This window comes from Psychrobacter sp. JCM 18901, from assembly GCF_000586435.1.
In the GTDB taxonomy this organism is placed as follows: domain Bacteria; phylum Pseudomonadota; class Gammaproteobacteria; order Pseudomonadales; family Moraxellaceae; genus Psychrobacter.
This window is the reverse complement of the sequence record NZ_BAWH01000018.1, coordinates 1-57,671: the sequence shown is the minus strand read 5'-3', so window position 1 is coordinate 57,671 and position 57,671 is coordinate 1. Positions and strand designations below refer to the sequence as shown.

Here is a 57,671-nt window from a genome sequence, read left to right as displayed (position 1 = left end):
GCAAGAAGAGGAACTACTAGCGTGATTGAACCCCCACTTACGATAACCATCCGTATCTAAATGAATCGCACCTGTCGCATACAATCCTAAGCCAAAGTTATAAGGCTGTCCTTGATACTGCCAAAACTGGCATAAGCCATCATGCATGGTACTCAAGCGCCATGAGTTATCTTCGTACTCAGGCACCCAAATATCCATAGCGCTTGCATTCATATGCTTACTACCATCTGCCCCGCCTGCACAATCATTCAAACCTGGGTTACGATATACCGAACGTATCTCACTACTAAGTGGTAAAATACCTTGGTTTTTCAACTCACTATAAAGACGCAATGTTGGTACAATGTTAGACCATAGCTCTTGAGGCGGCAGTTGATATGGTTCATACCCGCACTTACTCCAACTACGGGCAGTCGTCAGCAGTTGAGACAATGGTGGTACATTCTGTGATCCAACTCGTGCGCTAAGATAACGCTCATACTCTGCTACTTGTCTGGCACGATAGCTATTGCTATTTAACCATGCATTAAAGTCCATATTCATAGAATCGTTATAAGCACCATTATAGGTGTTGTTTGCTGTACTATAAGTAGTACCGCGTCTCACTACATTCACACGTTTGTTTTCTTCAATAGACAACCTAGCATCAATTTCGAAATCACGCTGTTTTTGTATAATCAAGTTTTGCATACTGTCGCCATTTGATGCATTCGCACCACTCAACATGGTGACACCAGGACGCTGATATGAGCTGTTGGTAGAGGGCGTTATATAAGCATTACTGTTATTGCTTGTACTGCTACTTTGACGTATTTGAATACGGCGTTCACTATCGTCACTGATAATAACGGCATGAGCACTGACACTGCCAGCACATAAGATAAGAGTAATAATAGGTTGGCAAATTTGCTATACGCATGGATTTTTGATTTTATCATTGCAAGAAACTACCGCTAAAAACGTTTTATCGATACTATCAAATTTTCAACAAGCAGGCTAAACTATCGCTTCTAATTTGAAGTCCAATATTGATAATTAACACTTATCCTTACAACTTTTATAATTGAGTGACTTTATTATTATTTGTGAATTATATAGCCATTGCGTGCACGCATATTTTTATTAAAGTCGGTACTTTTAAGTACGCTTTTCATCATTATTTATAATGAGCTAATTTAGTTAGTACTTCCCTCCTACACCAATTGTTAGCCAAATTCTGCCTATGTCTTCTAACCCGCAATATCGTTTTTCACGTCAGAGCCATCATATGGGTCAAGGTCATGCACCGACACTATGGCAACGCATTCATATCGACCCATGGTTAACTTTACTGTTATTGACGGTTTGTTGTATTGGTCTGACGATTTTATACAGCGCCGCCAGCCAAGATATTGGTATGGTTATTCGCCAAATGGTCAGTTATGGGGTGGCATTTGCTGTGATGTTTACCATGGCGCAGATACCACCCAGTCTCTATCGTACTTTCACGCCTATATTTTATGTCTTAGGGCTTATATTATTAGTACTGGTAGATATTATCGGTGAAGTCCGTATGGGTGCTCAACGCTGGATCAATTTGCCTGGGTTCGGTAGTGTGCAGCCTTCAGAGTTCATGAAGCTGGGCATGCCAATGATGTGTGCTTGGTTTTTGTCTAAGCGTGATTTGCCACCGTCAGCGTCTAGCATTGCTATTACCTTGGCATTAATCATTGTACCGGTGCTATTAATTGCTAAAGAACCTGATCTTGGTACATCACTACTGGTCGCTGCCAGTGGCATATTCGTGCTTTTCCTAGCAGGCCTTTCATGGCGATTGATTTCTGCTGCTGTAATTTTAGCTGTACCATTTATTGCTTTTGCTTGGAACTTTTTACTCCACGACTATCAGCGTACGCGAGTATTGACACTCCTTAATCCTGAAGCAGATGTACAAGGTGCTGGGTGGAACATCATTCAATCGAAGACAGCCATTGGTTCTGGTGGCCTCACTGGAAAAGGCTATCTGGAAGGCACGCAATCACACCTACATTTCCTACCAGAAGGCCATACTGACTTTATTATTGCCGCCTTCTCCGAAGAGTTTGGTTTACTCGGTGTGATGCTACTGATGTTCATTTATTTCTGCCTTCTTTCACGCGCCTTATATATCGCTTTCACTCATCCTGATGTTTATAGTAGATTGTTGGCTGGTGCTATCGCTATGTCTTTCTTTGTTTATATATTCGTCAATGTCGGCATGGTTGGCGGCATTTTGCCTGTCGTAGGTGTTCCACTACCATTTATTAGTTATGGGGGTACGGCTATCGTGACTCTGATGGCAGGATTTGGTCTACTCATGTCTATCCATACACATAAATCCGGCTAACTTGTATAATATACTTTCTGTATAATTCGTCTTTCAAGTAAGTCGTTATAATAATTATGGTAGTACCATTAAGATAAATTGTTTTGTACTACTAATGATTTGATAAAAGACAATGAGCCATAGCGCGAAGAAGAGTTTTATTCTTCGCGTTATGGCTTTTTTTATTTTGATGCTCTTCATATAATATATGTTCGTATCAATCACTATAATAGTTACAAATCCGAAATAATTGTTCGTTTTAGTGCCTCTTATTTTTAATAGTAAATAGACATAATTTTCAATATGAGTTAATCGCCTATAAGTTCAGAAAGATTTTATTCCTTGTTTTTTTACAAAAAATTGCGTTAACCTCGTTTTACTGTACTCTGATACATAACCCGTACATAGCTACTAATAAACTTTGCATTTAAATATATTTAGGTTGTAGCGTAGCCGTATAGTTAGCATCTTGTAGATTCCAGACTTTCAAATACACTACTTAATTAACGGTTTGATAACAAAGCGATACGCGATGTCCTCTGAACCTTTTATTAACGTAGCACTCTAAAGAAGTTTGTAGATCGCACATCATGTAAATACAACATATAGTGACATTGTCACTCAGTCCTGATTTTGGACTTTGTATTCAATGCTTATCGCTAACTATCATTTGAGCGTATCATCAGTCACTTTAGCTCTATTTCTGCTGAACACTGATGATAATGAAATGAAAAATTACCATATATTAATATCTATAAGAGCCGCTCATTAATCAATATGAAAACAATAGATTAATGCCATGCTCAATCTAAAATATTTAGAGTTAGGTTTTGATGTATAAGTTATAGAGGTATTTATGAACAAGCGTTTATCTGGTTTACTTACAATGTCAGCAATGTTATTTGCTGGCTCTGCAGTCGCTACCAATGCAAATGCTGTAGAAGCAAAGACCACACTTGCTATGATTTCGCAAGATAACGCCTCCCACATTGACCGTGTACTTGGTGAACTAAGCCGTCAGCATGATGGTGCATCAAGTTTGGTAAAGTCAGCCCGTCAGCCGACCTCATTGGCACTTAGCAGCTCATTGTTAGCCAATGATACGACACAAGTTACCAATGATGAAGATGTATTAGAGCGCCTAACAGCTGTTGCCTCTAACTCTGTCAGTAAATTTAAGCAGACTGGCCTTGCGTCTTGGTATGGTCGTAAGTTTCATGGTCGCAAGACTGCCAGTGGCGAAACTTTCGACATGAACGGTTTAACTGCAGCGCATCGCTCATTACCATTGAACTGCTATGTCAAAGTCACTAACAAGACCAATGGCAAAAGTGTCGTGGTAAAAGTGAACGATCGCGGACCATTCCATGGTAACCGTGTTTTAGATTTATCTTATGGTGCGGCCAAAAAACTCGGTATTACAAGCAAAGGCGTGGGTAACGTTGCTATTGAGCGCGTTGCAGGACCTTAATTTTAAGTATCGGTTTTAGAGACCAATAATATTGCTAGCCCATATAGCAAAAAAAGCCTAACTAATCATTAGTTGGGCTTTTTTATGGTTTATATTTATCGTTCCAAACTAATAGTAGCGACTGAACTATTCAAAACAAAGTACTATTAGTCCTATGTACCTTATAACTCAAATGCGCTTTCGATAGCATCATCGAGTCGCTCAACAGCAATCACGTTGATACCTTTAAACTGAGGCGCATCCTTAGCAGGTGCATTGGCCTTTGGAATGATGGCATGTTTAAACCCATGTTTCATCGCTTCCTTTAGGCGCTCTTGTCCGTTAGGTACTGGGCGTATCTCACCTGATAGACCCACTTCGCCGAATACGGCTAATGAAGATGGTAATGCTTTCTCTTTAATGCTTGAAGCACAAGCCAACAGTACAGCCAAATCAGATCCTGTCTCTATGACTTTGACACCACCAACGACGTTGACATAGACATCTTGTCCACTGGTATGTATCCCGCCGTGACGATGCATCACTGCTAGTAACATGGATAAACGCTGAAAATCTAGACCCAGCGCCATTCTTCTAGGTGAGCCTTGTGAATCATCGACCAAGGCTTGCACTTCTACTAGTAACGGCCTTGTACCTTCACGACTGACCATAACCACAGAACCTGCAACAGGTTTGTCATAACGACTTAAAAATATCGCTGATGGATTGGCGACTTCTTTGAGCCCATATCAGTCATACCAAAGATGCCTAGTTCATTAACCGCACCAAAGCGATTCTTGACCGCACGGATCATACGAAAACGTGAGTCAGACTGGCCTTCAAAATAAAGTACGGTATCAACCATATGCTCCAATACTCGCGGACCCGCTAGCGTACCTTCTTTGGTTACATGTCCTACTAAAAATAGCGCTGTCCCTGTTTGCTTAGCATAACGCGTCAAAATCGCTGCAGACTCCCTAATCTGACTGACACCACCTGGTGCAGAGTTAATAGCATCTGTATAAATAGTCTGAATAGAATCAATAATAGCGATGGCTGGCTGCTCTTGCGTTAATGCAGCGCAAATGGTTTCTACGTTAGTTTCGGCCAATACACGCAGTCTATCAGCAGGCAAGTCTAAACGTTTGGCTCGCATGGCCACCTGTGCAAGTGACTCTTCACCCGTCACGTATAATGCACTACCTGCCAATGAATCAGCTCGTGCCATATTGGTCGCGGTTTGCAGCAAGATAGTTGATTTACCAATACCCGGATCACCACCGATTAACACTACGGAACCCGCCACCAACCCACCACCCAGTACGCGATCGAACTCACTGATACCGGTTGGTAGGCGTGTGTCGAGCGTCACACTTACCGCATTAAGCGGCATGACAGCACTGTGAGTACCAGAGTAGTTACCAGCTGGCGCGCTGCTACCACGAGTAGCAGCTCGTGCGTTATTAGGCTTAGCGGTGCTCTTATTATGATGGGGCATGCTGACATTTGGGGCTTCGACCAAGCTATTCCATTCCCCGCAATCCGTACATTGCCCGGCCCATTTACCAAAATGAGCACCGCAATGCTGACAGACATAGCTGCTTTTATTTTTTTGCCATAGCTTATAAGCCTTATTCAGAGGATCAATCGAGAATAATGAAGAAAGTATTGTCACGCTTTATAAGCGCTGATTCAAAGATATTTGTTATGATAAGTCAGCCATTAGTTTTACAAGCTATACTTGAAAGAAGATGATATTAATTGTAGAGATGTTAATTGTAGATATAAGTAGTAACTGGCTTACAGGCTCTATATAGAATAGTGTTAACCAGCTCTATTAGTTAATTAGAAAACATAAAACTGTTGGTATAAATTTTACACAGCGTTTGGAAAGCAGAATGCATAGGAAGTAAGGAAAATCCATACCAGCATAACTCTACTTTAACGGCACCTTTTTGTTTTGAGCGCACTATATAACATAGAGTATGAGATAAGAAATTTAACGCTCTCACTTATACTTGAAAGTCTTTACCTAGATAAACGGATTTCACTAAATCATTTTCTAATACTTCAGCTGAAGTGCCTTCTGCAATGATAGCCCCTTCTGATACGATATAAGCCTTTTCACAAATAGCCAGTGTATCTCGAACATTGTGATCCGTGATTAAAACGCCAATGCCGCGATTTTTAAGCGTCAAAATAACGTCTTTAATATCACCGACAGAGATAGGATCCACCCCTGCAAAAGGCTCATCCAATAAGATAAACTTAGGATCAGCGGCCAATGCTCGCGCAATCTCACAGCGACGACGCTCACCGCCTGATACGCTCATACCCTGAGACTTGCGCACATGTTCTAAATGGAACTCGCCAATCAACTTTTCAAGTTCTTGCTGCTGTTCAGCTTTACTTAATTCTGTACGAGTCTGTAGGATAGCTAAGATGTTATCCTCAATAGACAGTTTACGAAAGATTGACGCCTCTTGCGGTAGATAACCGATACCCGCACGCGCACGCTCGTGCATTGCTATTTAGATAAATCCATTTTACCTAGCGTAACGCGGCCCTTATCCATATTGACCAGTCCCACCACCATATAAAAGCTAGTCGTTTTACCAGCACCGTTAGGCCCCAACAGTCCGACGACTTGACCCTGTTCGACAGAAAATGAAACGTCTTTGACTACCCAACGCTTTCCATAGCGCTTGCCTAAATTTTGCATAGTCAATCGAGCGACAGGCGCCGTATTGGTATTTGATGCCGATAGGTCTAGATTTTTATCATCGCTCATAACTTACTCTTACTTTCACAAAATTTAAGCATTGCTAAAGGCAGACTTATTTACTCATAGCCTGTTTATTTGGATTAACGTACGCCACTCTGATTTGTACCATTGTTAGGCGGGAATACCAGTTCAACGCGCTGATTGCCGCCAGCGGTTGCTTCAACATCACCTGCTTTTAGGCTATAACGAATGACGTTACCAGCGAAGCTTGCACCATTCTGAACCAACTTTGCATTGCCAGTTAGCGTAATAATCCCAGACACTGCATTGTAGTCAATCTTATTAGCCTGCCCTTTTGCCAAGCCCTTTTCTTGCGTGACTACTTGCTGCATAGTCGCTGGACGGCCAGTTGCTACTGCTGAGTTAATGCTACGCTGCTGAGAAAGATTGACCGTGATGTTGTCAGCCGTCATCTTAAACGTGCCTTGAGTGATAATGACATTACCTGCATAACTGGTCACGCCGGTACGCTCACTATAAGTGGCTTTATCCGCTAGCAATTTAATCTGCTGATTAGAATCTGATGGCAACGCATGACTATATAGCGGTAGCGCCAATAACATCACCATTGGCAGTGTGCGCAATTTATGCAAGCAGAGTGCTGATGCGCGTAAAGTAGGCAAAAATTTAAGTTTCATATAAATAACTCATTTCATAATAGGTGGTAGGATTTGCAAACTTTATGCTAGCTGCTATTTTTTGACACAGTAAATAAGAAAGACTTTGATTAAAACAATGCTTTATCTTGGCGTTCAGATGGAGAAAAGGCAACAGCCACTTGGCCAAATTCATACTCACCCGTCTCAAGATTGGCAGTCATACTAGAGGCTTCAAATCGATTCATGCCTTGTTCGATTTTCACAGGCGCGTCACTGTATACTTTGCCTGATTTCGTATTACCTTTTAGCGTACTACCAGTCACTTTTATTGGTTCGATATCAGGAGTACTCTTATTGCCTTCGCTCACCAGTGTAAATCCACCTGATAAACTAAGCTCCCCTGTCTGTTGACTAATAGCTGCACTGCCCGCTTGAATACGATAGCGTTGCTCTGCAGATGGTTCCCAATTCATGGTAATGCCTGACATTTCATCCTGATTGGTCTCAGGATTGTGCGTCAAAGATTCAGCAGTAAGCTCGTATTCGGTTTCACCTTGTTCATTGGTCTGTACGGCTTTGATATCAGTGGCTTCATAATCGACATCTGTCGTTTCAATATTGACTGGCGGCGTTACGTCGCCTTGCTGCTGAAAAAACCAACCAGCTATACCCGCAATAATTAAGGCTAATACAATTAAGACACGTGTATTCACGACTGTTTATCCTGAGTTTGCGCCTCATCAAGCGTGTAATGCGCGATAAAGTCTTGATAATGTCCATGTCCTTTTAAAATAAGGTCACATATCTCGCGCACTGCACCAGTACCGCCAGCACGAGTCGTTACCATGTCACTGCGCTTGATAACTTCAGCATGCGCGTTAGGTACGGTTGCCGCGAATCCTACTGTTTGCATTGCTTTGATATCCGGTAAATCATCGCCCATATAGGCACAGTCGGCAGCAGTGATATTCAGGGCAGGATCTAAAGACGATAGCAGCTCGTTTAATGCGATTAATTTATCATCACGGCCTTGAACCACATGGTTGACGCCCATTTCTGCTGCGCGCTTATTCACCATTGCACTACTACGACCGGTAATAATGGCTGTCAAAATACCGTAACGGGCTAAAGACTTAACACCCACACCATCATGTACTGAGAACGCTTTGGTCTCAACACCATTGGCATCATAGATGATTTGACCATTGGATAAAATACCATCGACATCCATGACCAATAGTTTTACTTGTCCGGCTTTCTGTATCAAGTCCTGCATTATTTGTCTCTTTTTAATATTTATTTTCGAAGCGTTATTCTATATAGCTTAACTATTTCAACGGCAACTCACAAACCTTATTTGACCCCAGCTTGTAGCAAATCATGCACGGTAATAATAGCTTCTAAACGATCTTCATCATCAATGATCAATAACTGGCTAATACCACTTTCATTCATAACACTTAGCGCATCTGACGCACGCATCGTTTTACTAATATGGCGTGGATTGCTGACCATCACTTCATGCATTGGCGTTTGTAGATCGATGCCTTTTTCTAACCCTCGGCGTAAGTCACCATCTGTGAACACACCGACGACCTTATTGTTATCATCAGTCACTACTGTCATACCCAAGCGACCAGCAGACATGGTAAATAAAGCTTGTTGCAATGGGGCTTGCTGATGAATCAAAGGCAAGTCTTCTGAATTGGTATGCATCAAATCTTCAACACGCGTCAATAGCTGACGACCCAGGGCACCAGCAGGATGGGATAATGCAAAATCTTCAGAAGTAAAATTACGTGCGTGTACTAAAGCCACTGCTAACGCATCCCCGAGCGCTAAAGTAGCTGTCGTACTGGAGGTAGGCGCTAGATTAAGTGGACAAGCCTCTTGCGACTGACCGAGCGTTAATACAATGTCAGCTGCTCGTGGTAACATACCGCGCTTATCACGACTGATACTGATAAGAGGAATATTTAGATGTTTGACCACTGGTAATAGCATCTTGATTTCATCTGACTCACCTGAGTTTGAAATAGCAAGCAGCACATCACCTTTCACAAGCATTCCCAAGTCGCCATGCCCTGCTTCACCAGGATGCATAAAAAAAGCAGGCGTACCAGTTGAGGCAAAGGTCGCTGCAATCTTGCGTCCAATTAGCCCTGACTTACCCATGCCTGTAACTACCACTCGACCCTTACAAGTCAGGATGATGTCACATGCTTGGGCAAATCTGTCGTCAATCTGCTCTGTTAGTAGTGCTAACGCAGATATCTCTGTGTTAATGGCCTCGATAGCAGTGGTAATAAATTGCCCATGGGTTAAGTTGTTTTTGGTATCACTCATGAATCCGCTCTATTTTTATAATGAATCAATACGCTATTTTACTACACTATGTTTAATATTAGTAATGGTCTACAAAATCTACACTAATATAGTGCTTTATACTGAATAAAGAGCTTGCTGCTATTTATACAAAAAAACCCACTATTATCAGCAGGTTTTAAACGAATAAATCATGTCTTAATGTTTTTTTCAGACAACGCGCTCGATTAATGCGATGAGTTAGCTATTGTTATCATTAGAACCATCGTTTGGCTTATCTTCGAAGCCTGTGTTATCTGCCGTGGCATCAAACCCACGATCTTGACCAAAACCACCACGCTCAAACCCGCGCTCTTGACCTTGACCAAAGCTACCGCGTTCAAAACCACGATCCTGACCTTGGCTAAAACCACCACGATTAAATCCACTACGACTCGATGCAAATCCGCGCTCTTCAAAGCCGCCAGCAGCAGGATTACTACCACGTTCAAAGCCACCGCCTTGATATCCAGTCGGTGCTGCGCTCTGAGGCTGACACTTGTACCTGTCGTTGTGCTACTACGTGGGTTACGTGCTGGCACGACTGTTGAAATGGCATGCTTATATACCATTTGGCTCACTGTATTTTTCAGGAGAACGACATATTGATCAAATGATTCAATTTGGCCTTGTAATTTAATACCATTTACCAAAAAAATAGAGACAGGAATGCGATCTTTGCGCAGCGAGTTCAAGAACGGATCTTGTAAAGTTTGTCCTTTTGACATGAAATCTCTCCTAAATATTATATAGTTATGTTTTGAGTGCCAATTATTTTAAGTGTTAATTTAATTATAATGGCTAAAAGGTAGATACAATAAGGTGTTTTCTTTATAAAACGTATCTAAATAAATATTCGTTGCTCTTAAGTGATTCCACTTTATCGCGAATACGTTATTATTGTAAATAATTAAGTAACTGGTTGTTTCGTTAATGATTTCTGCCTACAAAAGTTCATAAACCAGATATCATAACAATGCTCAATGCACTGAGCCAAATTATAACAGCTATCTATGTCAATTTTTGAAACTAATTGTGTTGGCTATCATTGCACTTTAAGACAAGTACTCTCGTGCTTCGGCCATGGTTTCAAACGTTTGTAATATCATACGACTGCTAGCATCAGTCCCACTCTCAGGTTCTGCTATGCCATTTGATGATGCACTGGGCAATTGCATTACCTTTCTTAGCCATGTGTACTGACGTTTTGCTAGCTGTCTTGTAGCATATAATGCCTTATTTTGCATTTCCTGACAAGCAAGCGCCTCGGTCTCTTGGTTAGCCATATTTGGTTGAGTAGCTGACTGAGCAACATTATCTGAGATTTCTTTTTCTCCGTTGACAGCTGTATGCTTTCCAAAAGCTTCATAAAATTGAGCTTTATCTAGATGAGTCTCATCAAATATCGGATGCTCAATATGCACCAAGTATTCTAGTACTTGCCTGTAGCCCACACAGCGCATCGAAGGTATATTAGGCGTGAGCGGATACTTTTTTAGTAAGTCTATGACTTCAGCCACTAGCCTTCATTCCACATGATATCTAGACGTTGTTCGATACGATTATGTAGCCATGGACGATCTGGCATTACTGATAGCGCATGCCATTGCTGATTCGGATTATGTGCCAATGCTTGCTTTGGCTTGCGCTGCCAGTCACTTATTGGAATATTTGTTTGTAAATAGACTTCAACTGCTCGCGTGATACGCTGAGTATCAGTAGCATTCAAACGCTCATGACTTATAGGATCTATACTCCCCAAATAATCATATAGAGCGCTAATACTTTCCTCTCGACGCCACTGCTCTACGCGCGCCCGTACGCTGTCATCGCTATCGGGCACAGGAGACAACCCATCGAGTAGCGCCATGTAATACATCATGGTGCCGCCTACTAATAATGGTATCTTGCCATTTCTATGACACTCGTCAATAAGGCGAGCGACGTCACTGACAAACTCAGCCACACTATAGCTTTGCATAGGATCAATGATATCGACCAAATGATGCGGATAACGCGCCAGCTCAATCGCTGTTGGCTTGGCTGTGCCAATGTTCATGTCACGATATATCAGCGCTGAGTCCACAGAAATTAATTCAAAACGACCTGTATCGTATAGCTCGTACGCCAGTGACGTCTTGCCGCTAGCAGTTGGTGCCATAAGACAAACCACGCTATTATCCGTCAGTTTGTGAGGTAGGCTATCAGACGAATGTTGCATAAAGTGGCCTTTCATAATATATGGATAACTCAGATATCAATTGGTTTAATTGCTTTAAGATGTTGTAATTATTTTCAGATATTCAGGATAGCATTAGCTTTACTAAGCGATAGCTATCTATCGTCTTGATAGCATTGTTCATGATTATTTCAGTAAGATCATTCGCAAAAACCATTGAATCTTGCGCAGACATTTGCGCATTGACCGTTATAAGTTGCTGATTAAACTCAGTAGCACTGTTTGGCAATCTATCTTTTTTGAATACTTGCTGACTAGAGGTAAGTGATTCAAATAACTGGCTTACTTTAAGCTGCCAATCTTTAGCACTTATCAGTACACACTGCCCTTGGTGATAAAACAACAGCCAAGGTAGCTTTTTCTCATCTATGCTTGAATCGATACCGACAACTTCTACATCGTTAATAATATCTAAGCAAATTGGCAAAGATGCAGAGATAGCTGCTACAGCGGAATAATGTGACGTGCTATTGTTACTATTGTTACTTTGGTCTGATCGTTCATTGATATGAAATCGCAATGACTCTTGCAATGAAGGATTACTTGAAAGCGATTGGTTTGCAGTAGACTGATAAGACTGTCTAGTAGATTCTACTTGGTTATTCTGCCTTCGGTTATTGCTAGACTGACTACTCGAGATGGGTGTTTCAGAAAAACGACTTTCATAAGCATCTTCGTTTGATAATTCTACAGATATGTATTGGCTGTCAGTTTCTGGCTTCGTTACAGATTTAGAGGCAGACTCAGACCCAAATTTAGCTACATCAATCGTTTTCAACTGCGCACGAATTGTATGATCTAAGTGCGCCATAATATTATTTAACGGACTGATTTTGATACGTTGTTTAGATGGATGCACATTGATATTTAACCATTGAGTTGGTAAATCAAAATACAGTGCATACCCCATACCTGCTAGCTGCGCACCTTGTGCCAGTTGACGTATTTGATTGCTAATCAACGCTTCTTTTACCAGTCTGCCATTTACATAAATCAGCTTGGGTAAGTCAGATTTATCATAATGTAGCGGCCATAACCAACCACTAATCGCTGCCTGATTAACATTGTTATCATCGTATTCTACAGGCGACTGTACCAGACTCGACAAATCTATCGATATTGCTAATGCATTATCTGTCAATGCCATACCAGTCGCTTGTTCCAACCGCGGCAGTGGCAAGCGGCTGTCATTGCTGTCATTGTTACCACTAATACTCGTAGCACTTGCAGATAATGATAGCCGCTGTTTATTGTCATGAAAAAGTGTCAAAGCAACATCGGCACGCGCCAGTGCGACTTCACGAACGATCGTTTCAATATGACCGAATTCAGTAGCAATAGATTTTAGGTTGCCACGGCGGGCAGGCACGTTAAAATATAAATCTTTTACGACAATCGTGGTACCGCGGTTATGGACAACTGGTAACAGTTTCGGTGTGTCATCTAATACGCCAGCGACCTGTAATTGACGGCCAATGCCACTATCATCATGACTACTGATTAAGGTCAAACGCGAGACAGCAGCCATCGCTGCTAATGCTTCACCGCGAAAACCCAACGTCGTAATACCATGCAAATTAGCAACGTCAGCAACCTTACTGGTCGCATGACGAGTGATGGCCATGACCATGTCATCAGGATGAATACCAACCCCATTATCCACTACCTCAATCAGACCCATACCACCTTGAGTGATGCGCACCTCAATATTGGTCGCACCAGCATCGATGGCATTTTCCAGCAACTCCTTGACCACCGCTGCTGGACGTGTCACCACCTCACCTGCTGCTAATTGATTGATTAGCAACGGCGATAGTTTTTTTGATGCGGGTATTAGGATGATTATCTGGCATAGATAGATGTCATATTTTTGGAAAGTAGCGATTGGTGTAATTTAGATATTCATTTAGATGATAAGTTGCGATAGATCCAAGCCCTGCGCTTGACCTGCCTTTGACACTCTCAACTGCACTTGGCGAGCTTCAATGTCGTTATCATCGCTTACACTTTGAGTCATATCAATGAATAACGTAGGCGGTGGCAGATAGCTATCAGCGCGGCTAGCCCATTCGATGATGACTAACGCCTCAGGCTCATCCAGATACTCGTCAAATCCAATAAAAGACAACTCTTCTGGATCTTGCAAACGATATAAGTCTGCATGATAGACTGGCTTGGTCGAACCATCTTTTCGATGAATACTATAAGGCTCAATCAAGGTATAGGTTGGACTTTTTACCGCACCTGTATGACCAAGCGCTTGTAACCAATAACGCGTTAGTGTCGTTTTACCAGCACCCAAATCCCCAGCCAGCCACACGCTGCCTGTTAGCGGCAATGTCGCTAATTGCTCAGCCAATGATTGAGTATCTTGCTCAGAGTTTAGTATCAGAGTCTTTAAGTATTTGTCATTTTCTATAGATTGACCATCCCACATTAGACTGAACCTGCCTGTACTTGCTCTGTCTGTACCTGCATGGTCACAGTTGGATTGTTAAAGCTTTCACCGCGTATCAGCTTGGCATACAGCTCAGAGTCAGTCCACTCAGCACGAACCTGCTCACTGAATTCAAAGTCCTCTAAAACCAGCTTACCCATTTGATCGTTTGCAACATCATCAGCAAAACACTGCGCGTAACCCGTCGCGGTTTCATGGGCAATCACTGAGTAAACGCTGACATCTGCTTCGCCGTTTCGCATTTGTGTCTGACGTAGTATTTCTTGTGCCCAAAAGAATATCACTCGTGAAAACTGTTCTGCTGACGGTGATACCGGCAAGCTTATCCAACGTGCGCTAAATTTCTTACACGCTGCGATATACTCAGGATCATCTTTATTCCAAAAACAAATGGCATGATCAAAGCTATCAATAATGTCTTTGATGGAAGATTTTAGCAAACCAAAATCATAGACCATTTGCCCATGGTCTAAACGAGTGGCTTCAAGGATCAGCTCGATCTGATAGCTGTGACCATGAATCGAGTGCTTGCAACGCTCAGAACTACAGTTACGAACGATGTGAGCATTTTCAAATTTGAATAGTTTACGAATACGCATAATAATTTGACCAAAACAGTAAGCACTATGGTGCTAAATGTTAATAAATAAGAGTTTGCCGCGTTTATGAATCGGTTTATGACGCATTATAGCAAATCGCCATGTATCCGTAAGTAAGCACTTATTAATACAATGATTGATTGAACGAATCAATTGATGAACTAGGACTAACCGTATTGGAGTTGCTCGTCATTCTGCGCAGAGAACACTTAGCGAAAACCATAAACGATTTGAACGATAATGGAATCGTAGACGAATTGTGCGAGCGCTATCTATTACTAAAGCTTAAGCCTATACTCTATTCAGTAAACAGCTATGTTAGCTGTATTCACACTGTCTTGAATTCGCTTAACTTGGCGTAATGAGTAGTGTGCTGTAAAAAAAGGAAACGATTATGAGCAAAGGTCAAGATAGTAAGAAAAATGTTAAGAAAAAACCCCTTTTGACTGCTAAAGAGAAAAAAAGCTGCCAAACAAGCCAAGAAAGACGACAATGGTAGTATTTTAGGCAAACATTAATAATAAATACATCAATATGCCAATCTGACCTAACCGTTCGATTGGTATTTTTTGATTCGTCATTGGCTTTTAGCTAAGCACTGTCTTTAATTAAGCTTAGGTTTTTATTAAGCTCCGCGCGGTGCAAACATAATAATCGCCATTCCTAATAGCGCAACTACCGAACCCACTATGTCCCACATAGTTGGTCGTATACCATTGACCGTCCACAACCACAAAATCGCCATACATATATAAACGCCACCATATGCCGCATAGACCCTGCCCCCAGCAGTCGGATGTAATGATAGCAGCCAAACAAACGCGACCAAACTCAGCGTACCAGGTATCAGTAGCCAGATTGACTTGCCTTCTCTCAGCCACAGATAAGGCAGATAACATCCTGCAATCTCAGCCAATGCAGTAAGCGCAAATAGCCCAACCGTCTTTAATTCTGTCAAAAATTACTACTCCTCATCTTCTACTTTTCTAATCTGCTAAAACCAGCCAGGTATTGTACGGCATTCCCCAAAATAATCACCCTATCTCTGTCACCACTTATAAAAAGCTATTTTTTCTAACATTACGGTCAAAATCACAGTAAAATCTATCATAACAAACAAACCTCTTAGATAACCGTCTATCGAGGCCATACCGACATTGTAAATAGGAAGTTAGCATCATGATGCGTATTGGATTATTTTTATTAACCAACTTAGCAGTGATTGTGGTATTTAGCATTGTGTTTGGTATTTTATCGAGGTTTTTTTGGGATTGGCGGCGTGCACAGCGCAGGTGGTCTTAACTACATTAGCCTTGCCGTTATGTGTGGTATCTACGGTATGGTCGGCTCGATGGTGTCGCTATTTATATCAAAATGGATGGCCAAAAGATCCACTGGTACGGTAGTCATAGAATCGCCACGCACCGCTACTGAGCAATGGTTAGTTGATACAGTCGCCAAACAAGCACGAGCCGTAAATATCGGTATGCCTGAGGTTGGTATTTTTAATAATTCGCAGCCAAATGCCTTTGCGACTGGCTGGAATAAAAATAAAGCACTGGTAGCGGTTTCGTCTGGTCTACTACAAAATATGAATCAAGATGAAGTCGAAGCCGTATTGGCGCATGAGATTGGTCATGTGGCTAACGGTGATATGGTAACCCTTGCCCTCATTCAAGGCGTGGTCAATGCGTTTGTAATGTTCTTTGCACGTATTGTCGGTAGTTTCGTTGATCGTACTGTGTTTAAAAATACCAGTGATCGCCCAGGTATTGGTTACTTTATTACCAGTATCGTAATGGATATCTTACTTGGGTTTTTAGCGTCTGCTATCGTCATGTGGTTTTCACGCTTACGTGAATTCCGTGCAGATCAAATGGGCGCAAAGCTTGCCAGCCGCGAAAAAAAATGATTAGGGCGCTTGATGCGCTTCGTCCTTCTGCACAGCGACCAGATCAAATGCCTGAGAGTATGAAAGCATTTGCGATCTCATCAGGACAAACGCAAGGCTTTAGTATTGCCAACCTATTCCGTTCACACCCAACGCTTGATGACCGTATTGCGGCGTTGAGAGAATATAATCCTAGTGAAAGGTGATGAAGAAAACATAATTACGCTGTCATAAAAACGCTTATATAGCGTACAGTGTGTATTTCACTACTCTAGCTAATCCAATCTATTTCCATGAGTTTATCGATTTCTTTTCTATACTTTGGCTCTACATAAATAGGAATATACTTCTCCCCTAATTCTTTTGCAATAGCATACCGGTGATGGCCACCCTTCAACATGACCTCACCGATAAGGTGAGGTTTTACCAGTGGCGGTGATATAGGTCTCTTTTCAGATAAATAAACAATCAAATATGCCAGTCTACTTTTATACCCTACCGTCCACAACTCACCTTCATCTCTACGGCTAAAATGACATAGTTTTTTATCTAGAGCATCTAATTTCACCGTTCCCAATATAAAGCCTTCTGGATAGCGAGTTTTAAAACTTGATTCATTTTCACCATCTAAAGAGAAGCGTTGACCTTCTTTTGATAAGTCCCAATTAAAGGTGATAGGTGGCCAATCTGAAGAATCTGTTTCTATATACTGACTTGCTTCATTTAATATTCTTGAGCGTAACTTATATTTGTCCTGATAAACCTCTAATGTTTCACCTGCTATAGCAGCAAAAACCTCGTCCATATCCATATTTAATCCTATTTCTCAAATATCAGGCGGGCTTCATAAATCTTATTCGTTATATATTAACATTGAAAACATCAGCTCTCGATCCTCGTTAGTAGTATCTAATCATCCCATGAAAATAGTGAATCAAGCTTCTCTTTTTTTACAATACAGCCAGACACAAAAAAAGCCTATCTATAAAAGACAGGCTTTTCTAAATAACATTTGCTATTTAAATATCAAACTCAAGTGCTCTATCACCTTCGCTATCTTTAATACGCGTTGGCAGACCAATCTTATTTAGTAGATTGATAAATGGCTTAGCATCTAGCTCTTCGACATTGACCATCTTGCCTGCATCCCATTCGCCAGTTGCGACCAGTATCGCAGCAGCAACAGGCGGCACACCTGCGGTATACGAGATACCTTGGCTACCAACTTCATTGTAAGCATCTTTATGATCTGAGACATTATAGATAAACACTTCCGTCTCAACGCCATTAATCTTGCCTTTTACTTTATCACCAATGCAGGTCTTGCCTGTATATTCTGGTGCCAGCGAGCTTGGATCTGGTAGCACCGCCTTCACGACTTTTAGCGGCACCACTTCTTGGCCTTCAGCCGTCATCACTGGCTGCTCAGAAAGTAATCCTAAGCTCTGTAGCACGGTGAAGACATTGATGTAGTGCTCACCAAAGCCCATCCAAAAACGGATGTTTGGCACATCTAGATTGGCTGACAATGAATGCACTTCATCATGACCACTCAGATAGCTGTTCTGCACACCCACAACTGGCAAATCATCCGTACGTTTGACTTCAAACATTTTGTTAGACTGCCACTTGCTGTCTTGCCAAGAGTAAACCGTACCGGTGAATTCACGGAAGTTGATCTCTGGGTCAAAGTTAGTCGCAAAGTATTTGCCATGACTGCCCGCATTGATATCAATGATGTCAATATCAGTCACAGATCCTGCATCCATCATGTCATAACCCAAGCGTGCATACGCATTGACCATACCGGGATCAAAGCCTGCACCTAAAATAGCAGTGACATTATTGTCTGCACAGCGCTGTTTGCGTTGCCACTCGTAGTTGTTGTACCACGGCGGCGTCTCACAAATCTTGCGTGGATCTTCGTGAATAGCCGTATCTATATATGCCGTGCCTGTTTCAATACAAGCTTCTAGTACGGTCATATTGATAAATGCCGAGCCAACATTAATAAGTATCTGTATTTTTGTGTCTTGTATCAGCTGCACGAGTGCTTGGCTGTCCATGGCATCGACCTGATGTGTATGCAAGACTGCAGCCTGCTTAAAGCTGTCTTTTTCTTTTACGCTCTGCGCGATGGCATCGCATTTGTCTTTGGTACGTGAGGCGATATGGATCTCGCCAAGCACATCATTATGCATCGCACACTTATGCGCGACCACTTGAGCGACACCGCCTGCTCCGATGATCAGTACGTCTTTTTTTGTTGGGCTTAGCTTGTTGGTTTGTGTTCAATGAACAATCCTCCTTTGTGTCCCTGTCGATACCATTGATAGCGGCTATGCAAAACAGAAACGAGTGAATGATATGCGTGAATTAAAAAGGAAGACCGAGGAAAACCCACGCACCCGTCGGGCAAATAATACTCCATTATTTGCCCGACGCGATTATAACAATTTTTATTCCCTTATCGGTAAAAAATAATGTATCAATAGCAGATACCTTAAAATCACCTATTATTAAGACTAAGCCTTTGTTTTCTAATGTAGAAAAGGCGCGAAAGTATCGCGTTAAGACAAGCTGGCTTTATAGTCTTGATAATCGAACTCACGTTGGATATCGATACTGCCATCCAATCGGCGGATGACTATCGCTGGCATGTTGACACCGTTGAACCAGTTTTTCTTGACCATCGTATAACCGGCAGCATTACCAAAGGCAATCTTATCACCTATCTGAAGATTACTCGGTAATGCATACTCACCAAAGATATCACCTGCCAAGCAAGAACGACCATAAATAATAGTATGGTCTGCTGACTCAGCATTCGCTTCAGACGGTGCAGCTTCTGCAGGATTACCGATAGGCGCAATATTGGCAACTGTCTGGTTAATCGCGGCAATCGGTGCGGACTCACGATAAATCAATAGATCAAGCATATGCGCTTCGATAGAAGCATCGACGACTGCTAGGTTTTTTTCGTTATGCATGGTATCCAATACAGTAGTTACCAACGTGCCTGCACCATGAATACTTGCCTCACCTGGCTCAAGATAGACTTGCACGCCATAGGTTTCGCTAAACGCTTTCAAACGTGCAGCCAATTTTTCTAATGGATAACCAGGAGCGATAAAGTGGATACCGCCGCCCAAACTCACCCACTCAAGCTGCGCCAAAATATCACCAAATCTAGCTTCGATATCTGCCAAGCTTTCACTAAAGGCTTCAAAGCTGTCATTTTCGCAATTGTTATGAATCATGACGCCAGTGATATCGCCAAGTACCGCTGCGATTTTCTCTTTGTCATGCTCACCAAGACGGCTGAATGGACGCGCAGGATCAGCAATCAAAAACGATGAGTTGCTGGTCTTTGGATTGAGTCGTAGACCTACAGGTATATTTTGCGCGGCGGCTTGTGCTTTAAAAGCGTTGAGCTGTGAGATTGAGTTAAAGATTATTTTATCCGCATAGTTCAGTACTTCAGGGATTTCATCTGCACTATAGGCGACGCTATAAGCGTGCGTTTCTTTTTTATCGCTGCTACTGGCATCATCGTTATTACCAAAGTTCATAGCCCAATCTCACTTCATTAAGTGAAGACGAAGTCGTGCCATGCAGATAAGGCTGCATCACATCAAAAACACCCCATGTGGCAAAGCATTTTAGTGCCAACAATGCTTTTGCACCAGACAGCTCACATAGCCTTGCGATGATTTTCATATTGGCAACGATGGCCGCTTCATCAAGCACGTAGTAAGGCGTTGGTGGCAATGTCGCGTTGATAGAATTCTCTAGATTTTTTGCATTCATAATAGATTACCTAATAGACACTCTGCTGTTGCTATCTTGACAGACAGATATAAATATTTGCGCTATAGTAGACTAAATTCATCATAATTAGAATATCTTATGGCACTCTCAACCGATTATTCCACCTCAGCCAGTCGATCCCATTCATCACAATTGGATCCGAAAAACATAGATTTGACTTATCTAGATCCTGATGCGCGTGCCGTGTTGGATTTTTGGTTTGATAAAAACAATGAAGCGTACTGGTTTGAACAAAACGATCGTTTGATAAGCAGATACAAGATAAGTTTGGCGACATTTGGCATGCAGCAAAGCAAGGCGAATGTGTCACTTGGCGTATCGCAGAGTCCTCATTAGATGGTAATAGCTCGATAACGGCGTTGGCAGGACGCTTGGCAGAAATTATTGTGCTGGATCAGTTTTCACGCAATTTATGTCGCGGACAAGCAAGTGCATTTGCGCAAGACGGTATGGCATTAGCACTCGCCCAAGAAGCCATTCAACAGCCTTATTTTGATACGCTACCGATGCAATGGCGTAGATTTATTATCATACCGTTTATGCACTCTGAATCGGCCATGATTCATAAGCGTTATCTACCGCTATTTGAGCAATTAGATGATGCAAATACATTAGATTTTGAACATCGTCACAAACAAATCATCGATCAATTCGGGCGATATCCACATCGCAACGAGGTACTAAATCGCGACTCAACCGAAGATGAAAAAAACTTTTTAAAACAGCCTAATTCATCGTTTTAAGCCACATTTCTAGTATTGCATTAAGATAATCAAAGTTATTATGCAAAAAATTATTACATAAAAAGAAGGTCTGAATCATATCATTGGTTCAGACCTTCTTTTTTACGATAAATATTTAGAAAGTATTAGATACTTATCAGTAATTTACCTTACCAGTAGTAAACGTAAATGACTGCTGCTCTAATGTTTTATCGTCAACCAAAATATCAAAGCTGACCTTATATTTGCTATTGCCATAAAGTCCGCAATTACCACCTTTATTACTACCTGATTCACAGCTTTTCAGCGCATCCGTTAATGGCAAGATAAATGCTTCATTTGTTGGTAGCGCATAATTCGTACCTTTGTACGGATCATTGTCAGAATCAAGCAATTGAGTCGGCACATCTATATTACGCTGCACATCTCGGAATTTAACATTACTCACTTTAACTTTATCAGCGGATGGCATGTTGATATAAACCGGCTGTCCGATAGGATCAGTACGTAAATTGCGCCCAGAGCCTCTGACTGGATTTGGGGTTTCGTTATAAAGTGCAGTAACTGTCCCCGTCACATCTTGACATGGATACGTAAAAACACCTTCAAACGTTTTATTTGTCGTGGTTTTTGTCCCTGCAGCATTGCTTACCAAAACATAGCCTTTATTGTTAGCAGCATTTTTACTACTAGGCGTATAGGTAACCATCCCTGTTCCTACTACGCCTGAAGTTGGCAACATTAAAGAGCGTAGATGATAAGGCGCTGACAACAACGACTTTGCCATAGAGCTTGCCACGGCTTCTGTACTCAAAAAAATTGCCTGCCGAGCTGTAATAGACAGACTGGGCAATGTTTTCAGTGACACCATATTGAGAGTTGCCATAGTCTGCATTGATCAATCGATCTGCCAAATCTAATCCACTGAAAAAAAGGATTGTTAGAACCTGTCACACTAGCAATATCGCTGATTTCATTTTCAAAATGCGCGTTAAAGCTGGTTGGTGAGCTATTGGCAAATACATATTTAATGTAATTTGCGTGCTGAATGGCAATATCGTCTAATTCTGTATCAACGGATAAACCATTTAGACCACAGCTGGTTCTTGCTAGACTGAACTGATTATTTGCACTTAATGCTGCTTGTACATTATTATCAGCTGACCCATTATCACCAGCGTTAGGAGTACCATCGCTTGGCTCGTCACCTTGACTAGTTGGTGTCGCTATAATCGGTGCAGAAATAATAGGTTCCGACGTGGTTGGCTGGGCTGTTTCATCATTTTGTGAACTGTCTGGTGTATTAGCAGATGTAGAACTGCTATCAGAATCCCCACCTCCGCCGCACGCGCTGAGGAATATCGTTAAAAATAGCACTGCCGCAAGATTTTTTTGAGAAGTATAAGAAGTCATCGCTCATCCTATAAAGTAATAACCTGCTTGTGAAAAGCAATGAGAATAAAAATCAGTTACAGGGTAGTTAGTGATTGATTTAACAGTGTTTTATTTCAATATAATGTCTATTGTATTACAAGTTATGAACTTTTGCTCATTATTTTGTAAAAAACTTGCTACTCGCTGATTGCAAGTAACAGGTTTCTTTTTAGGTCTATAAATCAACACTATGCTTAAGCTATTTTCAAGGCAAAGATATCATCTATAAAGTACGATTCTTTTGTCTCCGCTATACAGTCATTTTTTCATGAACATGTTTCTATAGTCACTTTTCTATAGCCACTTTTCTATAGCCACTTGTTTATAGCTACTGTATTTCTAGCGCTTTTCTCACTGGTGCAAAACTACGTCTATGCGTTGGCAAGACACCATGTTTTTCGATTGCTTCCATGTGTGCGCGCGTCGGATAGCCTTTGTGTTTAGCAATACCGTATTCCGGATATTGAGCATCCAGTGTATACATTGATTCATCACGACTTACTTTTGCCAATATACTGGCCGCTGCAATACTAGTATGACGCGCATCGCCTTTTACCCATGCTTGACAATCAATTGCAAATGGCGCTACCTCTAACTTTTTAAAGCTATCATAATTCAAGTCAGGACAACGATTTCCATCAAATAGTACTTCGACTTTAAATTGATTGAGCGACGTACTTTTAGCATTTTCCGCGGTCGAAAAGCTTTTAAAAATCACTTCTAGCAACGATTCGGTACATAAGCGCATACCAAGCATTGTTGCCTGCAAGATATTCACTTGATCGATTACTGCTGCTGGTATATCAGCGATGATATAACCGATAGCATGCTGCTGAACCAATGGATAAAGGATATCGCGCTTTTTTTCACTCAGTTGTTTGGAATCTGTCAGTATCGACAACGGTGTGTCTTTGAGCGGTTGTTCCTCAATGAGCCCTGACCAAGTCGCAGGTAATATTGCCGCCGCCACATTGACGCTGCCTAGTAGCGGGCCGCGCCCTGCTTCATCAACGCCGATTTGTAGTATTGACTTCTCCGCCTCTTGGTTATCATTAGTCAGATATTGAGTAAGTAACTCAGCGGTATTCATTTGCCCATATAAACGTATGGGCGCTGCTAACTGAATATATTGTCCTTTGACGTCAATATGCTCAATATTAATGTCAATTATTTGAGCTGAGCTTTCTGTACTGTGTTGAATATGCATAATATTAGAAGGTCTTTCTTGTTTAATTAGGATTAATAGTATCGGTATTTTGGATAAACCACTGTTCAATCACGCTGTTTGCAGGCTCATGGTTACTTTGTTGCTGTAGTAACTGCTTTGTCACTAGTAAGTCGTGTAATTGCTCGGCATAAGCGCGTGGTTGTAGCAATCGCATTACGGTTCGGCAAATATTGTCACCGCTCGCCTGCTCTTGAATCAGCTCAGGTACGATTGGCGCATTAGCCAATATATTAGGCAATGCCACATATGGTACTTTTACCAGACGCTTGGCTATTTGGTAAGTGAGCTGATTTAATTGATAGACCACTACCATCGGCCGTTCAAGCAGCATTGCCTCTAGCGTTGCTGTCCCAGATGCCAGCATCACGATATCTGATGCCGCCATGGCATGTTGCTAAATTCTGGCTGGGTATCATCGTAGACCACCACAATTGCCTCACGTAACTGCTCTGAGCGTTGGTCGATCACTTCTTGTACGATATATTGATGGTTTTGATCGACTGTTGGAATGATGAAGCACAGCTTAGGATCTAACAGGATTAACTTTTGGATACCATCAAGCATCAATGGCAGAATAGCCGTAATTTCACCGCGCTAGAGCCTGGCATCACACAAATAAGCTGACTCACATCATCAAAGCGTTCGATGAAGAACTGCTGCAACCCATCATTGTCCCAGACCAACTCACTGCGACGTTGATTGATTGGTGTATTGATCAGGTTCTGATCAATGGTTCGTAGTAAGGGATGACCCACACAGATAGCCGGATGGTTATGTCGCTCATAAACTGGCAACTCAAACGGGAATAGGCATAGCACCAAATTGGTCGCCGCTTTAATATTATGGATACGCGACTCACGCCACGCCAGATAGAAGGACTGACGTACTGCACACAGAACACGCCTTGGGGTTTTAGTTTTTTTGGATACTCGCAAATTAAAATCAGGTGCATCAATACCGACGAACCAATCAATATTAGAAGCCTTAAATGCGCTCAGTAGCTCGCGGCGCGCTTTGAGCAAATCTGGTAGCTGCGACATGACTTCAACCAGACCCATTACTGCCAAGCGCTCTAATGGGAAAATACTTTGTAGCCCTTGCGCCTGCATCTTTGTACCGCCTACGCCTACCCAGACAATATCATCACGTAGATTATTCATTTGCCGCATAAAATCTGCGCCTAAGCTGTCACCAGATACCTCACCTGCGACGATGCCTATCACTAGCGACGTAGCATTTATATTTGCTACTTGAGAATCCGTCTCGGCTTGATGAATGAGGTCAGTATGGTGATGAGACGTAGCAGAATCTGTCATGACAAGCTCTCGATATTAGAAATACACAAAATAAAATAAACCGTTATTATAAAATATAACGTAATAAATCAGCGATATGACCTCACGGATAATGTGCACACTCATCCGTACTGTTTTAATGCCACAGTTTGGGCCACCCATCGCTAATGTTGCTATCATACTTGACGATGATACAAATAGCGAAATTCACGCATAAAATCTGAGCGTTATGCATCAAAAACTCAACCAACTCTTATTAATAGATAGAAAAACCAAATGCTAAACGTGCATTTAGAACGTCAAATATCATGCTAAGTCTCTATAAGTATAACTAAGTTTTAGTTTTCTCATTCCAGTTATCAGTCAATTAACTGCTCGACTACCCTTGTCAACCAACACTTTTGTCCGCATAATGAATGTTCCTATAAATCAGCTAGACGATATATAACCATGACAACATCAGTTACCCATAATGCAGATATTGACGACGTGAATATTGAAAAATTTATTCCTTTGATTACTCCCGCCGAGCTAAAAGCCGAGCTGCCTTTGTCAGACGACGCGTATAACACCGTACTAAAAGGTCGTAATACTATTCAAGATATCTTGGACGGTAAAGACAAGCGTTTGTTTGTGGTCATTGGCCCCTGCTCTATTCACGATATCAAAGCCGCTCACGAATATGCCGATCGTTTAGCCGTATTGGCAAAAGAAATCGAAGACAGTGTATTTGTGGTCATGCGTGTTTATTTTGAAAAACCTCGTACGACGGTTGGTTGGAAAGGCATGATCAACGACCCTGACATGAATGACAGCTTTGATATAGAAAAAGGCTTGCGCACGGCTCGTAAACTGCTACTTGATTTGAATGAAAAAGGTCTACCTTGCGCGACTGAAGCACTTGATCCAAATACACCGCAGTACATCCAGGATCTAATCAGCTGGTCAGCCATTGGTGCACGTACCACTGAGAGCCAAACGCATCGCGAAATGAGCTCTGGTTTATCATGCCCAGTTGGCTTTAAGAACGGTACTGATGGTGGTATGACGGTTGCTGTAAATGCCATGCAAGCGGTTAAAGAAGGTCATAGCTTCTTAGGTCTATCATCAGATGGTAAAGTCTCTATCATCAAATCTAAAGGTAACCCTTACGCGCACGTGGTACTTCGCGGTGGTAACGGTAAACCTAACTATGATGAAACTGCGGTAGCTCAAGTTGAAAATGAGCTGGCAAAAGGCAAGACCAATAGCAAGATTATGATTGACTCAAGTCATGCTAACTCAGGTAAAGACCCTTACCTACAACCGATGGTTATCAAAAACGTTGCTGAACAAATTCAAAATGGCAATAAATCAATTATCGGTATGATGATTGAGAGCCACTTAAAAGGCGGCAATCAAAAATTGACTGCTGATCTAAGCCAGCTTGAGTACGGCAAATCGATCACCGATGGCTGCCTAGATTGGGATAGCACCGTCACAGCATTACGTGACTTACGTGATATGGTAAAAGATGTGCTACCAAATCGCTAATAGCTATTCACGATAATTTATCGTCGAGCAAGCAATAAAAAGCCCCTTTCGCATCAATGCGAAAGGGGCTTTTTATTTATGAACATTCTATAAGAAACACTCTATTCTAAAATTTGATTAGCAATGACCAGCAACGATACATGTTTCGTTAATTGGTCAGAGCTAACCTTATTCTGGATATAGTATTTTCATAAAATTGATATTACATTTCGATGTATATTGCACTGCTCTCAATTAATTATTTGCAGCACCTAACACACTCTCTAAGCTTTCGAGCACATGCTTAGATGAGACATTCTTTTGTAAATCTATCAGCTGCTTGTGCGCCATTTGACGGCGAGGCTCAGCCAACGTATTCCAGCGGGCCAGTACTTGCAGTAAGCGTGAGGCTAATACAGGATTGGCATCATCTAATTTCTGAATCACGCCTGTATACATCTCTAGACCTTCTGCCGTCCAGAGTACCGTCGGTTGCGAGCTAAAAGCGCTGACAACTGAACGGACACGGTTAGGCGTATTCCAATCAAAATCTGTGTGTGTCAGTAGCGACTTGACCATATCAGGCGTTACATCGTCAGCGGCAGCTTGGACACTGAACCACAGATCGATAACCAAATCATTTGCTTGGAAACGCTCATAGAAGTCTGCTAAGTACTTATCTGCACCTGTCAATTGATGATTGACCATGGCCTTCAATGCACCAAAGCGCTCAGTCATACAGCTCGCATTATCATATTGCTGCTGTGCCCAGTCTGCTGCACCATCTACATTCGCCGTCAATGCCATATCAAGTACGACATTACGCAGCGCACGAATGCCTCGAGCTTCAGCGCTGTCCTCATAAGACTGCATTGGCAAGTTATTGTACAGCTCAGCCCATTGATCTTTTAACTTATCAGCAACTTGCTTGTATAGCCCATCGCGCTGCTCTTTAACCAACACTGGATCGTAGTCTTTAGAAATAGCAGAAGCCAGCTCTTGCGCTGATGGAATATCAAGCAATCGTGCCGCTAGCATCGCATCATCAGCTGCTAAGACAGGCAGTGTCTGCGCTAATGCTTCTAGGTATACATCAGGGCTGCTCTTCGTACCTTGGCCTTGCAGCAAAATACGATTTACCAGCATTTGAGTTACTTGCCAGCGGTTAAACCCATTGGTTTCATGCTTAAGCAAAAACGCTAAGTCTACATCTTGATAGTCATAATTGAGCTGTACTGGCGCGCTAAAGTCACGTAGTAATGACACAACAGGCTCACTCGCGACATTCTCAAACACAAACGTTTGCGACGCCTCGTCAAGCAATAACATACGTTCAGCGACGATAGCGCCTGAGTCTTTGTCAAATAAGGCGGTTGCTACAGGTATCGGCAATGGTTTTGGTGCATCAAAGCCTTTGACATGGCGTGTCTGCTGATTCAAGGTAATGGTCAGCGTCTGTGCTGCGCTATCATAGGTTTGAGAACCTGATACCACTGGCGTACCAGGTTGACGATACCAATCAATAAAATTCTCGATTTTATCATCAGTGATACTGAGTGCTGATAAAAAGTCCTCAACCGTTACTGCTTGTCCATCATAACGACGGAAATACTCATCTGTCCCTTTACGGAAGTCATCCGGCCCTAACGTATTGGCAATCATACGTACAATTTCAGCGCCTTTCTCATAGACAGTCGTTGTATAAAAATTATTAATCTCAACGAAGCTCTCTGGACGTACTGGATGCGCTAATGGACCTGCATCTTCGCTGAATTGATGTGCACGTAGGGTGGCTACGTCATCAATGCGCTGTACCGCACTTGACTGTTGATCTGCTGAGAATGACTGATCACGGTAAACGGTAAAGCCTTCTTTCAAGCACAGCTGAAACCAATCACGGCAAGTAATACGGTTACCAGTCCAGTTATGAAAATACTCATGAGCAATAATGGCTTTTACGCTAAAACTGCGTGCATCGGTGGTTGTTTCAGGGCTAGATAACACACAAGCGGTGTTAAAAATATTCAAACCCTTATTTTCCATTGCACCCATATTGAATTGCTGACCGCCACAATCATATAGCGATCTAGATCGTAAGCTCGCCCGTAATTGACCTCATCCCATTTCATCGCATCTTTTAGGGCTTGCATACCGACATCACATTTATCGATATCAGCAGACTTGGCATACAACTCAAGCAATACTTCTCGACCTTCGCTAGTCGTATAAGAATCTGTCAATACATCTAAATCGGCTACCACACAGGCAAATAGATAGCTTGGCTTATTGGTTGGATCGTGCCAGATGGCATAATGGCGGTCTGGTGCATCGGCCACTTCGCCTGCTTCGACTAAGTTACCATTGGCCAACAACGTCGGATAGCGCTTATCTGCTTCAAGTCGCGTGGTAAATATCGCCAACACATCAGGGCGATCAGGATAAAAAGTAATCTTACGGAAACCCTCTGGCTCGCACTGAGTCACAAACATCGTGTCGTCACCGCTTCCGGCCATATATAAGCCTTCAAGCGCCGTATTGGTCTGCGGACAGATACGTACTTGAATATCTAAAGTAGCTCGCTCAGGAGCATTATGAATCGTCAGCTTACCCGCTTCCTGCTGATAATCCTCAGTGGTCAGTGCCTTACCGTTCATCGTAATCGTTAGCAGCTCTAATGACTCACCAAATAAGACGATATCCCCTGCCGTTTGACGTACCATCTCAAGCGTACTGTCTACCTGCGCGTAGTCTTCAAACAGCTTAATATCTAAATGTACCGTATCGACATCAAAACTTGGTTTGGTATAGTCTTTTAGATTAATCTTGCTTGGCGCGTGGGGCGGCACATCTGGCATTTCAGGATTGATGATTTGTGCATCAGTTTCAGCAGTAGACATATGGTGTCCTATTATTATCGTTGATTTGGTTATAAGTTATTTTTACTAGGGGTGAATAATATAATAATGAGTAATATCATTTCGCTATTTGCAGAAGGCTCTAGTGCAAATAAAGACTTTGCCTTCAGGCTAACTACACCAGCTAAGCACTTAGTAAACTAAGCACATAGACAAAGCTTTGCAATGATTAAGCTAATTTTTATTACTAAATTGGTTTTCTTGTTAAGCTTATAGCTAGATTGACCTAAATCGCCAAATTTCAAGTATGCAGAATAAGATATCGTCGGTTCAAGATGATTTAAATATGAAACATACGTTATCAATTGGATAATGTCGTTGAAAATGATTTAATAGTCGTACTGATGACCAATCATTTAACTAACGGCCTATTATATGACAAAAAAATACGGTGAAACGCGCAGACATTACCCTACCTTTGCTTATAGAGTATGTTGACGCGCTACTACCCTCATTGACGACTCAGACAGAACTGTCACCTGAGCATAAGAAAGATAATAGTGAAGCATTATGGGTAACACATAACCATGCCGACTTATTAGCACTACAAGCACAACTTGACGATACTACATCTACTAATGAGAACACTGAAGCAAGGCTGAACGCACGACACTTATCAACGCTATCAGATCTTGCCAAACAGCATGTACCTGATCGTTATGAGCTTGCTTGCTTTTGGCTACCTACTTTGTCAGAAGAGCTGACTCAACACTATGTACCGCTACTCATGCGCTATCGCGACCTGTATGCCGCGCACTTGCTTATCGCATTGGACAGCTCGATAGATTTGAAACCTTATGGCTTTACGCCATTTGATATATTAAATGAACCATCTCTAAATATTGATGACATTCAATCTATTACCTCGTCAACCGTTACTGCGACGCTTTGGCAATTTAATCTATATGACTACAAACAACTACCAAATTGGCTCAATGCTGATTACTGGGCTAACCCTGAAAACTGGGGCAAGCACCGCTGGTAATACACTCAATTTTATCTATCGTAATTTACAGTAAAAATACTTACATAAATTAACATTTAGTATATTATAGATAGAGATTGCCTAATTTTTATCGGAAGCAGTTTAAAAAAAACAAATTTAATTAAAATTTTAGGAGCTCGTCATGTCAATCAGTTTTTCTAAGATCGCTGTTCTTGCTGTACTATCAAGCGCTGTTGCACTGACCACTGGTTGTGCTACCAAGCGCACTACTTCAGAAGTTGTGGTTGCCCCGCTAGGTATCCCAGGTGGACAAGTTGGCTATAATGGTGCGGTTATCGTTGATAACTCAAACGCTGTCATCACTGGCGCTGAGAATATACAAGCAGTGGTCTACTTTGCCTTTGATAGCAGTGAAATTACTGCTCAATCAGCGAGCGTCCTTAATCAACACGTAAGCCTGCTAAATTCAAACCCAGCAGCTACTGTCGTTATTGCAGGTCATACTGATGAGCGTGGTAGCCGTGAATATAACATGGCACTAGGTGAGCGACGCGCACAAGCTGCACGTAACTACCTAGCTGCTCAAGGTGTCACTGCAAACAACATCCGTGTGATTAGCTATGGTGAAGAGCGCCCTGCAGCAGCTGGTAACACTGAAGACGCGTATGCACAAAACCGTCGTGCTGAGCTGTCTTACTAAATTGTGATTTAGCGTTATTTATAGAGTTTGATAGTTTAATTAAAGCCCAGCAAGAATATATTGCTGGGCTTTTTGGATTTTTAGTAGGTTAATTAGATATCAATTATTTAACTATAGCTATTGTATGACTATCTATGTATCAAATACATAGCGTTCAGACTTACACAATTTTATATACTCAATTCTATAATAATCATTTTTGACGACTAGTAATATATGCCGACTTCCAACCTTACCCAGATACAGTACACTCAGCTCGACACCACGACATGGTGTGTGACTGCCCAAGTGAGCGAGTCAATCAGTCATTCAGTCACTGGAAGCTTGTGCAATACATCCTCATGGTTGTCATCATGTAATACGTCGTATGAAGACATCATCAAGTTTAATAGCCTAAATTGGCAATATCAGATGGCGACAGCAGTGCCTAAACACTCAGTACCTACTCTAGCGCGTAAACAACGTCAGCAGCAGCGGCAAGGCGTCAGGCAACTATTGCAAGAGCTGCTTAAGAAGTTAGAAATAGATGACACCTTGGATGAGTCAAGCTTTCCCTATCGGCTCATCAACAGTCAGTATTACGTATGCTTTAGCCATACAGGAGCTAGTAGTTCAAAGCAAACTACAGAATCGAATCAGACAAATTTTACACGTTTACACAGCAAAATAGCTGTCGTTATCAGTCGCCAGCGTCCTGCTGGTATCGATATAGAGACCCATAATATTGCATGGCATGTAGTCAAACGTTTCTATTCAAAGAGCGAGTTAGCTATTTTACAGGAGCTATCTACAGATCAGCGTGAACGCACTGCCAAACTGTTATGGCAAATAAAAGAAAGCTTTATTAAAGTGAACCAATATACATTAGCTCAAGGCTTGGGTATGGATTACTCTCACCTTATTTCTAGCTTAATCGAGAATGATAAAGAGATTAACTCTACCTCTGTACCCAATGATAGTGAGGATGCTAACTGCCAATCTGTTTACCGCATTGCCGCGTTACAATCTCAGCAAACTGTCATCGTTTTCTGATCAAGGTCTTTTGAGCAAAATTCAAACCTGATTTCAGAATATTTTCACTAATTTATTTTAGACATAAAAAACGACCCTAAAAAGGATCGTTTTTTGTTTTCTACTAATGACAGTATTTAAACTGTGATTAGCTTAGAAACGGTAAGTTGCACCAACTTTAACAATTGGGAACCACTCTAACCAATCTTTATCTTCTAGCTCTTGCTCAGCAGCTTTGGCTACATCACTACCTTTAACAGTAGTAGTACCATTTACCGTAGTTGCTGTTACATCTGCATCTGCATTACTTGAAGTAACGGTAGCATCTGTTTTACCCATATAAGCTGCGCCAATTTCACCAAATAGACCGAAGTTATTTGTGATGTTTGGACGGAAACCAATAGTAGCGTAAGGAGCTAGTTTGTTACGATGCTCCATAGTACCTTGTAGGGTACCAGTTTCACTAGCGTTGTAATCAACGTTGTCGATTCTGAAGTTTGGTCCTTCAGCGTTTGCACGTACATCAATATCGTTGTCTGGAACGATGATACCAGCACCAACTGTGAACCAGTTACCAGTAGGACGTAATTGTACACCTAGGTATGGGTTGCTAAAGTCAGCATCTACATCATAGTTTACGTCGTCTGCATCGAAATCACCGCCGAAAAGGTCAGCTACATCGCCACCTGCCCAACCAGCTTGCAATTCAGTTTTTTTCGTTAAGTGACCAACCGATGTTAGCACCATAACCTAAAGTACCAACTTCAGCGCTAACTGATGCTGGGTTCACTACTTTACTGAAGAAACCTTTAGTACCACCAACAACAGCGCCAGTAGTGTTGCTTACTACACCAGCGTTAGCATCGTATGCATAAGCAGCAGGTTCTGCTTGATAAGCAACAGCAACTGGCTCAGCTTCATATGCAACTGCAGCATTGTCATCAACAACGATAACTGGATCAGCAGCTAATGCAGCAGTTGATGCTAGAACAGCAGCAGAGATTGCCGTCAATTTAATCAATTTCATAATTATTCTCCTAAAGTGTGAAATAAACCCGCCCATAAAAAACGATGATTGTGCTTTTTTTAAACCATCATTTTGTTGAGGTGATTAAAACAATTCTGACTTAAAAAGTCACCCCTACTGATGCTGTTTTTATTTGCCATTATGTAAAGATTGCATAGGTACTGTAATAATTGCTACACCAATCTGTAAAAATTCGCTTTTATGTTACATAACGTCCTTAAAGTAACCAAACAGCGTAAACATGAGACTTCGCTTGCTTAATGTTTATGTAAGGGTATTGCAAAACATGTCCACATAATTATCTAGAACGCACTTTGAATCAATGACAGTTATATGGCTTAACCTTACAGAATAGTATGCCTTGTGAGTTGACGTATCTATTGTTACTTATATAAGAAAATCTACACCAACAAATAAAACGATATAAATGATCTCATATAACGCGACTAACGCTTGCCTCAAGCGGATATTATGCTAAATTAGTTGTTATAATAGATTTGTTATAGAACGTCAGTATTGTCACCATTTGTCTTATTTATGAAAATTTTGTGATGCTGTCTGCTCTATTTCTTTACTCCTACTGAGCCATATATATGCCTAAAGTATCGTCGATTACCCGTGTACTAGAAATCATCGAAGCAGTGTCCTATGCTTCAAAACCGCTTTCTCCACTAGAGCTCTCACAAGAGCTAGATATCCCTAAACCGACCATTCATAGATTGATTCAAACTTGGTTGATGATGGTTTTTTGACTGTTGATATTGGTGGCGGTATTATCCCTGGTAAGCGCGTACGCAATTTGAGCGTTGAGCTCTGGCAGCAACGGTTATTTTTTTAACGAACGGCAGATGATTTTGCAAAAGCTGGTTGACGAGCTTAAAGAAACTTGCGGCATTGGTATTCCTTATCATATGAATATGATCTATACCAACCGTGCTCAAACGACCTTACCACTACAGATTTATCTTCCTGTCGGAGCAAAATCACCCATGTGGTGTACAGCGACTGGCAAGCTCTATCTAAGCCAACTATCTACAACTAGCCGTATGAAAATACTACAAGGGTTACCACTAGATAAGTTCACTAAGAATACGATTACTGATATCGATGCATTAAATGCCGAGCTTGATCGTATCGCTGATACTGGTATCGGCATCGATAATGAGGAGTTTATCTCTGAGATGGTGGCAGTGGCTGTACCTATACTCGACAAAAAGTCACGCTATCTGGCTTCTCTCTATTTGCATGCACCAACTATACGAGTATCACTCGACGATCTGCTGACTCATGTACCACGCCTACAGAAAGCTGCGCAAGACGTTCAGACGCTCGTCTACGATCTGCAAAGCTAACACAGTCTATTAGCCATAAAAAAGGTCTACGCTATGATTTTAGCGTAGACCTTTTTCTTTTTAGCAAATGCATTCTCTTAATTAATGCCACCTACTAATGATACGAAAAATTCTTAATATTAGTATCTTTAAGAATTGGTATTCCTAAAAATTGATATGTCTAAGAAGGTTACATTCAAAAGAGAAGCAGTCAAGAGAGTTATGCTTAGGACAATAATGAGACATCATGACGTCCGATAATACTAGAGAAATCTTTATCACCATTCTCTACAGTATGTGAGGCATATAACTCTGTTGCTTTAGCACCCATTGGCGTTTCTACTTCAGTGTCTTGAGCAGTCTGCATCGCAAGGTTCAAATCTTTTTGCATCAATTTGCTCATAAAACCGCCTTGATAGCCATTGCTAGAGGGCACATTTTCCATGACTTTCGGGTAAGGGTTATAAACTTCTAGTGTCCAGTTACGCCCTGAGCTCTGCAGCATGATGTCTGATAGCACTTTCGGGTCTAAACCATTCTTGACGCCTAGATTAATCGCTTCTGCCGTGCCTGCCATCAAGATACCTAATAGCATGTTATTACAGATTTTAGCCACTTGTCCTGCGCCGTGCTCGCCCGCATGAAAGATGTTTTTGCCCATCACGGCAAGTATTGGCTCAGCCTTAGCAAAAGCAGCAGCATCGCCACCGACGATAAAGGTCAAACTACCAGCAACTGCCCCACCTGTGCCACCAGAGACTGGCGCATCCAAGAAGTCGATGCCAAGCTTACTTGCCGCCTCTGCTACTGTCCTTGCATCAGCCGCCGCAATCGTACTACTGTCAATCACAAGCGTGCCTTTTGGTAACTCTGCGAGCAATCCATCAGAGCCACTATCGCCTAAATATACAGAATGTACATGCTGACCTGCAGGTAACATACTAATCACGACTTGAGCATTACTTGCAGCGTCTTTAGGACTTTCTGAGACACTAGCCCCTGCTTGCTTCAAGCGCTTAGTCGCTGCATCAGACAAGTCAAACACAGATAGCGCGTAACCTGCCTTTAATAAGTTCTCTGCCATTGGTGCACCCATATTACCAAGCCCAATAAAGGCAATATTTGGTTTAGAGTTATTATTATCCATCGTACTTGTATCCTTTGTACCCATCTCATCACTCCTTGATGACTTATGATGTAGCTATTGCTACATACTATTTAACAGTATTTATTAGTGAATCTTACTTATGTCCTACTTTATAAACTGCTTTTAAACTGCTTTTAAACAGCTAGCGGACATACTGACTACCCAAGGCGTCATTACCTAACCAATCGTCTAAAGGATGCTCACTTTTTAGATAAGGATTGACAAAGTGTTTATCGATATACGCCTGCCCTTCTACACTTAGACAGTCTGCCATTGAGCACGACCATTTAGGACTTCTATCTTTATCAATTAATAGTGCTCGCACACCTTCTTTGAAGTCAGGATTAGCTGCACAGTGAACAGCTACATTGGTCTCTAAATACAGCACTTGTTCGATCGATAAGTCAGCGACTTTGTAATAGAGCGCATAGGTCAATGCGGCTGTTACTGGGCAGCCATGACGATAAGTGGCGACTGCGCGCTGCGTCCAGCTGTCTTCTGCAAAGTCTTGGTTTAGCTGTGCGAGCGCAGTATCGCTTTGTAGCAGCGCATCGATATCAGCCAGACCACCACTATTCATCAGTTGCTGAATAGGTTGCCAATATGTTGCAAGCTTACTATCTGGCAGTTCGGCTACTGGCAACTCAGCAAGCGCACGGCTGACAATACTATGCGCACTATTGTCATGGCACTTATTTGAACTGCTCGTGTTATCGACTGCCTGCCAGTCGCTCTGTCTGAGGCGCTGCATGACGGTATCATAATCCTGACTGGCAACGGCATACTCTGCCAGATTGGCCAATAGCGCATCGCTGCCATTACACATCGCGCCAGTTAGACCTAAAAACAAACCCGTCTTAGCAGGCATGCGCTGCAAAAACCAACTACCAGATGCATCAGGGAACAGTCCAATTGTGACTTCAGGCATGGCAAAACGCGTACGCTCAGTGACCAAACGATGACTACATCCTGCCATCAGTCCCATACCGCCGCCCATGATGATACCGTCACCCCAAAGTATTAATGGTTTCGGATAAAAGTGCATTTGACGATAGAGACGGTACTCGTGACTAAAAAAATTCAGTAGCATACGGGTTTGGCATTGGTGCACTGGTAGACATGCTGTCATAGAGCTTACGAATATCGCCGCCCGCACAGAACGCTTTATCCCCTGCACCTTTTAATACAAGCGCAACCACTTGATCATCGGCTTGCCATTGCTCTAACTGCGCTGAGAGCAATTGACACATATCAACGCTGAGTGCATTAAGTGATTTTGGGGTGTTAAGTGTCATGACTCCAATCAAGTGCCCGCAATCTGTCGGTTCAGTACTGAACAGTACAGGCGCTTCTTGTGCTGCATTATTGACTGAAATTTGGGAGTTAATATCATTCGTCGCTGCTGTCATAAAAGTGACCTACAAAATTAAAGAATAAGTGTTATGGCTCAAGCGTTTTGACCGCTGTTTATTTGTTTTGCCAATTGGGTTTGCGTTTTTCTAAAAAGGCCTGTACCCCTTCGCGCTGATCGTTGGTATCAAACAACTTCACGAAAGCTTCACGCTCATGGATGAGGTTCTGCGCAGGCGGGGTGTCTCTAGCCGCTTGAATAAGTTTCTTGGAATAACTGACGGCGACGGGTGATTGCTTAGCGACTTTTTTTGCCAAGGCCTGAGCGACTGGTAAACCTTCACCTTTTGCAGCGACCTCTTCAACCAGACCGATACGCAATGCCGTATCTGCATCGACCCGCTCACCGCACAGTATCATGCGCTTAGCCCAACCCTCTCCTACTAACATAGGTAGATTTTGCGTGCCGCCAGCACATGGCAATAATCCCACGCCCGTCTCTGGCAGTGCCATCTGGGCGTGCACTTCTGCGATACGGATATCACATGCGAGCGCACACTCTAGCCCGCCGCCCATCGCATAGCCATTGATGACAGCGATACTGACGCCACGATAGGTAGATAGCGATTCAAATGCTTCACCAAATGCAATCGCCATACTTATTGCGCGGCCTTTATCGCCGTCTGAGAAGTTGTTTAAATCTGCACCAGCTGAGAAGAATTTTTCGCCATCTCCATGCACGATTAATGCGTAAACATCGTCGTTGGCATTGAGATCTGTGATGAGCTGCTTAAGTGCTTGCAGACTGTCCATCGTCCACGTATGTGCCGGTGGGTTATTCAACGTCAACGTTGCGGTATGGCCATCAATTGATAGCTGTAGATTTGTATAATCTGTCATAAAACATCCTTGTTTCAGTAAAACGAGATAAATTAGCGTAGCTGGTTTAGCCCTTCATTTTGTAGAACTTGACGTGAAATAATCACACGCATGATCTCATTGGTACCTTCCAGAATTTGATGGACACGTAAGTCTCGTACATGGCGCTCGAGCGGATACTCATTTAGATAACCATAGCCGCCGTGCAACTGCAGGGCCTCATTAGCAACATCGAAACAAAGATCTGTAGACAGACGTTTTGCCATTGCGCAGTAGGTAGACGCTTGTCCATCGTTGTTGTCAACTTTATCAGCTGCTAGATACAGCATTTGGCGTGCGGCGATGGTCTGGGTCAACATATCAGCAAGTTTAAACTGTACCGATTGTAAGCTAGCAATCGGGCTACCAAACTGGCTGCGCTCTTGCACATAACTGGTTGCGGTCTCTAACGCCGCTTGTGCCGTACCTACCGCACAAATACCGATATTAATACGACCACCATCTAGTCCTTTCATCGCGATACGAAAGCCTTGGCCTTCCTCACCTATCAGGTTTTCTACAGGGACTTTAACGTCTTTAAAACTAATCGTGCGTGTTGGCTGTGCTTTCCAGCCCATTTTATGCTCGTTTTTGCCATATTCGATACCAGCACTATTGGCGTCTACGACGAATGCTGATACGCCTTTTGGCCCAGCATCACCAGTACGTGCCATTACTACCAATACATCGGTTGAGCCTGCGCCAGAAATGAAGGTTTTTTTCACCGTTTAGTACGTAATGCTCGCCTTGCTTCTCCGCTTTGGTACGTAAGGAGCTGCATCAGAGCCTGCATTTGGTTCTGTTAGGCAATAGCTGCCAAGCCACTCACCGCTGACCATATTGGGTAGATATTTTTTTTGCATAGCGTATCGCTACCATATTCACCAATCATCCATGCCGCCATATTATGAATACTCATATACGCTGCTACAGCCGTGTCGCCCCATGCAAGCTCTTCGAATACCATCGCTGAGTCCAGTCTTGGTAGGCCCAAGCCATCATATTCTGGATTGGTGTACAGTCCCAAAAAGCCAAGCTCACCAGATTTTTTTGATTATATCTATTGGGAAATGCGAGTTACGATCCCATTCAGCAGCATTTGGCTTTAGCTCTTTTTGCGCAAACTGACGAGCCGTCTGGCGAAAGGCGACTTGGTCATCGGTCAATGAAAAATCCATAGGGTCATCCTTGTTCTTATAGATCAAATATAGGGCTTAAATCTCAGATAAACATTAATAAAAGCGCTAATGAAAATGTTGGTCAGAGATTTTATAAGACATTAGCGCGACATGATAGTGGCATAACGATAATAAAATTGCGTTTAATAGTACCGCAAGTCGCATTATCGTCATACCGAAAACACAAAATGTCATAACGAAACGACAATGAGCTGACGATTAAATTGAAATCGTCGTATTAACACCGCGGCTCGCTTCATCATCAAACCAACGCGCAGTCACAGTCTTTGTCTGAGTATAGAACTGGACGGCTTGCTTGCCATAAGGACCTAGGTCACCAAGCTTGCTGCCACGTGAACCTGAGAACGAGAACATTGGTAGTGGCACAGGGATTGGCAAGTTAATACCGATTTGACCGACTTGAATGTCTTGCTGGAATTTATGTGCAGCTGCCCCTGACTGAGTAAATATCGCCGTACCATTGCCATGTGGGTTGGCATTCAGTAGTGCAATCGCTTCGTCCAAGCTGTTAGCACGCATAATACATAGTACTGGACCAAAGATTTCTTCTTTATAAATTTGCATATCGCTTGTGACGTTATCAAAGATAGTTGGCCCAACAAAGTTACCTTTCTCGAACCCTTCAACGGTAATGCCGCGACCATCCAAAATCAAGCTTGCGCCCTCTTCTACCCCAGTATCAATCAAGTGCTCGACACGGGCTTTTGCGGCAGGAGAAATCAGTGGGCCCAAGTCTTTGTCATGCTTACCAGCTGAAACGATTAAGCTTTCTGCTTTTGCTTTAATCTCATCAATCCACTCACCTGCTGCGCCTACTAATACTACTACGGACAGCGCCATACAGCGCTGACCAGCTGCACCAAATGCTGCGCCTGCTAGCTGATTGAGCGTTTGCTCTTTATTGGCATCAGGCAGGATAACGCCATGATTTTTAGCACCCATCATGCACTGGGCACGTTTACCTGACTGGCTTGCACGCTCATAGACATGTTTGCCTACATGAGTAGAACCGACGAAAGAAACCGCTTTGATATCTGGATGGTCACAAATTGCATCAACGGTTGCTTTGCCACCATGTACCACGTTCAGAACGCCTTCTGGTACGCCCGCTTCAATCGCTAGCTCTACCAAGCGCATAGTCACCATCGGATCTTGTTCAGATGGTTTTAGGATGAATGTATTACCCGTGGCAATCGCCATTGGGAACATCCATAGCGGAATCATCGCTGGGAAGTTAAAGGGTGTGATACCAGCGCAAACGCCGAGTGGCTGCCAAATACTATAAGTATCGACACCTGACGCAACATTTTCTACAAAGTCGCCGATTTGCAGATTGGCGATACCAGCGGCATGTTCGACCACTTCTAGACCGCGGAACACATCACCACGCGCATCAGCAATCGTCTTGCCTTGCTCTGCGGTCAAGATTTCTGCCAGCTCATCCATATGATCACGAATCAAAGATTGATACTTTAAAAAGATACGCGCACGCGTGGTAATTGGCGTTTTGCGCCATGTCTCAAACGCAGTCTGTGCGGCTGCGACAGCTTGGTTAATCTCATCATTAGTGGTTTGTGGCACTTTGGCGATGACTTCTTGCGTCGCTGGATCAGTGATATCAATCCATTCGTCGGTGTTAGATTGTACGAACTGACCATTGATGAGCTGTTGAACGTGGTGCATAAGATATCCTTATCTTTTTTTGCGAGACTACCGTGTGACGGCACCTAGATATTTATTAGAAAAATAAAAGCGATGAATGTTTGTCTGTAAAGCATTATTAAAAATTGAATTTTAAAATGATTTATTTTGTATCGTTATTGACTATAACAATAAACCATTTTTACGGTCAAGCGCTTTATCAAAATTTTATCTAAGTTTATTTTAATAGCATGTGTTTCTATAGAAATAGTTTAAATAACAAACACAAAAAAGCCCATGATTGCTCATGAGCTTTTTGAAGTTAACCTGACTTTGATACGCGATGAACAACATCACTATTTTTGTATGAGGCTAATTTATACCAATCAATAATCTTTCATCGCCTGCTTGATCGCATCAATAGCAGTTGGGTTATCAAGCGTTGACATATCTCCTGTCGGTTGGTTTTCCGCTAGAGCACGAATTGAGCGACGTAAGATTTTACCAGAGCGAGTTTTTGGCAGTGCCTGCGGGAAGTAGATAGCAGCTGGTCGGGCAATGCCGCCCAAAGATTTGACGACAGCGCCTATCACTTGTTGCTCGATACGGAAACGGTTTTCGGTGGTTTCAATTTGCGTTTGATCTTTTAGGACGCAGAACGCAATAGGTAGCTCACCTTTTAGCTCGTCTTGAATACCCACCACGGCACACTCTGCCATCTCTGGATGCGTACTGATTGCCTCTTCAATCTCTTGTGTGCCTATACGATGTCCTGCGACGTTTATCACGTCATCGGTACGCCCTAAGATATAAAAATAACCCTCTTCATCTGTCACTGCATAGTCCGAGGTTGAGTACTGCTGACCATCAAACAGACCAAAGTAGCTGCTAATAAAGCGCTCGTCATTACGCCATACCGTGGTGAGACAACCAGGCGGTAGTGGTGCTTTAATTGCAAGTAATCCTTTTTCGCCAGCCTGACAAGAATCGCCAGTCTCCTCATTGATGACATGCGCCTCATAACCGTACATCGGGTAACCAGGTGACCCCTGCTTGTGCGGCTTATGATTGAATTTTGGTGTATGGCTCAAGATTGGCCAACCAGACTCTGTTTGCCAATAGTGATCTAAAATTGGCACGCCCAGATGCTGAGTCAACCAACTAGCCGTTGATTCATCAAGCGGCTCACCTGCCAAAAAGAACGACTTCACACTAGAGACATCGTAACGCGTCATCCAGCTTTCGTCTTGTTTTTTTTGAGCATGCGCACACCTGTGGGTGCGGTGAATAGAATATTGACTTTATTTGCTTCAACGATACGCCACCAGATACCAGGGTTTGGCATATGCGGCAAGCCCTCATACATAATACTGGTCATACCCGCCAGTAACGGCGCATAGATCGTATAAGAATGCCCGACGGCCCAACCAATATCAGATATCGCCCAGAACGTCTCGCCAGCCTTGCCGTCATAGACATAATCTATCGACGTCGTCAGCGCGACTGCATGACCACCTGTATCGCGCTGCACCCCTTTTGGTGTGCCAGTAGTACCAGAAGTATAAAGCAAATAGGACGGGGTATTTGACTCGAGCCAAACTGGCTCTACGACTGCATTGGCCTCACAACTATGACGACGCTCGGTCGCATAATCAACATCGATGTCTTTTGCCTCAAACGGTAATATACCACGATTGACAACCAGTACATGCTCTGGCTTGACAGTCGCTTGCTCGACGCCTTGATTGACTAGGTTTTTATAATTGACAACCTTACCGCCGCGTAGCCCTGCATCTACCGTAATGACCATTTTGGCTTCGGCATCATCCATACGGATAGCCAAGTTATGGGCGGCAAACCCACCAAATACGACTGAATGGACGGCACCAATACGCGCACAAGCCAGCATGGCGTAAGCGGCTTCTAATATCATCGGCATATAGATAATGACACGGTCACCCTTGTCAATACCGTGACGCTGTAGCACATCGGCAAAATAATTAACTTCTTTATGCAAGTCATTATAAGTTAGGCGGCGCTTGGTATAGTCTGTATAAAACTCGACGTTGTTACCTAAATCTTTAAACGAATCAACGACCGCTGGAAAGGTTTCTATCAATTCTTGATTAATCTCTGATGACACCCACACAAAAGCATCTTGCTCTGCACGGTCTACCAGATGACGATCGACACAGTTATAACAAAGATTGGTCTCACCGCCGACAAACCATCTGGCAAAAGGCAGATTGCTGTCATCTAGAATTTGTTCAGGCTCTTTATGCCAATAGATACGCTTCGCCTGCTCAGCCCAAAACTGCTCTCGATCCGTAATGGACTCTTGATAAATATCAGCGAAGTTTGGCGTGTCTGTCATTTGGGTAGAAACTGAGGATTGGGAATGGTCGCTCATAGTAGCTGTCCTTAGCATAAACGAGAAATGAGGCAATAGTATTTTGTAGTTAAGGCACTCAATAAGTTATAACAGTATTCACCTCGTGCAACGTACTGTCTACGTGCAACTGGCTGATACTAACTCTAAAATGCTTCAACTATAAAAAAAACATGTCTTAGTAAATACTGGTCATCCTTGCCAGAATTAAAAAAACCGATACGATATGTATCGGTTTAAAATGTAGCAGAGCCTATCGGAAAGGTCAACTATTAAGCGTGTAATACGCGCTACATTTTGACGAATACAAATATTTGAACATTTAACTAATACTAATTATATCTCAGTTTGATTGGCATACATCTCACGCATGACTTTTTTTGTCATGTTTACCAACGGAAGTTTTGGGTAGCTCATCAACGAATTTAAACTGGCTTGGCACACCATACTTAGGAATGATACCGCGCTCTACCGCTTTTTCTGCAATCGCTTTGATATCATCAGCACTAGTATCCTTAGCATCAGGCTTTAGCACCACCAAAGCCAACGGACGCTCGCCCCATTGCTTATCACGCACCCCAATCACTGACACATCGGCTACTGACGGATGTAGTGATAAAATAGTCTCAATCTCTAGTGATGAAATCCACTCACCACCTGATTTGATCACATCTTTTAAGCGATCGGTGATTTTGATATAGCCATCAGGACGTATGTAAGCGATATCTTGGGTATGCATATAGCCATTTTCCCATAACTCTTTGCCAGCGTCGTCGTTTTTAAGGTAACTTTGGGTCAACCAAGGTGCACGCAGTACCAGCTCGCCTGTATTGTCTGGTCCAGTTCCTACTGACTTATTGCCTTCACCCCATACCTGAGCATCAACCATAAGCACTGGTTTACCTGTCATACAACGACGGGCAATGTCTTCTTCCTCTGTCATTTCAGGCTCATCGAGACTAAATCCCGTTAAACTAATAAGCGGCGCTGTCTCCGACATACCATAGCCTGTATAGACCTCAATGCCTTGGTCCATGGCCGTTTTGGCTAGACCTTCGGTCAATCTTGAACCACCAATAATCATTTTTAAACCATTAAAGCTGACGTCACGATCTTGTGCTTCTTTGAGTACCATTTGCAAAATCGTTGGTACACAATGGGTGATACTGACCTTTTCATTGACAATTAAGTCCATCAACGTATCAGGCGCATAGCGACCTGGATAGACTTGCTTTAGACCCACCATGGTTGCTGTAAACGGAAAACCCCATGCATGTACATGGAACATTGGCGTCATCGGCATATAGACATCACCATAGCTCACGCCTTGCTTATCAGGCAGCATACCCAAAGTTGCCGCTTCTGCTAGTGTATGTAGCACTAGCTGACGATGGCTAAAGAAAACCCCTTTTGGATCACCTGTCGTGCCTGACGTATAAAAAGTCGTCGCAATGGTATTTTCATCAAAATCTGGGAAATCAAATTCGCTATTGGCAGCTTCTAATAGCGCTTCATATTCGCCTGTGACACGGCTTTGATTACTACCAAAGATACCTTCAGCAGTGACACCATTGTCATCTAGCCAAATAATATGCTCAATACTTGAGTTCTCGAACTGATAGTCTTTCACCAATGGCGCAAACTCAGAGTTGAGCATGAGCACTTTGGGCTTGGCATGGTTGATGGTGTAGAGGATTTTTTCAGGTGATAAACGGATATTGACTGTCTGTAAAACATACTCTGACATTGGCACGGCAAAATAAGACTCAAGATAGCGATGACTGTCCCAATCCATCACGGCAACCACATCACCTGCATCAAGCTTTAAGTCTGCCAATACATTGGCCAAACGATTGATCCGCTCAAACAATTCTTTATAAGTCAGGCGCTTTTTGTCCGCATACACAATCTCTTGATCTTGCGATACCGTTTTTGCACGGCTTAATAATTGCTTGACCAGTAATGGATAATCGTAGGCAGATGGTGCACTGTGGTAAATGTTTGACATAGAACTGACTTCCTTGTTTGTTGTACTTATAAGGGATAGATAGATAACAATAATAATAACGATCAAGTTAATAGCAGCATAAAATCTACTGCGCTAACCATTTTAATTTTTATAATAATAGGGTCTGTTGAACATTCAAATGTGGTGCTGGCAGTCACTATTTTTTAGACAATATGCAGTGCAATTTTTGACGCCTAGTCATTCTAGGTTAGACAATTTCGCCATATACTGGCAAAAAAATAGTACTGCCCTGAAAGGCTGATGCTAAAATCACCCCAAACGTTGTTGCAAGCCTAGCTAAGGTCTCGACATTATCGTCGGCTTGCGCCTCGTTTGGTGCACCTTTAGCAATCAGCAGCCCTAATATTTTAATGTTCAACAGACCCTAGCATCGTTATTGATAGTAAGAAAAAAAGCGACGCCGTGTAAAGCGGTCTTACATTAAGTATCATAAGATGACTGACCGAGCCTACATTAAATCAGACAGCCAATCACTTTGCCCGTACTGTAGTTTTAATCATCCCAAAACTGGCTATTAATAACGCCAATACCTGCACAAACAGTAATAACCATACGGTAAGAGACCACTGCCCTCGCGCATAAGCTATGCCACCCAGCCATGCCCCTAGCGTACCGCCTGTATAGTAGCCCATATAATATAGACCCGAAGCTAATGAGCGACCCTTTTTCACATTGACCGCGATATAGCTGATGGTCGCCGACTGCGTGATAAATACACCTGACGACATAATAGCCAGTCCTATAATCACCCCCCATAATGGCGTGACCAAAGTTAATAACAATCCAACCATAGATACGACGATAGCTACCCGTACTGTACGCGCTGAGCCAAACCGGCGTAGCAATGTCGTAGATAATGGCGTGATAATAACACCAAGCAAATATACTGCAAAAATATTGGCGAGCGCACCAGTACCAAGCTCATAAGCTTATCTGCCAAATGTAAGTTGATAAAAGTGAAGCAGCCTACAAGGGAGAACAGTACGCAAGCGCCAAGCAGACATGCTGTTACCACATAGCGATTGGTGACATGCTCACCCAACGTCTGTATTGCTGAGCGAAAATTAGGATTGGCCACAAAGTGACGAGACGATGGTAGCATCTTGCCGACCCATATCGCCCCTAGTAGCGTCATCGCCGTCATCACATAGTAGCCATGACGCCAGCCTATCAACTCATGCAAATGCCCTAACAAGAACCGGCCCATAAAGCCACCAAGCACGCATCCTGACACATAAAAGGACATCAGCTCAGTCATTGCCCGTCCCTCAAACTCCTCACCGATATAGGCAATTGTCACCACCGTAATGCCCGGTACAGACAGTCCTTGCATAAAACGCCAAATGCCGACCCATTCAATGCTCGAGCTCTGGGCGATGAGCGCTGTTGGTATCGCCAAAAACAATAAAGCGCCAACGATAAATGACTTGCGCCCGACTGCATCTGAGAGCATACCTAGAAATGGTGACATAATCGCAATGGCTAACACAGTGCACCAACGATCATACCAGCCTGAACTTCGGTCGCAGCAAAGTCCACCATCATGACCGGTAGTACTGCCTGAATAGAATACACTTGCAAAAAAGCAAACATACCTATTAGACCAATTGTGAGCTTCAATATCCACGATGTTGAATGATTGGAGGTGACTGGTGGCACAGCTGTTATATCTTGGATCTGATCTTTAGAATTATTCACAGGGGATCTGACTATATTGGTTATACCATGACTGCAAATAATAACCGTCACTGGCGTGGATGATAGAGAGGAATAACGGTGATTTTGCTTATGCTAAATGTATAAGCAAAATCACCGTTATTAAACGATAAATGCTTATCATAATGACAAGCAAATTATGGTAGCACATTCATCAATATACTCAGGTTTAAAAGTGTTATTGCCTCTTGATAGATTCTTTATTTGAGCTAGAGATTATCGTAGAAAAACTTGACTAGGAATCACGTTACGACTTGAGACGGTAAAGACAGTTTTCGACTCACGAGGTCAAGATCAACGTTACGTTTATTGCATATACAGGATAGTATGGTTAGATGCTATTAACTCGCTTGCTAATCATTTAACTACTTTAACGATTGATAACAATGACAGTTAACAATCACTACCTACGTCTATCTTTTCTAACCCATAGACGTGCACGACCACACAACCTTTGAGAATACAATTTACTATGATGAAAAATATGGTGCTTTCACAACTTATGATCGCGATGAGTACATTGGTTTTCTCTACGATGGCTGTAGCAGAAATAACTGTGTCAGAAACTAGCGTTAAAGGTCTCAGTCCAGTTGGATCAACACTCGACGCTACAAACTCACTAGCGGCTGTAGACTGTATAAAGGATGACGCTATCACTGCTACTGAGCTCACTAAAACACGTGATAACGGTCCGTTTTCTGTAAAGTCCAAGCATGTGAGTCGCCAATCAGCCAATGGCTTCGGTGGCGGCACCATACATTATCCAACGGATGCTGGTAGCTGTGGTCTGCTAGGTGGTATCGCGGTAGTGCCAGGTTACGTGTCTTATGAGTCTTCTATCAAATGGTGGGGACCGCGTCTAGCCTCTTGGGGTTTTGTCGTTATCACTATTAATACTAGCTCCATTTATGATAATCCGGATAGCCGTGCTGAACAATTGAGCGCGGCTCTCGATCATCTCATCGCTGATGTAACAGTGAGTCATACGATCGATCCAAATCGTTTGGGCGCGATTGGTTGGTCAATGGGCGGCGGCGGTGCGCTACGATTGGCAACTGAGCGCAGTACGGTGCAAGCCATCATTGCACAAACGCCCTATCATGATACGAGCTATGGTGCGATGGATACGCCTGCTCTATTCATCGCTTGTGAAAATGACCGTATCGCCCCGAATAAAAAAATATACCAATACCTTTTATCAAAAAGCTGACGGTCCAAAAATGAAGGTCGAGATTAACAACGGCAGTCATTTCTGTGCCAGTCATCGTTTTAACGAAAAGCTATTGAGCAAGCCTGCTATCGCATGGATGCAGCGTTATATTAATGGTGATACCCGTTTCGATAAATTCTTATGTGGCAATGACAGCTACAAAGACGATACTCGTATCTCAGCCTATGATTACGAAGACTGTTTATAAGCTATTTTTTTAATCTACTTACGAAAGGAAGAACAGCTTTCACTGTTAATGATGACATTTGAATAACAACTCTTTTTTTATTTTTACACATTTACATTGCTTCTATCTTTTTTTCTTACAGACTTTACTGCCATAAAAATTAATAATCATATAGTCAATCCTTTATAGATTGGATACGGTGTCAGGCTCGCTTAGTCTACAACTTGTAGTACTTTCACTCGCCTTCCTTGTATCCAAATTATATTGAACCGACTATAGGGTGCTACAAACAAGTACAACGATTGAATAAATGGACGATTAAGGAGCAATGTTGATGACTGATGAGATGTATGATTTAGGTGCAGGGTTTTGGAGTATTCGAGGCTCATTTATTAAAAACGGTATCCTTGATATTGGTGTCCAGTGTGCGCTCATAAGACTACCATCAGGTCGATTTATATTCTTAGATAGCTATACATTAACTGGTGATGTGCGTCAGCAAGTCATGGCATTGACCAATGATGGTCAAAATGTCGAAGCCGTCCTCAATGTTCATCCGTTTCATACAGTACACTGTGCTCAAATGGCAAAAGACTTTCCGCAAGCCACATTTTATGGCAGTAGCCGACATCCAGAGCAAGTACCTGAAGCCAACTGGGCAGACGACTTGGTCGAAAGCGATGCCATTGCTGCACGCTACTCTGAACTCGAATTCTCTATACCTCGAGGCATCCATTACATCTCACCCGACGAGACAGTTCATGCCAGCTCATTATTGGTCTATCATCTGCTAGCCAGAGCATTTATGTCGATGATACCTTTGAGATACCCCCTTCCAAGTTAATAAATGCCGTGCAGCCTAACCTAGGCTTACACCCTACTACCAAAAAAGCGCTCAAAGATGAGCCAAACGCGGCGAAGCATTATTGTGATTGGGCGGTAGAGCTGGCACACGAGTGGCGTGATGTTCGTCATTTTTGTGGTGCGCATTCGGGATTGGTGGTATTTAAGGAAAGTCAGTTTGAGACAGCACTTATCTCAGCGATTGATTTGGCTCGCCCTGAGCTTGAAAAAGCATAAAAGCGTGAACCTTTAGAAAACATATTATTAAAACAACTCGAAAAACAAAGTTTACAGTGAAAAATCAGCTTTGTTTTATTTACATATTTTATTTAATTAACTAGACGAGGAAAACTATAAATGACTGATCACATTCATGATTTAGGCGCAGGATTTTGGAACATACGCGGAACATTCCGTCTCGGTGGCGTGCTAAATATCGGCACTCAATGCTCGTTGGTCAAGCTACCATCAGGAAAATTTATCTTTTTGGACAGTTATGCACTAACAGCTGATGTTCGAGATAAGGTTATGGCACTCACTAATAATGGTCAAGATGTCGAAGCTGTCCTTAATGTACATCCGTTTCATACAGTCAGCTGTGCTCAAATGGCTAAAGACTTCCCGCAAGCCACTTTTTATGGCAGTAGCCGTCACCATAAAAAGGTGCCAGAATCAACTGGGCCGATGATTTGGTAGAAAGTGACGCAGTCGCTGCACGCTATCCTGAGCTTAAGTTTTCAATGTCAGAGGGCATTTACTATATATCGCCCAATGAGATGATTCACGCAGGTTCTTTATTGGCTTATCATCCTGCCAGTCAAAGCTTGCACGTAGATGATACTTTTATGAGTCCACCAACCAAGTTATTAGAAGCTGTATTGCCTGAACTAATATTGCATCCTACGACCAAAAAAAGCACTGAAAAACGAGCCAAATGCTGGCGCGCAATATTGCGACTGGGCGACCAATTTGGCTCATGAATGGCGTGACGTCCGCAATTTCTGTGCTGCGCATTCTTATCTTGTTCAGTTCAAAGAAGGTGGGTTTGAGAAAGCACTGGTGAAAGCCGTTAAAAAAAGCACGTCCAAAACTAGAAAATGCCTAACTTTTCACACCTTAGGCAAACATCTTTGCCAAACATAAAAATGGGTCGCTATTACTGTATTTACTAGTGTAGCAACCCATTTTTGTGAGCTGATCATAATCATATCAACACTATTATCGAAGCTGTTACCGAAACAGCAATGTCGCAAGCTCATCTTCGTTGTTCAGAATATCTGCTAATGTATAACGCTCAAGCACATTGATAAATGCGGTGAGTGCTTCAAAAAACACGCTTTTTAGCTGGCAGGCTGGACTAATCACACAGCCTAGTGATTTATTCTTTTCTTCCTCAATGAATGTCACTGGTAAATCCGTCTGATGATCGCCCTGCTCACTATCATTATGAGACACTGGTACGGCAAAGCACTCAACCAAATTAAAATCAGGCTCTATCTGTTTGATCAATACGCCCAAATTTATATCTTTAGGTGCACGTGCCAAGCGTATGCCACCGTTTTTGCCACGCACACTTTCTATATAGCCGAGCTGGCCCAGCTGATGAATAATCTTAGTCAAATGACTTTTGGAAATACCATAACTGTCAGCAATATCACTAATATTGGCAAGCAGCGACGGATCTGGTCTCACAGCCAGATAAATTAATGAGCGTAGCGCGTAGTCACTATAGTTGGTCAGTCGCATGTACTTGCGCTCCTATTTTTATAAATTTTATATATTAAGCTAGGGCGTGTCATTAATTAGATTATGAGCATTAAAATAAGATAAATTGATGCTAAATAAGGAAAAGTTCGCAGTGAATATGAACATATTGACAAGAACTTTGACACAGTTTAGCGAAAATTTAGCCATTTTAAGGCCATAAATTGCATCAATGTGCTAATTGATGACACGCCCTAGACAAAGTAAGTCGCATTTTTGGTAATGGCATTTGAAAACAATATCATTAGCCCGCTTTAACCAAATAAACCATCAGCCGAGGACGTGCCAGCATGGGCAGATAACTGATGCAAAATAGCACAAAACAAGCAATCCAAGCACTTTGCGCCATCATAATCCATATTAGGTAATGACTCATATCTACTAGCGGTAATAGTACGCGGCTAATAAATACTAAGACCATCAAGCCATACATAACGCTTACCGTTTTTGGCGGTTGATGAATACTGCGACCCGTGTGTCCCAGAGATACTCTAGTCATCATTGCTAACGTCATCATACCAACACCAGAAATCGCCAGTCCATGCATGGCGATGCTGTGCGGATAACCGAGCCAAGGCTGTAATGCGTATAATAAAAAAACTCAAACACAAGCCTAAAAATGCAATATACAACGACCAAAGTAATGGCTTTTGCCAAATACCTTGATGATACCATCCTATCAGACGAACGATATTAATCACTGCTACACCGAGCGCGGTCACCGTCAGCAAATATTTATTTGGATAAAATACATCACTAATAAAAAAAGGCCAAGAAAAACACTAAGCTTGCTATATCTTGTACCTTACTATTACGTAACTTAATGGGTTCTGACGTTTCCACACCTATACTCATACTAAGACCACGTTCGATAAAAAAATGGCACTACGCGGCGGCCAATAGTCAGCACCAAACCGATGATCAAGTAGAACCCAAGATAAATACCTATCTTAGTTGTATTCATATCAGCATTAATAATGCCCCAATAGCAGAGTCCGTTGCCAAAGGTCAGCAGTGCCAGTTTTGCCAAGATACCCATTTGCTTGTACTGCTTAACTTGCCATACTGCTCGACATATCACATATGCCATCGAGGCGACAAATACTACATCAAAAATGGCTGCTATATATAGCCACGATATACTATCACCTATGAGCGTTATGCCAAGCCCAAAACCCAACCAGCTCAGACGAGCCAGCAACCAACAGACAAAGATACCTAGCAGTTTATAACCATGCGGCATCATCACCCCTGTCCATGTCTTGACCGCGGTTAGCAAAAACCCGGCTACCACTGCTAGGGCATAACCATACACCATTTCATGGCCGTGCCAGTATAACGGGTTCAAAACCTGTGCATCGATATCCGTGTGACCAGTGAACACAAACGCCCATAGCAGCATCGTTACTACGGCAAATAGCGCAGCAGCACTAAAAAAATATGCGAAAGCTTAAATTAAGGATAGGATTCGGAGAGCTTGGTGGTTTGCTAGGTAACTTGATAGATTGCATAGCCATCTTCTTAGAGGAGTATAGATGGCTTTAATTATAACATTCATTTTAAATGAACTTTATTAATCTTTAGTCCAACTATCAAATACTTTACTCACCGAATTGCGGCGCCTACGGGAATCTCTGAGACCAACATCTCAATTATAAAAACCAAGAAAGCAGAATGGCTGTTCTTTAGCTATTATTTAGCCATGACTTAGTCAACACCACTTACAACTGTAATGCCGCGATGACTAACGATACGACCACTATCGCCGTGACATACTGCCTAACTTTAAAATATATGTAACTGATAATCTGCGCTCGATGCAGACTATAATCGATAACCAACAGACTTATAAACCCAATCACTAATAGCCAAATAAAGCTACTGGCTGACAAGGTCAAAAAAACCAAGCCAAAGGCCAAGCGCAATGACATTGCTATATATAGGCAGCTTAACCCCCCACTCATTGTCCTCTGTCAAGCTCAGATGATTGCCCCAATGTGCGCCTGCCATAAACGAGCCAATCATTAGGCCATAAGCACTTAGTATATCGACTACCGAGCCAAGCATAGGCACGGTAATAACGTCTATCATCAGCAAAAATGCACAGGCGACAAACGGAATAGCACCTACAAAAGTTAGATAAGGACTGGGCTTTTTCATTGTTTAAACCTATCTTATGATTAGTCTAATAATAGTTGTCACCTGTTGAGTGGAGGTTTTCAACATACATTAATCACTCTTTTGAGTGTTGCCTTGCCACTGACGGATAAATTCACCGTTTGGATCGTATTGCTGGGTTTGCTTGTCGAGATTAAACTGTCTGCATCCTCTTGGATCAGCGCCGACGCCTGCCAAATATTGCCAATTACCCCAATTACTGCCGACATCGTAATCAACAAGATGTTGCTCAAAGTAAGCTGCCCCGTAACGCCAATCAAGCCCTAGCTCGTGAATAAAGCAACTGGCAACCAGTTGTCGCCCGCGATTCGACATATAGCCTGTCGTGCGCAATTGGTTCATGCAAGCATTGACGATAGGATACGGTGTCGTACCATTTTTCCATTGTGCTAACAGACTCTCAATCAATTGAGTTGAAGGCGCGTGCTGAGCGATTCCTTTAAACCAAAATAACTTTTGCTGATGGGTAACAGCATACCAATAGAAATACTCACGCCACAGCAGCTCAAACCATATCCAGTAGGTAGAATCATTTGCGATGATATCGCGCTCATAACGACGTAGACGATTTAATACTGTGTTTACAGATAGCGATCCGTTTGCAAGCCAAGCGGAGAACTTTGTGGAATGTGTCCAGTAATCTAGCGCGTTTCGGGTTGTTTTATAAGTGCTGGGTGCATCGGAGTCAAAATAGCTATGTAAGTGATTCAGGCCATTTAACTCACCACCTCTAAAACTGGATAGCTGCTGTGATGGTTTATCATGCCCTGCCTCATTAGACAACTGAGATTCAAAAAAGTACTCGTTCCTACTCAGCATATGCTCAGGCAATGGAGCAAGTGATTCTGGCGTTGGATAAATTACTATATCTTTTTCTGTATGCAGCAAATCATAATCAGTTTCGATTTGTTTACGAAACTGTGTAAAGCTCTTGGGTAAGCTCTCTAGCGGTAACTCGTCAAACAAAGTCGCTGTTGTATGTATATGCCACTGTATCTCTGGATATTTCGCCTGTAGAAGCTCATGTACTTTGTTTTGATTATAATCTGCCGTCTGATTGATGCAGATATCTGTCACTTGTTGCTGCGCAATTAGATCATTCAACTGAGTAAAGACGCCCAATGCTTCATCGGCTTTCTGTAAATACAGCAACCTATTACCCCGTTGCCTCAGTGACGCATTTAAATCAGCTAGGCTCTCATGCAAAAACTGCTGACGAGCTTGCCCCATACTGTCGTAATGATAGGCGGCGTAATCGTCTTTATCGTCTAATATATCTGTCAACGATGAGGCATAAACCAATAGCAGCCTTCCATCAGTGGAAATTTCAGATGCTTTCAATAAAGTGGCATTGTCCGCCACTCTTAAGTCATTATGAAATAGCACCAATGTGACATTTCTGTTCGCTGAGTTATTCTCTGAGTTGTTCGCTGCCTGATTTGACATACCCTATCCTTCTGGCTGTTTAACGCTTATTTATTACTTTTAAACTTTAATCTCAAAATATCATATACGATGTAAAACATACTTAGCATTCAACTTTGATGCTAACCTAATACTTGTAAGGCAGTGCGCTCAGCCCCAGAAACCACTTATAAGCATTGACTCTCATAGGTCTGACTGCTTAAATGGCTTACCTCTAGGAGAACACCATGACTCAAAATAATACTACGACTGAAGAAAATAAATCAGATGAAAAGCGTAAACTTATCAATCGATTTTTGATGAGATTGACAAAAGAACAGCCTCAAATGTATTACGCGACTACCTCTGAGATATCGCGGAGTATTCATACGATGATAAAAGAGCACACCAATCGCTTGTCGGTAGAAGAACAAGCACTGGTAAGACGGATGACGATGGAAGAGATTGAAGGGCTACTTGGCTTTCATGCCAGATAAGAAATTGACCAATTTCAAATACGTCATTCTCAGTAAGTTGCCAAATATCACACAAAAAAGACCGCTATCAAAGCGGTCTTTTTTTATTAGCTATCAGCATTCTATTTTAGGACAATTAGAATGGATATTCACGTGGTTCATTTTGCATTGAGATCCAATGCGTTCTAGTGAACTCTTCTAGTACCCACTCACCGTTAAAACGACCGATGCCTGAGTTTTTCTCACCACCAAAAGCCACGTTACTTTCATCGTTTACTGGAATATCATTTATATGGGTCATACCTGCTCGGATACCACGAGCGAAACGTAAACCTTTTTGCATGTCTGCGGTAAACACCGCACTAGATAAGCCATACATAGAATCATTAGCTATCGACAAAGCATCCTCTTCATTTTTGGCTCGAATAATGCCTATCAATGGTCCAAATATTTCATTATAGGCAATATCCATCTCTCTAGTAACTTCGGTAAAGACATGGGGCGGGACTAATTGACCATTGGTTTCACCGCTCAAGAGCATTTTTGCGCCTTCTTTCTGTGCCTCATCAATCTTATCTCTAAGTGACTGAACTTGTTTCTCATTGATGATTGGGCCAATAGCAGTACCTTGATCGTTAGGATCACCTACCTGTAACGTTTTAACATGAGACAAGAAACGCTCTACAAACTCATCGTACACTTCATTTTCAACAATAATTCGGTTAATAGCCATACAAATCTGACCTTGATGCAAGAACTTACCGAACACGGCCGCTCTTACCGCTTGCTCAATATCAGCATCTTTTAGTACCACAAATGGACTGTTACCACCTAGCTCAAGTGCCACTTGTTTGATGTATTCACCACCATTGGCCAGCTCACCGATATGTTTACCCACGGAGGTCGAACCTGTGAACGACACTAGACTTGGCGCTTTATGTTCGACGATTGCATCACCTATCTCACTACCTGAGCCGACCACGACGTTTAATAGACCTTTTGGTAGACCTGCTTCTTCAAACACTTTTGCAAGTAACAGACCACCTGTCACTGGCGTATCGCTAGCAGGCTTGAGTACCACTGCGTTACCAAGTGCTAAGGCAGGCGCGATAGAGCGCTGCGTTAAGTGTAGTGGGAAGTTCCATGGGCTAATGACAGCGACAACGCCGATTGGCTCACGATAAATGAAGTTTTCTTTACTAGGGGTGTTCGATGGGCGAATCTCACCATGGACGCGATTAGGGAATGTCGCTGCTTCCAGGGTAATCGCACGCGTTGCACCGAACTCGACCATGGCTTTGATACGAGTACTGCCCGACTCTTTGATTAGCCAATCAACGATTTCTTCTTGGCGCTGATCAAGTATGTTGACCACTTTATACAACACTGCAGAACGCGCTGCTGGTGTCTGCTTGGCCCACGCTTCTTGAGCTTGGGTCGCAGCATCATAAGCTTCGTTCAACTGATCTTTGGTCGCTTGCTGGATCTCTACCAGCGTATCACCGTTATATGGGTTGGTATTGGTGTTGGTACTATCGTCTTTACCGGTTTGCCATTCACCAGCGATGAACTGTAAATGGAAATCACTATATGTACTCGTAGTATTGGTTGACATAATCATCCTTATTTTTATAGTTAAGTCTTTATAAAATCGATACAGCCCATATCATGAAACAGTTTAGGTAGATTACTCTCCATCCATCCTTGGCGTAGAAACTTAGCCTGTGCCCACTTCTTCTCGATAGGGTTCAGATCAGGGCTGTACGGTGGTAGCCAAAGAATACGATGGCCATGTCTGTTGAGTAGCTTTTGAATACGTTTGCTTTTATGAAACCGAGCGTTATCCATGACAATCACGCATTTAGTCTTGAGACTTGGGATTAGCGTGTATTTGCACCAGTGGTAGAATATGCTGCTGTTAATATTGTGTTCAAAGTAATCAAGCGCAAATAGCATTTTTTCATAGAGAGCTCCGATGACATTAGTTCGTCTCGAAGCTTGCCAGTTGTAGCTATCGATACAGGGTTTACCAATCGGTGCATAGCCATGAGAACGAATGGTTTCAGCCTCAAAGCCGCTTTCATCCATATAGACAATGGGATAGCCTTGCTGCGTAAAGCGATCAAGCCTACTCTGGAATATCGCTCTTTTTATCGGACACGCTTTTGGATGTTCCAAGGTCTTTTTTTTGACTGATACCAAGACGCTTTAAAGCATTAAAGATGCCCGTTTTACTACAGTTCAAGCGACGAGCTCTTTCATAGTTATAATCATCTGGGTATCTTTTTACGTCTTCAATCAATGCGTCATCAGGTATTTTAGTCGGTGCTTTATTTCTGGTTGTTTTAGGCGCTAATTTCTTCTGCCAGCTGTGAATGGTGCTGGTGCTAAGTCCATAAAATAGCGCAGCTTCTCGTATGGTCATACCATCAGTGATGCTAGAAAGTACCTGTTTGCGATAGTCTATTGAATAAGTCATCGTTTATTTCATTAAATGCAATTGTTAATAGGGTTGTATCGGTTTTATTTGGATTAGACT

The 57,671-nt window shown here is 42.4% G+C and carries 41 protein-coding genes and 18 pseudogenes (1 of these 59 running past the window's edge); 16 read left to right on the top strand and 43 right to left on the bottom strand.

From position 1 onward, the window contains the following. Positions 1–726, bottom strand: the 5' portion of a protein-coding gene (locus tag TT11_RS12695; RefSeq protein WP_261870714.1) for a D-Ala-D-Ala carboxypeptidase family metallohydrolase. 9 nt of this gene lie to the left of the window's left edge; 726 of the gene's 735 nt are visible here — the first part of the coding sequence; it begins with the start codon at positions 724–726; its stop codon lies off the left edge, out of view. A gap of 496 nt (positions 727–1,222) precedes the next feature. Here TT11_RS12695 and rodA point away from each other — a divergent pair, with 496 nt between their 5' ends. Further along, a complete protein-coding gene (rodA, locus tag TT11_RS12690) occupies positions 1,223–2,365 on the top strand; it encodes a rod shape-determining protein RodA (RefSeq protein ID WP_261870713.1) in 1,143 nt (380 codons plus the stop codon). Between the two features lie 1,108 nt (positions 2,366–3,473). Continuing rightward, positions 3,474–3,815: pseudogene (locus TT11_RS17375) on the top strand (septal ring lytic transglycosylase RlpA family protein); the annotation flags it as partial. Positions 3,816–3,976: 161 nt separating this feature from the next. Here the strand turns inward: TT11_RS17375 and radA are convergent. The 12 genes and pseudogenes from radA to TT11_RS12625 form a co-directional block, all read right to left on the bottom strand. After that, positions 3,977–5,433 (bottom strand): annotated as a pseudogene (radA, locus tag TT11_RS12680) (DNA repair protein RadA). A gap of 373 nt (positions 5,434–5,806) precedes the next feature. Then, positions 5,807–6,516 (bottom strand): annotated as a pseudogene (gene lptB / locus TT11_RS12675) (LPS export ABC transporter ATP-binding protein). Positions 6,517–6,659: 143 nt separating this feature from the next. After that, positions 6,660–7,148, bottom strand: coding sequence for a lipopolysaccharide transport periplasmic protein LptA (lptA, locus tag TT11_RS12670; RefSeq protein ID WP_179799007.1), 489 nt, complete (start codon positions 7,146–7,148; stop codon positions 6,660–6,662). A gap of 158 nt (positions 7,149–7,306) precedes the next feature. Continuing rightward, the gene (gene lptC, locus TT11_RS12665; RefSeq protein WP_057760443.1) at positions 7,307–7,891 is read right to left on the bottom strand and encodes an LPS export ABC transporter periplasmic protein LptC; all 585 of its coding nucleotides are present in this window, start codon (positions 7,889–7,891) and stop codon (positions 7,307–7,309) included. After that, entirely contained in the window at positions 7,888–8,454 is a 567-nt protein-coding gene (locus tag TT11_RS12660; protein WP_179798947.1) for an HAD family hydrolase, read from the bottom strand. The genes lptC and TT11_RS12660 overlap by 4 nt, the downstream gene beginning before the upstream one ends. Before the next feature lie 77 nt (positions 8,455–8,531). Continuing rightward, the gene (locus TT11_RS12655) at positions 8,532–9,524 is read right to left on the bottom strand and encodes an SIS domain-containing protein (protein WP_261870712.1); all 993 of its coding nucleotides are present in this window, start codon (positions 9,522–9,524) and stop codon (positions 8,532–8,534) included. A gap of 219 nt (positions 9,525–9,743) precedes the next feature. After that, a pseudogene (gene hfq, locus TT11_RS12650) lies at positions 9,744–10,270 on the bottom strand (RNA chaperone Hfq). A gap of 327 nt (positions 10,271–10,597) precedes the next feature. Further along, positions 10,598–11,763, bottom strand: a pseudogene (gene miaA, locus TT11_RS12645) (tRNA (adenosine(37)-N6)-dimethylallyltransferase MiaA). Positions 11,764–11,845: 82 nt separating this feature from the next. Beyond that, positions 11,846–13,588 carry a DNA mismatch repair endonuclease MutL gene (mutL, locus tag TT11_RS12640; protein ID WP_261870711.1) on the bottom strand — a complete coding sequence of 581 codons (1,743 nt, stop codon included), beginning with the start codon at positions 13,586–13,588 and terminating at the stop codon, positions 11,846–11,848. Positions 13,589–13,687: 99 nt separating this feature from the next. Beyond that, a complete protein-coding gene (gene tsaE, locus TT11_RS12635; protein ID WP_261870710.1) occupies positions 13,688–14,218 on the bottom strand; it encodes a tRNA (adenosine(37)-N6)-threonylcarbamoyltransferase complex ATPase subunit type 1 TsaE in 531 nt (176 codons plus the stop codon). Next, the gene (locus TT11_RS12630; protein WP_261870709.1) at positions 14,218–14,838 is read right to left on the bottom strand and encodes a 6-carboxytetrahydropterin synthase; all 621 of its coding nucleotides are present in this window, start codon (positions 14,836–14,838) and stop codon (positions 14,218–14,220) included. Before TT11_RS12630 ends, tsaE begins: the two co-directional genes overlap by 1 nt. A 625-nt stretch (positions 14,839–15,463) precedes the next feature. Next, positions 15,464–15,796, bottom strand: a complete 333-nt coding sequence (locus tag TT11_RS12625) for a YnfA family protein (protein ID WP_261870708.1) — start codon at positions 15,794–15,796, stop codon at positions 15,464–15,466. Between the two features lie 221 nt (positions 15,797–16,017). Between TT11_RS12625 and htpX the strand changes: the two are divergent. Beyond that, positions 16,018–16,935, top strand: a pseudogene (gene htpX, locus TT11_RS12620) (protease HtpX). A gap of 65 nt (positions 16,936–17,000) precedes the next feature. Here htpX and TT11_RS12615 read toward each other — a convergent pair. The 3 genes and pseudogenes from TT11_RS12615 to TT11_RS12605 form a co-directional block, all read right to left on the bottom strand. Continuing rightward, positions 17,001–17,540 (bottom strand): ParB/RepB/Spo0J family partition protein, encoded by a 540-nt coding sequence (locus TT11_RS12615; RefSeq protein WP_261870707.1) that lies wholly within the window; start codon positions 17,538–17,540, stop codon positions 17,001–17,003. Positions 17,541–17,748: 208 nt separating this feature from the next. Then, positions 17,749–18,930 (bottom strand): saccharopine dehydrogenase family protein, encoded by a 1,182-nt coding sequence (locus tag TT11_RS12610; RefSeq protein WP_370587852.1) that lies wholly within the window; start codon positions 18,928–18,930, stop codon positions 17,749–17,751. A 369-nt stretch (positions 18,931–19,299) separates the two neighbouring features. Further along, positions 19,300–20,539 (bottom strand): annotated as a pseudogene (locus tag TT11_RS12605) (carboxynorspermidine decarboxylase). 99 nt (positions 20,540–20,638) lie between these two features. On the opposite strand from TT11_RS12605, the pseudogene TT11_RS12600 reads away from it, so the two are divergent. Beyond that, a pseudogene (locus TT11_RS12600) lies at positions 20,639–21,303 on the top strand (DUF924 family protein). A gap of 136 nt (positions 21,304–21,439) precedes the next feature. On the opposite strand, the gene TT11_RS12595 reads toward TT11_RS12600, so the two are convergent. The 6 genes and pseudogenes from TT11_RS12595 to TT11_RS12570 form a co-directional block, all read right to left on the bottom strand. Then, the gene (locus TT11_RS12595) at positions 21,440–22,096 is read right to left on the bottom strand and encodes a hypothetical protein (RefSeq protein WP_261870705.1); all 657 of its coding nucleotides are present in this window, start codon (positions 22,094–22,096) and stop codon (positions 21,440–21,442) included. A gap of 44 nt (positions 22,097–22,140) precedes the next feature. Next, complete coding sequence (locus TT11_RS12590; protein ID WP_261870704.1) at positions 22,141–22,695, bottom strand: hypothetical protein; 555 nt, start codon at positions 22,693–22,695, stop codon at positions 22,141–22,143. Positions 22,696–23,044: 349 nt separating this feature from the next. Then, the gene (locus TT11_RS12585) at positions 23,045–23,923 is read right to left on the bottom strand and encodes a ribonuclease HII (RefSeq protein ID WP_261870703.1); all 879 of its coding nucleotides are present in this window, start codon (positions 23,921–23,923) and stop codon (positions 23,045–23,047) included. A 22-nt stretch (positions 23,924–23,945) separates the two neighbouring features. Further along, positions 23,946–24,329 (bottom strand): annotated as a pseudogene (locus TT11_RS12580) (lipid-A-disaccharide synthase); the annotation flags it as partial. Further along, complete coding sequence (locus TT11_RS12575; protein WP_261870701.1) at positions 24,308–24,508, bottom strand: hypothetical protein; 201 nt, start codon at positions 24,506–24,508, stop codon at positions 24,308–24,310. The pseudogene TT11_RS12580 and the gene TT11_RS12575, both read right to left, overlap by 22 nt. Then, complete coding sequence (locus TT11_RS12570; RefSeq protein WP_261870700.1) at positions 24,508–25,260, bottom strand: hypothetical protein; 753 nt, start codon at positions 25,258–25,260, stop codon at positions 24,508–24,510. The genes TT11_RS12575 and TT11_RS12570 overlap by 1 nt, the downstream gene beginning before the upstream one ends. 429 nt (positions 25,261–25,689) lie before the next feature. Here TT11_RS12570 and TT11_RS12565 point away from each other — a divergent pair, with 429 nt between their 5' ends. After that, on the top strand, positions 25,690–26,772 hold the full coding sequence (locus tag TT11_RS12565) for a 3-deoxy-7-phosphoheptulonate synthase (RefSeq protein ID WP_102078467.1): 1,083 nt from the start codon (positions 25,690–25,692) through the stop codon (positions 26,770–26,772). A 234-nt stretch (positions 26,773–27,006) separates the two neighbouring features. Here TT11_RS12565 and pepN read toward each other — a convergent pair. Then, positions 27,007–29,606: pseudogene (gene pepN / locus TT11_RS12560) on the bottom strand (aminopeptidase N). 451 nt (positions 29,607–30,057) lie between these two features. Between pepN and TT11_RS12555 the strand changes: the two are divergent. The 3 genes from TT11_RS12555 (at position 30,058) to TT11_RS12545 (ending at position 32,344) form a co-directional block, all read left to right on the top strand. After that, positions 30,058–30,651: a DUF6231 family protein gene (locus tag TT11_RS12555; RefSeq protein ID WP_261870699.1), complete on the top strand. Its 594-nt coding sequence runs from the start codon at positions 30,058–30,060 to the stop codon at positions 30,649–30,651. A 142-nt stretch (positions 30,652–30,793) separates the two neighbouring features. Beyond that, positions 30,794–31,312 (top strand): peptidoglycan-associated lipoprotein Pal, encoded by a 519-nt coding sequence (gene pal / locus TT11_RS12550; protein ID WP_261870698.1) that lies wholly within the window; start codon positions 30,794–30,796, stop codon positions 31,310–31,312. Positions 31,313–31,528: 216 nt separating this feature from the next. Beyond that, positions 31,529–32,344 (top strand): 4'-phosphopantetheinyl transferase superfamily protein, encoded by an 816-nt coding sequence (locus TT11_RS12545; protein WP_261870697.1) that lies wholly within the window; start codon positions 31,529–31,531, stop codon positions 32,342–32,344. Between the two features lie 132 nt (positions 32,345–32,476). Here TT11_RS12545 and TT11_RS12540 read toward each other — a convergent pair. After that, positions 32,477–33,350 (bottom strand): annotated as a pseudogene (locus TT11_RS12540) (hypothetical protein). Between the two features lie 593 nt (positions 33,351–33,943). Here TT11_RS12540 and TT11_RS12535 point away from each other — a divergent pair. Further along, a pseudogene (locus TT11_RS12535) lies at positions 33,944–34,702 on the top strand (IclR family transcriptional regulator). Between the two features lie 205 nt (positions 34,703–34,907). On the opposite strand, the gene mmsB reads toward TT11_RS12535, so the two are convergent. From mmsB to TT11_RS12475, 10 genes and pseudogenes are all read right to left on the bottom strand, one after another. Beyond that, positions 34,908–35,852, bottom strand: coding sequence for a 3-hydroxyisobutyrate dehydrogenase (gene mmsB / locus TT11_RS12530; RefSeq protein WP_261870696.1), 945 nt, complete (start codon positions 35,850–35,852; stop codon positions 34,908–34,910). Positions 35,853–35,970: 118 nt separating this feature from the next. Beyond that, a pseudogene (locus tag TT11_RS12525) lies at positions 35,971–37,237 on the bottom strand (enoyl-CoA hydratase/isomerase family protein). A 58-nt stretch (positions 37,238–37,295) separates the two neighbouring features. Further along, positions 37,296–38,078: an enoyl-CoA hydratase gene (locus TT11_RS12520; RefSeq protein ID WP_261870695.1), complete on the bottom strand. Its 783-nt coding sequence runs from the start codon at positions 38,076–38,078 to the stop codon at positions 37,296–37,298. Positions 38,079–38,110: 32 nt separating this feature from the next. Then, positions 38,111–39,274: pseudogene (locus TT11_RS17370) on the bottom strand (acyl-CoA dehydrogenase family protein). Between the two features lie 219 nt (positions 39,275–39,493). Then, complete coding sequence (locus TT11_RS12500; RefSeq protein WP_261870691.1) at positions 39,494–40,978, bottom strand: CoA-acylating methylmalonate-semialdehyde dehydrogenase; 1,485 nt, start codon at positions 40,976–40,978, stop codon at positions 39,494–39,496. A 344-nt stretch (positions 40,979–41,322) separates the two neighbouring features. Continuing rightward, positions 41,323–43,079 (bottom strand): annotated as a pseudogene (locus tag TT11_RS12490) (AMP-binding protein). Positions 43,080–43,187: 108 nt separating this feature from the next. Then, positions 43,188–43,310: pseudogene (locus TT11_RS17365) on the bottom strand (acetyl-coenzyme A synthetase N-terminal domain-containing protein); the annotation flags it as partial. A gap of 351 nt (positions 43,311–43,661) precedes the next feature. After that, a pseudogene (locus TT11_RS12485) lies at positions 43,662–45,333 on the bottom strand (fatty acid--CoA ligase). A 208-nt stretch (positions 45,334–45,541) separates the two neighbouring features. After that, a complete protein-coding gene (locus TT11_RS12480; RefSeq protein ID WP_261863464.1) occupies positions 45,542–45,712 on the bottom strand; it encodes a hypothetical protein in 171 nt (56 codons plus the stop codon). A gap of 112 nt (positions 45,713–45,824) precedes the next feature. Continuing rightward, positions 45,825–46,947 (bottom strand): annotated as a pseudogene (locus TT11_RS12475) (MFS transporter). Positions 46,948–47,554: 607 nt separating this feature from the next. On the opposite strand from TT11_RS12475, the gene TT11_RS12470 reads away from it, so the two are divergent. From TT11_RS12470 to TT11_RS12450, 6 genes are all read left to right on the top strand, one after another. Then, positions 47,555–48,280: a dienelactone hydrolase family protein gene (locus TT11_RS12470; RefSeq protein ID WP_261870689.1), complete on the top strand. Its 726-nt coding sequence runs from the start codon at positions 47,555–47,557 to the stop codon at positions 48,278–48,280. Positions 48,281–48,290: 10 nt separating this feature from the next. Further along, positions 48,291–48,488, top strand: a complete 198-nt coding sequence (locus tag TT11_RS12465; protein WP_261870688.1) for a hypothetical protein — start codon at positions 48,291–48,293, stop codon at positions 48,486–48,488. Between the two features lie 313 nt (positions 48,489–48,801). After that, positions 48,802–49,311: a hypothetical protein gene (locus TT11_RS12460; protein ID WP_370587849.1), complete on the top strand. Its 510-nt coding sequence runs from the start codon at positions 48,802–48,804 to the stop codon at positions 49,309–49,311. A gap of 8 nt (positions 49,312–49,319) precedes the next feature. Beyond that, positions 49,320–49,547: a hypothetical protein gene (locus TT11_RS17360; RefSeq protein ID WP_370587848.1), complete on the top strand. Its 228-nt coding sequence runs from the start codon at positions 49,320–49,322 to the stop codon at positions 49,545–49,547. 120 nt (positions 49,548–49,667) lie between these two features. Then, entirely contained in the window at positions 49,668–50,006 is a 339-nt protein-coding gene (locus TT11_RS12455) for a hypothetical protein (protein ID WP_261870687.1), read from the top strand. Beyond that, entirely contained in the window at positions 50,000–50,290 is a 291-nt protein-coding gene (locus TT11_RS12450; RefSeq protein ID WP_261870686.1) for a hypothetical protein, read from the top strand. Before TT11_RS12455 ends, TT11_RS12450 begins: the two co-directional genes overlap by 7 nt. A 250-nt stretch (positions 50,291–50,540) precedes the next feature. On the opposite strand, the gene TT11_RS12445 is transcribed toward TT11_RS12450, so the two are convergent. From TT11_RS12445 to TT11_RS12420, 6 genes are all read right to left on the bottom strand, one after another. After that, positions 50,541–51,056, bottom strand: a complete 516-nt coding sequence (locus tag TT11_RS12445; RefSeq protein ID WP_057760508.1) for an Rrf2 family transcriptional regulator — start codon at positions 51,054–51,056, stop codon at positions 50,541–50,543. Between the two features lie 262 nt (positions 51,057–51,318). Beyond that, positions 51,319–51,621: an NnrS family protein gene (locus TT11_RS12440; RefSeq protein WP_261870685.1), complete on the bottom strand. Its 303-nt coding sequence runs from the start codon at positions 51,619–51,621 to the stop codon at positions 51,319–51,321. Beyond that, positions 51,566–51,835: an NnrS family protein gene (locus TT11_RS12435; protein WP_261870727.1), complete on the bottom strand. Its 270-nt coding sequence runs from the start codon at positions 51,833–51,835 to the stop codon at positions 51,566–51,568. The genes TT11_RS12440 and TT11_RS12435 overlap by 56 nt, the downstream gene beginning before the upstream one ends. A 95-nt stretch (positions 51,836–51,930) precedes the next feature. Beyond that, positions 51,931–52,476, bottom strand: coding sequence for an NnrS family protein (locus tag TT11_RS12430; RefSeq protein ID WP_261870684.1), 546 nt, complete (start codon positions 52,474–52,476; stop codon positions 51,931–51,933). A 476-nt stretch (positions 52,477–52,952) separates the two neighbouring features. Beyond that, positions 52,953–53,234 carry a DUF3429 domain-containing protein gene (locus TT11_RS12425; RefSeq protein WP_261870683.1) on the bottom strand — a complete coding sequence of 94 codons (282 nt, stop codon included), beginning with the start codon at positions 53,232–53,234 and terminating at the stop codon, positions 52,953–52,955. Between the two features lie 69 nt (positions 53,235–53,303). Then, positions 53,304–54,698, bottom strand: coding sequence for a DASH family cryptochrome (locus TT11_RS12420; RefSeq protein ID WP_261870682.1), 1,395 nt, complete (start codon positions 54,696–54,698; stop codon positions 53,304–53,306). A gap of 206 nt (positions 54,699–54,904) precedes the next feature. On the opposite strand from TT11_RS12420, the gene TT11_RS12415 reads away from it, so the two are divergent. Continuing rightward, on the top strand, positions 54,905–55,153 hold the full coding sequence (locus TT11_RS12415) for a hypothetical protein (RefSeq protein ID WP_057760515.1): 249 nt from the start codon (positions 54,905–54,907) through the stop codon (positions 55,151–55,153). 115 nt (positions 55,154–55,268) lie between these two features. Here the strand turns inward: TT11_RS12415 and TT11_RS12410 are convergent, their stop codons facing one another. From TT11_RS12410 to TT11_RS12400, 3 genes are read right to left on the bottom strand one after another with little or no spacing between them, the layout of a single operon-like run. After that, on the bottom strand, positions 55,269–56,747 hold the full coding sequence (locus TT11_RS12410) for an aldehyde dehydrogenase family protein (RefSeq protein ID WP_261870681.1): 1,479 nt from the start codon (positions 56,745–56,747) through the stop codon (positions 55,269–55,271). Positions 56,748–56,767: 20 nt separating this feature from the next. After that, positions 56,768–57,310 (bottom strand): IS630 family transposase, encoded by a 543-nt coding sequence (locus tag TT11_RS12405; protein WP_370587847.1) that lies wholly within the window; start codon positions 57,308–57,310, stop codon positions 56,768–56,770. Beyond that, positions 57,261–57,611, bottom strand: a complete 351-nt coding sequence (locus TT11_RS12400; protein WP_101204408.1) for an IS630 transposase-related protein — start codon at positions 57,609–57,611, stop codon at positions 57,261–57,263. The genes TT11_RS12405 and TT11_RS12400 overlap by 50 nt, the downstream gene beginning before the upstream one ends. Positions 57,612–57,671 lie beyond the last annotated feature (60 nt).

What these genes read in the sequence shown, in the direction of transcription:
- mmsB (WP_261870696.1), bottom strand. Translation starts at nt 35,852, where the DNA reads ATGGGTACAAAGGATACAAGTACGATGGATAATAATAACTCTAAACCA.
- TT11_RS12565 (WP_102078467.1), top strand. Translation starts at nt 25,690, where the DNA reads ATGACAACATCAGTTACCCATAATGCAGATATTGACGACGTGAATATT.
- TT11_RS12415 (WP_057760515.1), top strand. Translation starts at nt 54,905, where the DNA reads ATGACTCAAAATAATACTACGACTGAAGAAAATAAATCAGATGAAAAG.
- TT11_RS12630 (WP_261870709.1), bottom strand. Translation starts at nt 14,838, where the DNA reads ATGCGTATTCGTAAACTATTCAAATTTGAAAATGCTCACATCGTTCGT.
- TT11_RS12470 (WP_261870689.1), top strand. Translation starts at nt 47,555, where the DNA reads ATGGTGCTTTCACAACTTATGATCGCGATGAGTACATTGGTTTTCTCT.
- TT11_RS12610 (WP_370587852.1), bottom strand. Translation starts at nt 18,930, where the DNA reads ATGCATAATGATGTGCTTGGCGAGATCCATATCGCCTCACGTACCAAA.
- TT11_RS12410 (WP_261870681.1), bottom strand. Translation starts at nt 56,747, where the DNA reads ATGTCAACCAATACTACGAGTACATATAGTGATTTCCATTTACAGTTC.
- lptA (WP_179799007.1), bottom strand. Translation starts at nt 7,148, where the DNA reads ATGGTGATGTTATTGGCGCTACCGCTATATAGTCATGCGTTGCCATCA.
- pal (WP_261870698.1), top strand. Translation starts at nt 30,794, where the DNA reads ATGTCAATCAGTTTTTCTAAGATCGCTGTTCTTGCTGTACTATCAAGC.
- TT11_RS12425 (WP_261870683.1), bottom strand. Translation starts at nt 53,234, where the DNA reads ATGAAAAAGCCCAGTCCTTATCTAACTTTTGTAGGTGCTATTCCGTTT.
- TT11_RS12575 (WP_261870701.1), bottom strand. Translation starts at nt 24,508, where the DNA reads ATGCTTGATGGTATCCAAAAGTTAATCCTGTTAGATCCTAAGCTGTGC.
- rodA (WP_261870713.1), top strand. Translation starts at nt 1,223, where the DNA reads ATGTCTTCTAACCCGCAATATCGTTTTTCACGTCAGAGCCATCATATG.
- TT11_RS12400 (WP_101204408.1), bottom strand. Translation starts at nt 57,611, where the DNA reads ATGACTTATTCAATAGACTATCGCAAACAGGTACTTTCTAGCATCACT.
- TT11_RS12655 (WP_261870712.1), bottom strand. Translation starts at nt 9,524, where the DNA reads ATGAGTGATACCAAAAACAACTTAACCCATGGGCAATTTATTACCACT.
- TT11_RS12440 (WP_261870685.1), bottom strand. Translation starts at nt 51,621, where the DNA reads ATGCATGGACTGGCGATTTCTGGTGTTGGTATGATGACGTTAGCAATG.
- TT11_RS12465 (WP_261870688.1), top strand. Translation starts at nt 48,291, where the DNA reads ATGAAGGTCGAGATTAACAACGGCAGTCATTTCTGTGCCAGTCATCGT.
- TT11_RS12430 (WP_261870684.1), bottom strand. Translation starts at nt 52,476, where the DNA reads ATGCTGCTATGGGCGTTTGTGTTCACTGGTCACACGGATATCGATGCA.
- TT11_RS12420 (WP_261870682.1), bottom strand. Translation starts at nt 54,698, where the DNA reads ATGTCAAATCAGGCAGCGAACAACTCAGAGAATAACTCAGCGAACAGA.
- TT11_RS12520 (WP_261870695.1), bottom strand. Translation starts at nt 38,078, where the DNA reads ATGACAGATTATACAAATCTACAGCTATCAATTGATGGCCATACCGCA.
- tsaE (WP_261870710.1), bottom strand. Translation starts at nt 14,218, where the DNA reads ATGTGGGATGGTCAATCTATAGAAAATGACAAATACTTAAAGACTCTG.
- TT11_RS12460 (WP_370587849.1), top strand. Translation starts at nt 48,802, where the DNA reads ATGACTGATGAGATGTATGATTTAGGTGCAGGGTTTTGGAGTATTCGA.
- TT11_RS12455 (WP_261870687.1), top strand. Translation starts at nt 49,668, where the DNA reads ATGACTGATCACATTCATGATTTAGGCGCAGGATTTTGGAACATACGC.
- TT11_RS12570 (WP_261870700.1), bottom strand. Translation starts at nt 25,260, where the DNA reads ATGACAGATTCTGCTACGTCTCATCACCATACTGACCTCATTCATCAA.
- TT11_RS12585 (WP_261870703.1), bottom strand. Translation starts at nt 23,923, where the DNA reads ATGCATATTCAACACAGTACAGAAAGCTCAGCTCAAATAATTGACATT.
- TT11_RS12545 (WP_261870697.1), top strand. Translation starts at nt 31,529, where the DNA reads ATGCCGACTTCCAACCTTACCCAGATACAGTACACTCAGCTCGACACC.
- TT11_RS12500 (WP_261870691.1), bottom strand. Translation starts at nt 40,978, where the DNA reads ATGCACCACGTTCAACAGCTCATCAATGGTCAGTTCGTACAATCTAAC.
- TT11_RS12445 (WP_057760508.1), bottom strand. Translation starts at nt 51,056, where the DNA reads ATGCGACTGACCAACTATAGTGACTACGCGCTACGCTCATTAATTTAT.
- TT11_RS12590 (WP_261870704.1), bottom strand. Translation starts at nt 22,695, where the DNA reads ATGACTTCTTATACTTCTCAAAAAAATCTTGCGGCAGTGCTATTTTTA.
- TT11_RS12660 (WP_179798947.1), bottom strand. Translation starts at nt 8,454, where the DNA reads ATGCAGGACTTGATACAGAAAGCCGGACAAGTAAAACTATTGGTCATG.
- TT11_RS12615 (WP_261870707.1), bottom strand. Translation starts at nt 17,540, where the DNA reads ATGGATATGGACGAGGTTTTTGCTGCTATAGCAGGTGAAACATTAGAG.